The organism is Stenotrophomonas sp. STEN014 (assembly GCF_056760315.1).
Genome location: NZ_JBRREN010000002.1, coordinates 1 through 56265, shown reverse-complemented (window position 1 = coordinate 56265; position 56265 = coordinate 1). Strand labels below are relative to the sequence as shown.

General features: G+C 67.1%; 53 protein-coding genes, 1 other RNA gene and 2 riboswitches. Of the genes, 16 read left to right on the top strand and 38 right to left on the bottom strand.

Annotation, left to right across the window (positions count from 1 at the left end):
- Positions 1-87 precede the first annotated feature (87 nt).
- Entirely contained in the window at positions 88-2598 is a 2511-nt protein-coding gene (locus ACVOMC_RS02790; protein ID WP_481522757.1) for an alpha/beta hydrolase family protein, read from the bottom strand.
- Between the two features lie 115 nt (positions 2599-2713).
- Positions 2714-2808, top strand: a riboswitch (S-adenosyl-L-homocysteine riboswitch).
- A 32-nt stretch (positions 2809-2840) separates the two neighbouring features.
- Between ACVOMC_RS02790 and ahcY the strand changes: the two genes are divergently transcribed.
- The 3 genes from ahcY to ACVOMC_RS02775 all read left to right on the top strand — a co-directional run bounded on the left by ahcY (position 2841) and on the right by ACVOMC_RS02775 (position 5233).
- Positions 2841-4289 (top strand): adenosylhomocysteinase, encoded by a 1449-nt coding sequence (gene ahcY / locus ACVOMC_RS02785; RefSeq protein ID WP_481522756.1) that lies wholly within the window; start codon positions 2841-2843, stop codon positions 4287-4289.
- Positions 4290-4474: 185 nt separating this feature from the next.
- Complete coding sequence (locus tag ACVOMC_RS02780; RefSeq protein ID WP_481522755.1) at positions 4475-4834, top strand: hypothetical protein; 360 nt, start codon at positions 4475-4477, stop codon at positions 4832-4834.
- Between the two features lie 45 nt (positions 4835-4879).
- Positions 4880-5233 carry a TfoX/Sxy family protein gene (locus tag ACVOMC_RS02775; protein ID WP_481522754.1) on the top strand — a complete coding sequence of 118 codons (354 nt, stop codon included), beginning with the start codon at positions 4880-4882 and terminating at the stop codon, positions 5231-5233.
- 97 nt (positions 5234-5330) lie between these two features.
- On the opposite strand, the gene ACVOMC_RS02770 is transcribed toward ACVOMC_RS02775, so the two are convergent.
- Both ACVOMC_RS02770 and ACVOMC_RS02765 read right to left on the bottom strand, forming a co-directional pair.
- Positions 5331-5738, bottom strand: a complete 408-nt coding sequence (locus ACVOMC_RS02770) for a ribosomal maturation YjgA family protein (RefSeq protein ID WP_481522753.1) — start codon at positions 5736-5738, stop codon at positions 5331-5333.
- Positions 5735-6289: a DUF3228 family protein gene (locus ACVOMC_RS02765; protein ID WP_481522752.1), complete on the bottom strand. Its 555-nt coding sequence runs from the start codon at positions 6287-6289 to the stop codon at positions 5735-5737. The genes ACVOMC_RS02770 and ACVOMC_RS02765 overlap by 4 nt, the downstream gene beginning before the upstream one ends.
- Positions 6290-6565: 276 nt before the next feature.
- Between ACVOMC_RS02765 and ACVOMC_RS02760 the strand changes: the two genes are divergently transcribed.
- From ACVOMC_RS02760 to ACVOMC_RS02745, 4 genes are all read left to right on the top strand, one after another.
- A complete protein-coding gene (locus ACVOMC_RS02760; RefSeq protein WP_481522751.1) occupies positions 6566-6739 on the top strand; it encodes a hypothetical protein in 174 nt (57 codons plus the stop codon).
- A gap of 175 nt (positions 6740-6914) precedes the next feature.
- Positions 6915-7679 carry a COG4705 family protein gene (locus ACVOMC_RS02755; RefSeq protein WP_481522750.1) on the top strand — a complete coding sequence of 255 codons (765 nt, stop codon included), beginning with the start codon at positions 6915-6917 and terminating at the stop codon, positions 7677-7679.
- A 124-nt stretch (positions 7680-7803) separates the two neighbouring features.
- Complete coding sequence (gene metF, locus ACVOMC_RS02750; protein WP_481523055.1) at positions 7804-8655, top strand: methylenetetrahydrofolate reductase [NAD(P)H]; 852 nt, start codon at positions 7804-7806, stop codon at positions 8653-8655.
- A 64-nt stretch (positions 8656-8719) separates the two neighbouring features.
- Positions 8720-9331, top strand: coding sequence for a DUF4124 domain-containing protein (locus ACVOMC_RS02745; protein ID WP_481522749.1), 612 nt, complete (start codon positions 8720-8722; stop codon positions 9329-9331).
- On the opposite strand, the gene ACVOMC_RS02740 is transcribed toward ACVOMC_RS02745, so the two are convergent.
- From ACVOMC_RS02740 to ACVOMC_RS02730, 3 genes are all read right to left on the bottom strand, one after another.
- Complete coding sequence (locus ACVOMC_RS02740; protein WP_481522748.1) at positions 9321-10274, bottom strand: Nudix family hydrolase; 954 nt, start codon at positions 10272-10274, stop codon at positions 9321-9323. The two genes, ACVOMC_RS02745 and ACVOMC_RS02740, sit on opposite strands and share 11 nt — an antisense overlap.
- Positions 10275-10392: 118 nt before the next feature.
- On the bottom strand, positions 10393-13128 hold the full coding sequence (gene secA, locus ACVOMC_RS02735) for a preprotein translocase subunit SecA (protein WP_481522747.1): 2736 nt from the start codon (positions 13126-13128) through the stop codon (positions 10393-10395).
- Between the two features lie 155 nt (positions 13129-13283).
- Complete coding sequence (locus ACVOMC_RS02730) at positions 13284-14234, bottom strand: M23 family metallopeptidase (RefSeq protein WP_054657657.1); 951 nt, start codon at positions 14232-14234, stop codon at positions 13284-13286.
- 12 nt (positions 14235-14246) lie between these two features.
- Here ACVOMC_RS02730 and ACVOMC_RS02725 point away from each other — a divergent pair, with 12 nt between their 5' ends.
- Positions 14247-14681: a DciA family protein gene (locus ACVOMC_RS02725; protein ID WP_057506083.1), complete on the top strand. Its 435-nt coding sequence runs from the start codon at positions 14247-14249 to the stop codon at positions 14679-14681.
- 226 nt (positions 14682-14907) lie between these two features.
- Here the strand turns inward: ACVOMC_RS02725 and lpxC are convergent, their stop codons facing one another.
- From lpxC to ACVOMC_RS02650, 15 genes are all read right to left on the bottom strand, one after another.
- On the bottom strand, positions 14908-15819 hold the full coding sequence (gene lpxC / locus ACVOMC_RS02720) for a UDP-3-O-acyl-N-acetylglucosamine deacetylase (protein WP_054657659.1): 912 nt from the start codon (positions 15817-15819) through the stop codon (positions 14908-14910).
- Between the two features lie 278 nt (positions 15820-16097).
- On the bottom strand, positions 16098-17327 hold the full coding sequence (gene ftsZ / locus ACVOMC_RS02715; protein WP_054657673.1) for a cell division protein FtsZ: 1230 nt from the start codon (positions 17325-17327) through the stop codon (positions 16098-16100).
- A 207-nt stretch (positions 17328-17534) separates the two neighbouring features.
- Positions 17535-18770, bottom strand: a complete 1236-nt coding sequence (gene ftsA / locus ACVOMC_RS02710) for a cell division protein FtsA (RefSeq protein WP_054657661.1) — start codon at positions 18768-18770, stop codon at positions 17535-17537.
- Positions 18767-19495 (bottom strand): cell division protein FtsQ/DivIB, encoded by a 729-nt coding sequence (locus tag ACVOMC_RS02705; protein ID WP_481522746.1) that lies wholly within the window; start codon positions 19493-19495, stop codon positions 18767-18769. Before ACVOMC_RS02705 ends, ftsA begins: the two co-directional genes overlap by 4 nt.
- A 91-nt stretch (positions 19496-19586) precedes the next feature.
- Positions 19587-21023, bottom strand: coding sequence for a UDP-N-acetylmuramate--L-alanine ligase (murC, locus tag ACVOMC_RS02700; RefSeq protein WP_481522745.1), 1437 nt, complete (start codon positions 21021-21023; stop codon positions 19587-19589).
- A gap of 43 nt (positions 21024-21066) precedes the next feature.
- On the bottom strand, positions 21067-22164 hold the full coding sequence (gene murG, locus ACVOMC_RS02695) for an undecaprenyldiphospho-muramoylpentapeptide beta-N-acetylglucosaminyltransferase (protein WP_481522744.1): 1098 nt from the start codon (positions 22162-22164) through the stop codon (positions 21067-21069).
- Positions 22164-23471 carry a putative lipid II flippase FtsW gene (gene ftsW / locus ACVOMC_RS02690; RefSeq protein ID WP_054657669.1) on the bottom strand — a complete coding sequence of 436 codons (1308 nt, stop codon included), beginning with the start codon at positions 23469-23471 and terminating at the stop codon, positions 22164-22166. Before ftsW ends, murG begins: the two co-directional genes overlap by 1 nt.
- Complete coding sequence (gene mraY, locus ACVOMC_RS02685) at positions 23471-24556, bottom strand: phospho-N-acetylmuramoyl-pentapeptide-transferase (RefSeq protein ID WP_481522743.1); 1086 nt, start codon at positions 24554-24556, stop codon at positions 23471-23473. Before mraY ends, ftsW begins: the two co-directional genes overlap by 1 nt.
- Complete coding sequence (locus ACVOMC_RS02680) at positions 24546-25940, bottom strand: UDP-N-acetylmuramoyl-tripeptide--D-alanyl-D-alanine ligase (RefSeq protein WP_481522742.1); 1395 nt, start codon at positions 25938-25940, stop codon at positions 24546-24548. Before ACVOMC_RS02680 ends, mraY begins: the two co-directional genes overlap by 11 nt.
- On the bottom strand, positions 25937-27472 hold the full coding sequence (locus ACVOMC_RS02675) for a UDP-N-acetylmuramoyl-L-alanyl-D-glutamate--2,6-diaminopimelate ligase (protein ID WP_481522741.1): 1536 nt from the start codon (positions 27470-27472) through the stop codon (positions 25937-25939). The genes ACVOMC_RS02680 and ACVOMC_RS02675 overlap by 4 nt, the downstream gene beginning before the upstream one ends.
- Positions 27469-29331: a peptidoglycan D,D-transpeptidase FtsI family protein gene (locus tag ACVOMC_RS02670; protein ID WP_057506086.1), complete on the bottom strand. Its 1863-nt coding sequence runs from the start codon at positions 29329-29331 to the stop codon at positions 27469-27471. Before ACVOMC_RS02670 ends, ACVOMC_RS02675 begins: the two co-directional genes overlap by 4 nt.
- A complete protein-coding gene (gene ftsL, locus ACVOMC_RS02665; RefSeq protein WP_054658861.1) occupies positions 29328-29591 on the bottom strand; it encodes a cell division protein FtsL in 264 nt (87 codons plus the stop codon). Before ftsL ends, ACVOMC_RS02670 begins: the two co-directional genes overlap by 4 nt.
- Positions 29588-30556 (bottom strand): 16S rRNA (cytosine(1402)-N(4))-methyltransferase RsmH, encoded by a 969-nt coding sequence (gene rsmH / locus ACVOMC_RS02660; RefSeq protein WP_481523054.1) that lies wholly within the window; start codon positions 30554-30556, stop codon positions 29588-29590. The genes ftsL and rsmH overlap by 4 nt, the downstream gene beginning before the upstream one ends.
- 14 nt (positions 30557-30570) lie before the next feature.
- Positions 30571-31017 (bottom strand): division/cell wall cluster transcriptional repressor MraZ, encoded by a 447-nt coding sequence (gene mraZ, locus ACVOMC_RS02655; protein ID WP_054658865.1) that lies wholly within the window; start codon positions 31015-31017, stop codon positions 30571-30573.
- 209 nt (positions 31018-31226) lie between these two features.
- On the bottom strand, positions 31227-31424 hold the full coding sequence (locus ACVOMC_RS02650) for a hypothetical protein (protein ID WP_481523069.1): 198 nt from the start codon (positions 31422-31424) through the stop codon (positions 31227-31229).
- Between ACVOMC_RS02650 and ACVOMC_RS02645 the strand changes: the two genes are divergently transcribed.
- A complete protein-coding gene (locus tag ACVOMC_RS02645) occupies positions 31347-32117 on the top strand; it encodes an NRDE family protein (protein ID WP_481522740.1) in 771 nt (256 codons plus the stop codon). The two genes, ACVOMC_RS02650 and ACVOMC_RS02645, sit on opposite strands and share 78 nt — an antisense overlap.
- A gap of 198 nt (positions 32118-32315) precedes the next feature.
- On the opposite strand, the gene rnpB is transcribed toward ACVOMC_RS02645, so the two are convergent.
- The 3 genes from rnpB to rsmI form a co-directional block, all read right to left on the bottom strand.
- An RNA gene (gene rnpB / locus ACVOMC_RS02640) (RNase P RNA component class A) lies at positions 32316-32668 on the bottom strand.
- A 60-nt stretch (positions 32669-32728) separates the two neighbouring features.
- Positions 32729-33451: a hypothetical protein gene (locus ACVOMC_RS02635; RefSeq protein WP_481522739.1), complete on the bottom strand. Its 723-nt coding sequence runs from the start codon at positions 33449-33451 to the stop codon at positions 32729-32731.
- Positions 33444-34280, bottom strand: a complete 837-nt coding sequence (gene rsmI / locus ACVOMC_RS02630; protein ID WP_481522738.1) for a 16S rRNA (cytidine(1402)-2'-O)-methyltransferase — start codon at positions 34278-34280, stop codon at positions 33444-33446. The genes ACVOMC_RS02635 and rsmI overlap by 8 nt, the downstream gene beginning before the upstream one ends.
- Positions 34281-34362: 82 nt before the next feature.
- Here rsmI and ACVOMC_RS02625 point away from each other — a divergent pair, with 82 nt between their 5' ends.
- Genes ACVOMC_RS02625 through ACVOMC_RS02610 form a run of 4 tightly spaced genes read left to right on the top strand, consistent with a single transcriptional unit; the run spans position 34363 to position 38366 of the window.
- Complete coding sequence (locus ACVOMC_RS02625; protein WP_481522737.1) at positions 34363-36087, top strand: penicillin-binding protein activator; 1725 nt, start codon at positions 34363-34365, stop codon at positions 36085-36087.
- Positions 36077-36451, top strand: a complete 375-nt coding sequence (locus tag ACVOMC_RS02620) for a YraN family protein (protein ID WP_481522736.1) — start codon at positions 36077-36079, stop codon at positions 36449-36451. The genes ACVOMC_RS02625 and ACVOMC_RS02620 overlap by 11 nt, the downstream gene beginning before the upstream one ends.
- Positions 36451-36993 carry a metal-dependent hydrolase gene (locus tag ACVOMC_RS02615; RefSeq protein ID WP_481522735.1) on the top strand — a complete coding sequence of 181 codons (543 nt, stop codon included), beginning with the start codon at positions 36451-36453 and terminating at the stop codon, positions 36991-36993. Before ACVOMC_RS02620 ends, ACVOMC_RS02615 begins: the two co-directional genes overlap by 1 nt.
- Positions 36990-38366, top strand: a complete 1377-nt coding sequence (locus ACVOMC_RS02610) for an FAD-binding oxidoreductase (RefSeq protein WP_481522734.1) — start codon at positions 36990-36992, stop codon at positions 38364-38366. The genes ACVOMC_RS02615 and ACVOMC_RS02610 overlap by 4 nt, the downstream gene beginning before the upstream one ends.
- An 18-nt stretch (positions 38367-38384) precedes the next feature.
- Here the strand turns inward: ACVOMC_RS02610 and thiL are convergent, their stop codons facing one another.
- The 5 genes from thiL to ACVOMC_RS02585 form a co-directional block, all read right to left on the bottom strand.
- Complete coding sequence (gene thiL / locus ACVOMC_RS02605) at positions 38385-39359, bottom strand: thiamine-phosphate kinase (RefSeq protein WP_481522733.1); 975 nt, start codon at positions 39357-39359, stop codon at positions 38385-38387.
- A gap of 89 nt (positions 39360-39448) precedes the next feature.
- Positions 39449-39928, bottom strand: a complete 480-nt coding sequence (gene nusB, locus ACVOMC_RS02600; protein ID WP_054660513.1) for a transcription antitermination factor NusB — start codon at positions 39926-39928, stop codon at positions 39449-39451.
- A complete protein-coding gene (gene ribH, locus ACVOMC_RS02595; RefSeq protein WP_481522732.1) occupies positions 39925-40392 on the bottom strand; it encodes a 6,7-dimethyl-8-ribityllumazine synthase in 468 nt (155 codons plus the stop codon). The genes nusB and ribH overlap by 4 nt, the downstream gene beginning before the upstream one ends.
- 58 nt (positions 40393-40450) lie before the next feature.
- The gene (gene ribB / locus ACVOMC_RS02590; RefSeq protein WP_481522731.1) at positions 40451-41554 is read right to left on the bottom strand and encodes a 3,4-dihydroxy-2-butanone-4-phosphate synthase; all 1104 of its coding nucleotides are present in this window, start codon (positions 41552-41554) and stop codon (positions 40451-40453) included.
- Positions 41551-42153, bottom strand: coding sequence for a riboflavin synthase (locus ACVOMC_RS02585; RefSeq protein ID WP_481522730.1), 603 nt, complete (start codon positions 42151-42153; stop codon positions 41551-41553). Before ACVOMC_RS02585 ends, ribB begins: the two co-directional genes overlap by 4 nt.
- Positions 42154-42226: 73 nt before the next feature.
- Positions 42227-42389: riboswitch (FMN riboswitch) on the bottom strand.
- 158 nt (positions 42390-42547) lie between these two features.
- On the opposite strand from ACVOMC_RS02585, the gene ACVOMC_RS02580 reads away from it, so the two are divergent.
- Entirely contained in the window at positions 42548-43168 is a 621-nt protein-coding gene (locus tag ACVOMC_RS02580; RefSeq protein WP_481522729.1) for an outer membrane beta-barrel protein, read from the top strand.
- A gap of 81 nt (positions 43169-43249) precedes the next feature.
- Here ACVOMC_RS02580 and ribD read toward each other — a convergent pair whose 3' ends face one another.
- The 5 genes from ribD to ACVOMC_RS02555 all read right to left on the bottom strand — a co-directional run bounded on the left by ribD (position 43250) and on the right by ACVOMC_RS02555 (position 47559).
- Positions 43250-44338: a bifunctional diaminohydroxyphosphoribosylaminopyrimidine deaminase/5-amino-6-(5-phosphoribosylamino)uracil reductase RibD gene (gene ribD / locus ACVOMC_RS02575; RefSeq protein ID WP_481522728.1), complete on the bottom strand. Its 1089-nt coding sequence runs from the start codon at positions 44336-44338 to the stop codon at positions 43250-43252.
- Positions 44339-44434: 96 nt separating this feature from the next.
- Positions 44435-44902 carry a GNAT family N-acetyltransferase gene (locus ACVOMC_RS02570; protein WP_481522727.1) on the bottom strand — a complete coding sequence of 156 codons (468 nt, stop codon included), beginning with the start codon at positions 44900-44902 and terminating at the stop codon, positions 44435-44437.
- Between the two features lie 67 nt (positions 44903-44969).
- Entirely contained in the window at positions 44970-45503 is a 534-nt protein-coding gene (gene nrdR, locus ACVOMC_RS02565) for a transcriptional regulator NrdR (protein ID WP_054658776.1), read from the bottom strand.
- Positions 45504-45674: 171 nt separating this feature from the next.
- A complete protein-coding gene (gene glyA / locus ACVOMC_RS02560) occupies positions 45675-46928 on the bottom strand; it encodes a serine hydroxymethyltransferase (RefSeq protein WP_481522726.1) in 1254 nt (417 codons plus the stop codon).
- A 160-nt stretch (positions 46929-47088) separates the two neighbouring features.
- Entirely contained in the window at positions 47089-47559 is a 471-nt protein-coding gene (locus ACVOMC_RS02555; RefSeq protein WP_481522725.1) for an RcnB family protein, read from the bottom strand.
- 217 nt (positions 47560-47776) lie between these two features.
- Between ACVOMC_RS02555 and ettA the strand changes: the two genes are divergently transcribed.
- Both ettA and ACVOMC_RS02545 read left to right on the top strand, forming a co-directional pair.
- Positions 47777-49441: an energy-dependent translational throttle protein EttA gene (ettA, locus tag ACVOMC_RS02550; RefSeq protein ID WP_054658780.1), complete on the top strand. Its 1665-nt coding sequence runs from the start codon at positions 47777-47779 to the stop codon at positions 49439-49441.
- Positions 49442-49527: 86 nt separating this feature from the next.
- Entirely contained in the window at positions 49528-50844 is a 1317-nt protein-coding gene (locus tag ACVOMC_RS02545) for an NCS2 family permease (protein WP_481522724.1), read from the top strand.
- Between the two features lie 51 nt (positions 50845-50895).
- On the opposite strand, the gene pncB is transcribed toward ACVOMC_RS02545, so the two are convergent.
- Genes pncB through gspD form a run of 4 tightly spaced genes read right to left on the bottom strand, consistent with a single transcriptional unit; the run spans position 50896 to position 56016 of the window.
- Entirely contained in the window at positions 50896-52065 is a 1170-nt protein-coding gene (gene pncB / locus ACVOMC_RS02540) for a nicotinate phosphoribosyltransferase (protein ID WP_481522723.1), read from the bottom strand.
- A gap of 47 nt (positions 52066-52112) precedes the next feature.
- Complete coding sequence (locus tag ACVOMC_RS02535) at positions 52113-52946, bottom strand: glycosyltransferase family 2 protein (protein ID WP_057506096.1); 834 nt, start codon at positions 52944-52946, stop codon at positions 52113-52115.
- Entirely contained in the window at positions 52943-53806 is an 864-nt protein-coding gene (locus tag ACVOMC_RS02530) for a glycosyltransferase family 2 protein (RefSeq protein ID WP_481522722.1), read from the bottom strand. Before ACVOMC_RS02530 ends, ACVOMC_RS02535 begins: the two co-directional genes overlap by 4 nt.
- A 2-nt stretch (positions 53807-53808) precedes the next feature.
- A complete protein-coding gene (gene gspD, locus ACVOMC_RS02525; protein WP_481522721.1) occupies positions 53809-56016 on the bottom strand; it encodes a type II secretion system secretin GspD in 2208 nt (735 codons plus the stop codon).
- Positions 56017-56265: the final 249 nt, after the last annotated feature.

Genomic DNA, 56265 nt, shown 5'->3' with positions numbered 1-56265 from the left:
CATCTGCACCTTGTCCAGCCGCTGTCCCGGCAGACAGCACAACGGGGCGCAAGCGCCCCGTTGTGGACATCCCCTGTCGCTGGAACGTCAGCGTTTCTTGCCACCGGTACTGGCCGGCGCGGCCAGCCACTTGTCCAGCCACTCCTCGCTTTCCGCCAGCATGGTCATGATCGATTCGCGCGCGCGGTAGGCGTGCGATTCATTGGGCAGCATCACCAGCCGCGAGGTGCCCCCCAGCCCCTTCACCGCGGCGAACATGCGCTCGCTCTGCAGCGGGAAGGTGCCGGAGTTGTTGTCCTCGGCCCCATGGATGAACAGGATCGGGTCCTTGATCTGTTGCGCGTAGTTGAACGGCGACATCTTCAGGTACACCTCCTGCGCCTGCCAGTAGTTGCGCTCCTCGGCCTGGAAACCGAACGGGGTCAGCGTGCGGTTGTAGGCACCGGAACGGGCGATACCGGCCTTGAACAGGCGCGTATGCGCGAGCAGATTGGCGGTCATGAACGCGCCGTAGGAGTGCCCGCCGACGGCGATGCGTTCGCGGTCGGCGACACCGCGCTTGACCACCTCGTCCACCGCCGCCTGCGCGCTGGCCACCAGCTGCTCGATATAGGTGTCGTTGGGTTCTGCATCGCCCTCGCCGATGATCGGCATGGTCGGTGCGCTGAGCACCACGTAGCCCTTGGCCAGGAACGCCTGCGGCCCCCAGTAGCTGACCGCGTTGAAGCGGTGCGGCGAGCCGGTGACCTGGCTGGCGTCCTCGGCCGATTTGAACTCGGCCGGGTAGGCCCACATCAGCAGCGGCCGCGGGCCATCCTTCTTCGGGTCGTAGCCCGGCGGCAGCAGCAGGTCGCCGGTCAGTGCCACCCCGTCGTTGCGCTGGTAGCGGATCTGCTCCTTCTTCACCCCCCGCAGGGCCGGCAGCGGGTGCGCGAAGCGGGTCAGCTGCCGCGGCGTGGCATCGGCGTCCAGGCCACGGGCGAACAGGTTGGCCGGCACGTCGTTGGATTCGCGGTAGCTCAGCACACGCGGGCTTTCACCGTCGATCAGCGCCAGCGGCATCTCGTAGTACGGCGCCTGCGAGTGGAACAGACGCTCGGCCTTGCCGCTGTGCAGGTCCACCTTGTCCAGGAACGGGCGATCGCCCTCGGCAGAGGCGCCGGCACCGATGCGGTAGAAACTGTTGCCATCGGCGCTGAGCTGCAGCCGCGAGCGGCCGGCCGCATCGGCCTGCAGCACCGGATTGCCCGGATCGCCGTAACGGTCATCGTCCGAACGCGCCGACAACAGCACCGGGGCCTGTTCGGGATGGTCCGGGGCGATCTTCCACTGCTTGACCTGGCGGGTCTTCCACCACGATTCGTCCAGCAATGCCAGGTCGCCACGGCCCCAGGTGATACCGGCATAGCGCGAGCCCAGCTGCGCCAGCGTCACCGGCGGCTTATCGAACGGCGCGGCCTGCATCAGCACCGCATCGCGGATCGCCGTGTCACGCGACGGATCACCGCCGTCCTGCGCCTCGGCCCACACCAGCGTGGCCGCCGCATCGGCGCGCCAGCTGATCGAGCGCACGCCGGTGGGCACCGCGTCATTGCCGGTGGGCAGGCCATCGACCAGTGGCAGCCGCGCCACGGTATGCACCAGCTTGCCCTGCGCATCGAGCACTTCGATGTTGCGCGGGAACCGGCTCACCGGCACCGCGTAGGAGAACGGCCGCTGCACCCGCTGGCTGAGCAGGTAGTTGCCGTCCGGCGAGGCCGCCAGGCCCAGATAGATGCCCACCGCGCCGACCGGGGTGGCCTGGCCGTTGATCGCCACCCGCGTCGGCTGCGCCTGCAGGTAGTACTCGAACAGGCGCGCGTCGTCCTCGTTCTTGAGCAGGTCCTGGTAGGTGCGCACCGAGCGCACGCCCTGCCCGGCCTCGGTCTGCTGCACCGCCGGGCCGGTCGGAACGCCATCACTGGCCGGCGGCGCGCCGCGCCCGGCCGGACGCTGCATCACCAGCAGTTCCGTGCCGCCCGGCAACCACGCATAGCCGTTGCCGACGATGCTGTTCAGATCCTGCGCCACCCGGCGCGCGCTGGCCGTGCCGACATCCACCAGCCACAGCTCGTTGGCACCGCTGGCCGGATCGACCTGGTTGAACGCCAGGTACTTCTGGTCCGGCGACCACGCCAGCGAGGCCACCGACAGCGGCTGCGGCAGGCCACTGATCTGGCGCTCGGCGCCGTCCACGGTGGAGATCAGCCACAACTTGCTGCCGAACGAGAAGCGGCTGTCAGACACCGTCTTCGGGTTGATCCGCAGCCCGGCCAGCTTCAGCTCCGGGGCCGCCACCTGGGCGATGGACGGCAACGGCGGGGTCTGCAGCATCGCCGCCAGATCGCGCCTGGGCGACAGGCTCAGGGTCGGCGCACGCGGGGCATCCACCACCGCCTGCAAGGCGGCCGACGGGAGCCGGTAGCCCTCGCCCTGGGTGGCCTTCTGCGCCGGCGGAGGGGCCAACGCCATTACCGGCGGTACCGAGAGCAGCAGGCCGGCGCACAGCACCAGCACGGCCGAAGCGCGCTTGGCGCGGCGGGCGGGGGATTTGGTCATGACAATCCTTAACAACAGAGGCGATCAGACAACTTAACAATCTCTGTCGCCGTTCTCCCCTGCCTTTGGTTGGGCTGCCGGCGCGACGACCGCGCCGCGATATAATCGCCACCCCCGCTCCGAGGGGCGCTGCGACCGTACCGACCCCACCGGGGCTCGCGTCACGGCCAGGCTCGGGCGGCTTCCATGCAACAACGGCGCCCGGCGAACGCGAGCCTGCTCGCACCACACCGGAGCTCTACATGAACGCTGTTGCCAAGACCTTCTCACAGGAAGGCGATTACAAGATTGCCGATATCGCGCTGGCCGACTGGGGCCGCAAGGAGCTGGATATCGCCGAGCACGAGATGCCGGGCCTGATGTCCATCCGCCGCAAGCACGCCACCACCAAGCCGCTGGCCGGCGTGCGCGTGACCGGCTCGCTGCACATGACCATCCAGACCGCGGTGCTGATCGAGACCCTGAAGGATATCGGCGCCGACGTGCGCTGGGCCTCGTGCAACATCTTCTCCACCCAGGACCAGGCCGCCGCGGCGATTGCCGCCACCGGCACCCCGGTGTTCGCGTGGAAGGGCGAAACCTTGGAAGAGTACTGGGACTGCACCCTGGACGCGCTGACCTTCACCCTGGCCGACGGCACCCTGACCGGCCCGCAGCTGGTGGTGGACGACGGTGGCGACGTCACCCTGCTCATCCACAAGGGCTATGAGCTGGAACAGGGCGATGACAGCTGGGTCAACTCGGCCTCGGGCAGCCACGAGGAACAGGTGATCAAGAACCTGCTCAAGCGCGTGGCCGTCGAGCGCCCGGGCTACTGGACCCGCGTGGTCGCCGACTGGAAGGGCGTCTCCGAAGAGACCACCACCGGTGTGCACCGCCTGTACCAGCTGGCCGAACAGGGCAAGCTGCTGATCCCGGCGATCAACGTCAACGACTCGGTCACCAAGAGCAAGTTCGACAACCTGTACGGCTGCCGCGAGTCGCTGGCCGATGGCCTGAAGCGTGCGATGGACGTGATGCTGGCCGGCAAGGTGGCCGTGGTCTGCGGCTACGGCGATGTCGGCAAGGGCTCGGCCGCCTCGCTGCGCAACTACGGCGCGCGCGTCATCGTCACCGAGATCGATCCGATCTGCGCACTGCAGGCGGCGATGGAAGGCTACGAAGTCAACACGGTCGAATCCACTCTGGGCCGTGCCGACATCTACGTCACCACCACCGGCAACAAGGACATCATCACCGCCGCGCACATGCAGGCGATGAAGGACCAGGCCATCGTCTGCAACATCGGCCACTTCGACAACGAGATCCAGGTCGATGCGCTCAAGGCCCTGCCGGGTCTGGTACACACCAACATCAAGCCGCAGGTGGACAAGTACACCTTCGCCAATGGCAACAGCATCTTCCTGCTGGCCGAAGGCCGTCTGGTGAACCTGGGCTGCGCCACCGGCCACCCGAGCTTCGTGATGTCCAACAGCTTCGCCAACCAGACCCTGGCGCAGATCGACCTGTGGGCCAACAAGGACAGCTACCAGAACAAGGTCTACATCCTGCCCAAGCACCTGGATGAGGAAGTGGCGCGCCTGCACCTGGAAAAGATTGGCGTGAAGCTGACCACCCTGACCAGGGACCAGGCCGATTACCTCGGCGTGCCGGTCGAAGGCCCGTACAAGCCGGACCACTACCGCTACTGATCGGCCTGCCGGTCACTGCGTGAAACACGAAACGGGCGCCGTCAGGCGCCCGTTTTTTGTGTCTGTTTACCCGAACCGCGTCCCTGCCGGCGCCAGCTCAGGCACCCCCGCAACGGACCGGTCACCCGCCGGACGCCGTTTCGCTCTACGCCCGTGCGTTGCCCCAAGACGCCGGGTCACCCGGGATGGCGCAGAAGTTCGAGCCGCTCCGCATCAAACGAACCGCGCTGCGCACAGCAGCACCCGCCACTTCCCAACCCGCCACGGCGTGGGGATACTCGAAGCCAGACCGTTCCGTCACCGACTGGGGAGTTTTGATGGCAAGGCGTGCTCGATATCTGCTGGCGGCGACCTTGGTCGCTTTTTCATCCACGGCGTTCGCACAGAGTGACGCATACAAAGCCGGTTACAGCGTTGGCCGGCAACTGGGGCGTTTCATGGGTCTGGCTTTGCCCGGGGCGGCAGCCGCTGTCGGCGTCGTTGTCGCGCTGCTGGTCTTGCGCGCATGGCGCAAGCGCCGCACTGCCGATGACAGACGGGCCTGACATCCCCCCTGCCTGGATGGCGCATCCGCCACGGCAGCCACCGGCATGAGTACCGACCGCGACTTCATCGACTATGTCGCCGAGCAGATCGGCCTGGGCAGCCGCCTGAGCCACAGGAAGATGTTTGGCGAGTACGCGCTGTATGTCGATGGCAAGGTGGTGGCCTTCGCCTGCGACAACAGCCTGTTCGTCAAACCCTCCGCTGCCGCCACCGGACTGGCACCGTCGCTGCCGCAACGCCCGCCGTATCCCGGCGCCAAGGACTATCCGGTGGCCGATGAGCTGCTTGATGACAGCGAGGCGCTGCGCCGGCTGATCCTGCAGACCGCCGAGCTGATGCCGCTGCCGAAGCCCAGGAAGATCGCCGCCAGGCGCGCGCACCGATCCGCAAAGCCCTAGGCCACCCCGGCCAACGCACGGCCGGGGACGTAGCCGCCGCTATCGCCCTACGGGACGGCCGATGGCGGCGACCACCGGCCGTCACCTCGCCGCGCGGCTAGCGCTTCGACAACGCCAACACCCCGGCAACGGCCGCGCAGCCGATGGCGTAGCAGGCGATATCCGCCCACGAGAAGGTGTTGCCGATCAGCGTGTACATCACATCGCCGCGCACATAGCCCAGCCGTTCGGCCAGCGCGAAGTACTGGGCCACTTCCATCGCCCAGGCCAACCCGAACACGCCCAGCAGCAGCGCGTGGTCATCGAACCGCACCACGCTGCGGATCGCCGCGTACAACAGCACCACCACCAGCACATCACCCAGATAGGCGCGTATCCACGTCACCTGCGACAGTTGCGTGGCGATCACCACTTCCAGCAGGAACAGGGCGATGGCCAGCAGCATGTGCCGCGGGCTGAACGCGAACACGCCCCACCCGGCACGCGCCTTCAGATAAAGACTCATCGCCAGTTGGCGTTGCTGTCCCAGAACGCAACCGCGCGCGCATAGGCGGCACGGTCGATCGCCACGCCCGAGCCGCCCTCCTCCACGCCGAGTGCGTTGCGCATCATTGTGATCGGCGCCATCGGCACTTCCTCGGGCTCGGCGGTGTAGAGACAGCCGACCACGCCCCAGTCGGCCTCGATCGGCGCGCCTTCCCTGGCAAGCTGCTCGGCGCTGTACAGGATCACCACCAGGTACTCGGCCACCGGCGGCTCCACGCCCTCGAACCAGCGCACCAGCACCGGCAGCTCCTCGCGGGTGCGCGCCTCGTAGCCCGAGCGCAGCAGATGGCGGTTGTCATCGGTTATCGGCACGGTCAGGCAGCGGGTGGAGGTCCAGTTGCGGTGCACATGCAGCTTGCAGAACGGCGCGTAGCCGTCGAGCACCTTGTACGGCGCATGGGCGTTGAGGTGCTGCTCGAACTGCTCCGGCGTGCAGTCCTGGATGGTGTTGGCGCGCGGCGTGCGCGGGAACAGCCGGGTGCGGGCGAAGGGGGTGAGATAGATCGACATCAGACCGCTCTTAACAAAGTTGAGCGCGCATTCTCCGCTATCGGCACCACGCCGCGCCCGGCTCCACCGCAGAGTTGGGCCTCGGCGGCGTGGGTGGCGCTGGACGGGCGGCCACCGGCGACGCCGCGACGGGCACGGCGTTGGCCGGCATTCCCTGTCGGGGTGGGCAACAGCGACGGACATATCGCAGCGTTGCCCCACGATTGAATACATCTTCAGGACAATCGAGAAAAATCGGTCGAAGTCGAACATAAATCGCTAGTGCACGACCGAAAAATGGTCGAGCGCGAGCAAAAAATGGGCGGCGCCGACCGGAGATCGGTCGCTCACGACCAGAAATCGCTCGATGACGACCGGAAAATGGTCTGCACCGGCCAGAAACAGATCGTCGCAGGGCGACTTGGGGCATTGGCCAGCGCAGCACGCTCGCCATCGACCGGGAAACGCTGATCGGCGTTCGTACCCCGCGCCTGGCGATCAGCGGCAGCCGCTGCTCATCCACCGCCGCGCGCCCGATCACGGCCCCGCATCGGCCACCGACAATCTTCAGACCCGGACCGGCCCAGCATTCCCCTCGATTTCCACGTCAGGGCCACGCCCTGCCCGGTCCGACACGGAGAAGGCCATGGACCTGCGCGATGACACTCCCCGGGCACTGGCCAAGGTGCCGGCGCTTACCTTTGGCTTCTGGGTGATCAAGGTGCTGGCCACCACGCTGGGCGAAACCGGCGGCGATGCGGTATCGATGTCGCTGGGGCTGGGCTACGCGGTCGGCACGGCGATCTTCATGGTGATGTTCCTGCTGGCGGTCGCCGCGCAGATCCGCGCCAGCCGCTTCCGGCCGGCGCTGTACTGGCTGACCGTCATCGCCTCCACCACCGTGGGCACCACGCTGGCCGACTTCGCCGACCGCTCGCTGGGCATCGGCTATACCGGCGGCAGCACGCTGCTGCTGGGTTTGCTGCTGGCCACGCTGTTCACCTGGCACCGCACGCTGGGCTCGATCGATATCGGCACCGTGGCCAGTCCGCGCGCGGAGAGGTTCTATTGGCTGACCATCATGTGCTCGCAGACGCTGGGCACGGCGCTGGGCGACTGGACCGCCGACAGCGCCGGGCTGGGCTACCTCGGCGCGGCGGCGGTCTTCGGCGGGGCGCTGCTGCTGGTGGCCGCCGCCTGGCGCTGGAGTCCGATCTCACGCGCGACACTATTCTGGATCGCCTTCGTGCTGACCCGGCCGCTGGGCGCGGTGGTCGGCGACTTCCTGGACAAACCGCTGGATCACGGCGGACTGGCCGTGAGCCATTACGGCGCCAGCGCCGTGCTGCTGGTGGCCATCGGCGTATGCGTGGCGGTATTCCCACAGCGCGCGGCCGCGCGGCCGCACTGAACCCGGGGCGGCAGCGCGCGAGGGCGGGCTGTGGGTGGCCGGTCCGGCTCAAGGCCGGGCCACGGCATGGTCACAGGCGAAACTCTTGAACATCCATCTTGATGAAGAGATATAATGACCCGCAATCCAGCATGCCCGGCGCCCCATGACCGCGATCAGCTTCGAGTTCTATCCCCCCAAGACCGATGACCAGCGTGCCCAGCTGGACCGCACCGCGGCCAGGCTCAAGGCCTACGCGCCGGAGTACGTGTCATGCACCTTCGGCGCGGGCGGTTCGACCCTGAGCTACACCTCCGAGACGGTGCGCCATCTGAACCAGCACCATGGCCTGCAGGCCGCGCCGCACCTGTCGTGCGTCGGCGGCACCCGCGAGGAGATCCGCGAGCTGCTCAAGCTGTACCGGGCCATCGGGGTCAAGCGCATCGTCGCCCTGCGCGGCGATCTGCCCTCGGGCATGGGCTTTCCCGGCGATATGCGCTATGCCTCGGAGCTGATCGCCTTCATCCGCGCCGAACATGGCGACGCCTTCCGCATCGAGGTCGGCGCGTATCCGGAAACCCACCCGCAGGCGTCCTGCGCGCTGGCCGACCTGCGCCACTTCAAGACCAAGATCGATGCCGGCGCCGATGCGGCGATCACCCAGTACTTCTACAACGCCGACGCCTATTTCCACTTCGTCGAGGCGGTGCGCAAGCTGGGCGTGGAGGTGCCGATCATTCCCGGGATCATGCCGATCTCCAACTTCAGCCAGCTGCGGCGTTTTTCCGAGCAGTGCGGCGCGGAGATCCCGCGCTGGATCAGCAAGCGCATGCAGGCCTTTGGCGATGATGCCGAGTCGGTGCGCACGTTCGGCGCCGATGTGGTGGCCGCGCTGTGCGAGCGTCTGATCGCCGCCGGGGTGCCGTCGCTGCACTTCTACACACTCAACCTGGCCCGGCCGACGCAGGCGGTGCTCAGGCGCCTCGGACACGCCTGAACCGGGCGGAAGCACCTCACTTCCGTCACTTCCTGCCCGCTGATCCAGCCACTACCCTTGGGCGATGCGAATCGCCCTGCTGCTGTTGTTGTCCGCCATTGCCCTGGGGGCGTTCGATCTTCACGCGCAGCAGATCAACCGTTGCACCAATGCGCAGGGCCAGACGGTGTACGGCGACAAACCATGCGAGGCGATGGGCGCGCGCGCGCGGCTGCTGCCCGGCGGCCGGGCCACCGGTGGCAGCGGCCTGTACCACGACAGCTGCGCGCGCCGGCTCAGCGAGGTGGTCGCACAGATCCAGCGTGCGGTGGACGCCCGCGATGCCAACCGGCTGTCGGGCATCTATCTGTGGAACGGGCTTTCTTCGGCGGCGGCCACCCAGGTGATGGACCGCCTGGACGCCATCGTGCAGCGGCCCCTGGTAGATATCGCGCCGGTGTTCCCCCCCGAACCCGCGTACGAGCCGGCACCGCCGCAACCGTTCACCTATACCGATGGCAGCCCGGTGGATCCGCAACAGGCTCCTGTCCCTGAAGTGGGGGTCAGTCCCCCGCCCGCGCCGCCGCGTCGCCCGATCGGACTGCGGCTGGAGCAGACCCTGGCCAACAGCGCCACGCCTTCGCGCACCGTGTTCAACCTGCGCCGCCAGTACAACTGTTTCTGGATCACCCTGTAACCGGACGCGGCCACAGCCCGCGGATCGCAGCGATGCCCTGCGCGCCGGCGCGCCGGGCGCGACCGATATCCTCCGCGGTCAGCCCACCGATGGCGTAGATCGGCAGCGACACCTGCTCACGCAGGTATTCGAACTGCTCCCAGCCGATACCGGCCGCCTGTGGATGGCTGGCGGTGACCTGCACCGGACCGAGCACGGCAAAATCGCAGCCCAGCGCCTGGGCGGCGCGCAGCTGCGGCAGGTCGTGGCAGGAGGCACCGACCAGCAGATGCGGCGGCAGCGGACGGGTATCCAGCTGCAGCAACTGCTCGGCGCCCAGATGCACGCCGATCTCCAGCGCACGCGCCAGTTCGATATCGCGGTTGAGCAGGAAATCGGCATCACGGCCGAAACGTGCAACCGCCTGCCGGGCTAGCGCGGTGCGCTGCGCGCAGGCCGGGGTGCGCAGCTGCACGCGGCGGATGCCGCTGTCCAGTGCGTCTTCCAGCCCGCCGAGCCAGGCCTCGGCATCGTCCGCGGGCTCGGGCGTGACCAGATAGCAGTCGGGCTGGCGCAGCGCCGCCACCACCGGCAGATCGGCCGGCGGCATCGAATACCGGGAGAGTTTGTCCGGGGTCACCCAGGTGATGGCCTGGCCTTCGCGACCACGCGCCACACCTTTCCACTGCCGCACCCTGCGCACCTCCAGACGCAGGCGCTTGTCCGGATACAGCTGCGGCACGTCCATCACCCACTCGCCGATCTCGGCCTCGATGCCGAGCTCCTCGTGCAACTCGCGCGCCAGCGCCTGTTCGGAGGTCTCGCCGGGCTCGCGCTTGCCACCGGGGAACTCCCACAACCCGGCCATGTCACTGTCGCCGCTGCGGCGATTGAGCAGGATACGGCCGCGCGCGTCGGTGATGACGGCGGCCACGACGTGGATCGAGCGCAAGGGGGAAGTCATGGGCTGAGAATGCCGAAAACCCGCCCTTCGGCGCAACATTCCGGTGCCGGCGGCACCCGCGTGCCGGGGCGGAGACCGGGCCAGAAAAAAGCCCCGCACGGGGCGGGGCTTTGATCGATCAGCTCAGCTGGCCGTGGCAGTGTTTGAACTTCTTGCCGCTGCCGCACGGGCACGGATCATTGCGGCCAACCTTGGGCTCCTCGCGGGTGATCTGGGCCACGCCCTGCGGGCCGGCCTCCACCTGCGCGGCTTCCTCATCGGCGCTGTAGCCACCGCTGTCCTGGTGCTGGAACTGCGACATCTGCAGACGCGCTTCGGCCTGCTGGCGTTCCAGCGCCTCCATCGCGGCCACTTCCTCCTCGCTGCGCACGCGCACGCGCGAGAGCATGGTGATCACTTCGCGCTTGACGTCTTCGAGCATCTGCGAGAACAGCTCGAAGGCTTCCTTCTTGTACTCCTGCTTGGGCTGCTTCTGCGCGTAACCACGCAGGTAGATGCCCTGGCGCAGGTAATCCATACGTGCCAGATGCTCCTTCCAGCTCTGGTCGAGCACGGTCAGCATCACGTGCTTTTCCAGCGCGCGCATGGTTTCGCTGCCCACGGCCGCTTCCTTCTGCGCGAAGTGCTGGTCCATGAAGTCGATCACCTTCTGCGCGATCGCCTCGGCATCGAGTTCCTCGTGCGCCTTGACCAGGCCGACCACGTCCATCTGCACGCCCAGCTCCGATTCCATCGTCGCCTGCAGGCCAGCCAGATCCCACTGCTCGTCCACCGAGTTCGGCGGCACGAAGCGGGTCACCAGGTCATAGATCACATCGCCACGGATGCCGTCAATGTTGTCCTTGACCGACTCGGCGTCCAGCAGCTCGTCGCGCTGGGCGTAGATCACCTTGCGCTGGTCGTTGTTGACGTCGTCGAAGTCCAGCAGGTTCTTGCGGATGTCGAAGTTGTGCGCCTCGACCTTGCGCTGCGCCTTCTCGATCTGACGGCTGACCATGCGGTCTTCGATGACGTCGTCTTCCTTCATGCCCATCATGCGCATCGCCTTCTGCACCCAGTCCGAGGCGAAGATGCGCATCAGGTTGTCTTCCAGCGACAGGTAGAAGCGGGACGAACCCGGATCACCCTGACGGCCGGAACGGCCACGCAGCTGGTTGTCGATACGACGCGATTCGTGGCGTTCGGTGCCGACAATGTGCAGGCCGCCGGCCGCCTTGACCGCTTCGTGGCGCGCCTGCCAGGCGGCCTTGACGGCGGCCTTCTGCTCTTCGCTGATCTCGTCACCCAGCTCGTGCAGCTCGGTTTCCAGCGAGCCGCCGAGCACGATGTCGGTACCGCGACCGGCCATGTTGGTGGCGATGGTCACCGAGCCCGGACGGCCGGCGTTGGCGACGATGGTCGCTTCGCGGTCATGCTGCTTGGCATTGAGTACTTCGTGCTGCACACCGGCCTTGCGCAGGTGCTCGGACAGCATCTCCGAGGTTTCGATCGAGGTGGTACCCACCAGCACCGGCTGGCCGCGCTTGGCGCATTCCTCGATGTCGGCCAGCACCGCGTTGAACTTGCCGGTGCGGTTGAGGAACACCTGGTCGGGGTGGTCCTTGCGCACGGTCGGCTTGTTGGTCGGGATCACCACCACTTCCAGGCCGTAGATGCTCTGGAATTCGAAGGCTTCCGTATCGGCCGTACCGGTCATGCCGGACAGCTTCTTGTACATGCGGAACAGGTTCTGGAAGGTGATGCTGGCCAGCGTCTGGTTTTCCCGCTGGACCGGCACGCCTTCCTTCGCTTCCACCGCCTGGTGCAGGCCGTCGGACCAGCGGCGGCCGGCCAGGGTACGGCCGGTGAATTCGTCGACGATCACCACTTCGCCATCGCGCACGATGTAGTCCACATCGCGCTGGTAGATGGCGTGGGCGCGCAGCGCGGCGTTGAGGTGGTGGACGACGGTCAGGTTCTGCGCGGCATACAGGCCGCCTTCGTTGTCGGCACCGATGATGCCGGCTTCGCGCAGCAGTTCCTCGGCGTGCTCCATGCCCGCTTCGGACAGGTGCACCTGCTTGCCCTTCTCATCGACCCAGTAGTCGCCCTCGCCGTCTTCGGCTTCCTGCTTGATCAGGCACGGCACCACGCGGTTGACGCGGATGTACAGCTCCGGGGAATCGTCGGCCGGGCCGGAGATGATCAGCGGGGTACGCGCCTCGTCGATCAGGATCGAGTCGACCTCGTCGACGATGGCGTAGTGCAGGCCACGCTGGTAGCGATCCCCCCTGGTCAGCGCCATGTTGTCGCGCAGGTAATCGAAACCGAACTCGTTGTTGGTGCCGTAGGTGATGTCGGCGGCATAGGCCTCGCGCTTGTCGCTGTGCGGCATGCCCGGATAGACCACGCCCACGCTCAGGCCCAGCCAGTTGTACAGCTTGCCCATCTGCGCGGCGTCGCGGCGGGCCAGGTAGTCGTTCACCGTGACCACGTGGACGCCCTTGCCTTCCAGCGCGTTGAGGTAGACCGGCAGCGTAGCCACCAGGGTCTTGCCCTCACCGGTGCGCATTTCGGCGATCTTGCCCAGGTGCAGGACCATGCCGCCAATCAGCTGCACGTCGTAATGGCGCATGCCCAGCACGCGGGTGGAGGCTTCACGGCAGACCGCGAAGGCTTCCGGCAGCACCTTGTCCAGGGCTTCGCCGCCGGCGATGCGTTCACGGAATTCGGCCGTCTTGGCCTTCAGCGCGTCATCGGAGAGCTTCTGGATCTCCGGCTCCAAGGCATTGATCTTGGCGACGATACGGTTGAGCTGGCGAAGCTGGCGCTCGTTACGGCTGCCAAAAACGCGGGTAAGCAGGCTGTTGATCATTGAAGGAACCGGTTTGAATGAAATGCCGTACGACCGTACCGCCCCCTGGGACTGCCGGTCACAAACAGAACAGGGCGCAATGCGCCCTGTCGATGGCAACGCCTATTGTAGCTTGGGGCGGGGGCTTGGCGATTCAAGCGTCCGCCCCAAGCCGGTCAACCGCGGCTGCGACGCCCCACCGGGGTGTTGCCGCCTTCACCGAGAAACTTGCGCGGATTGACCGCATTACCGCGTTCCCACACCTCGAAATGCACGTGCGCACCGGTCGAACGGCCGCTGGAACCGGCCTTGGCCACTTCCTGCCCGGCGCGCACCAGATTGCCTTCGCGCACGGTCAGGCGCGAATTGTGCGCATAACGGGTCACATAGCCATTGCCGTGATCGACGTCGACCACGTTGCCGTAGCCGCCCTTCACGCCGGCGAAGCTGACCACACCATCGGCCACGGACATCACCGGATCACCGACACGGGCGTGGAAATCCATCCCCTTGTGCGTCGCCCGGCCGCGACCGAACGGATCGGCGCGGGTGCCGAAGTTGGAGGTGATGTAGGTGTTGCTGATCGGCATGCGCGAAGGCACGGCGTTCTGCTCCAACTGGTGGTCGAACAGCAGCGACTCCAGCACCGAGAGCTGCTTGCCTGAAGCAGCGAAGCGCTGCTCCAGCATCTGTAAGTCGGTGTTGACCGCACTGACCGGAATGTCCTGGGTCGGACCGGGCTCGCCGTCACCCATACCCGGGGTTTCATTGAAATCGAACTCGCCGTCTTCCAGCTTGCCCATCTGGGTCAGGCGTTCGCCCAGCGCATTGAGCCGCGTGGCCTGGGCCTGCAGTTCGCCCAGTCGCGCTGCCAGCGCGTTGACCTGGGTCTGGGCGTCGGCGCGGACCTTGGCCAGTTCCTGTTCCTGCCGATCCACCTTGGCTTGCAGGGCCGAATCGCCCACCATGCCGATGGCCAGGCTCAACGCCACGCCCATCAGGCAACCGATGCCAAGCACACTGCCCAGCAGGGCCTGCGGACGATCCTCGAAAAACATCTGAACGCGGGCAAACGGCGTCTTGGCCTTTTGTTCACGCGTTTTGATTACGATCTTTTTAAATGCCATTGAAAATTTCTTATGTCTGAGCCGAAATCCAGTGTTCGATCCCGCTCCGTGCCCAAACTGGCACTGGAGACGGTGATGGCGGACAAAGCAGGAAATCCGTTGCGCCGGGCTCTCTGGCTCGATGCGATGGACCGGCAATTGCGCCCCCATTTGCCGCCTGCGCTGGCAAACCGTTGCCGGCTGGCCAATGTGGACGGCGAACACCTCGTTTTTCTCGTCGATTCCCCGGTCTGGCATGCCAAGGTGCGGCTTGCCGAAGACCAGTTGCTCGACGCGGCCCGATCCATCGGGCTGAAGGCCACGCGGGTGACCGTCAAGACTGCAACCGCACCGCCGCACTCCCCAGTGCGTGAAAATCAGCGCAGTACCGCAGTTTCGGCAGCCACGCACAAAGGTCTGCGTGATGCCTTGGATGCCCTTCAGGATGTGAAATCCACCCGCTCCTGAGCGCAAACGGGGCGTCCCCACCCCAGCTGTCCTGAAGCGACCGGCGACGGTCACCACAGGAGGCCGGCAGGAATCCTAGCCGCGTACGAGGCCGCAGGAGTTAGCGTTTTGTTAATTTAAGGTTAAATTAAGTCTGGAGCCAACTGCGGATTCACATTTTCATGACGCAGCCGACAGTTGCCGGCGCAAGGCGCCAGCCCCTCTTACGGTCAAACTGCGGTTCCGCTCAGGCGTACGCCGGGGTTCCATAGACCACCGGATCGGTGGCTGCCGGGGAGTCATAGCTCGCCCATTCCCATGCGCTTTCATCGGCCAGCAGCGCACGCACCAGCTTGTTGTTGAGCGCGTGGCCGGATTTGTAGCCTTCATAGGCCGCCAGCACCTGGCCACCGGCTAGATACAAGTCACCGATCGCGTCGAGGATCTTGTGGCGCACGAATTCGTCGGTGTAACGCAGGCCGTCGTCATTGAGCACGCGGAACTCGTCCAGCACGATGGCGTTGTCCATCGAGCCGCCCAGGCCCAGATTGCGCTCGCGCATGTATTCCAGATCGCGCATGAAGCCGAACGTCCGCGCGCGCGCGATTTCCTTGATGTAGGCCGTGGTCGAAAAGTCGATCTCCACGCGCGACTGCTTGGCCGGGATCATCGGATGGTCGAACTGGATGGTGAAGCCCAACTTGTAGCCTTCATAGGGCTCGAAACGGGCGACCTTGTCGCCATCGCGTACTTCCACCGTCTTGAGGATGCGCAGGAAGCGCTTGGGCGCGTCCTGCTCCACTACGCCCGCGGACTGCAGCAGGAACACGAACGGGCCGGACGAACCATCCATGATCGGCAGCTCGGCCGAGGACAGCTCGACAATGCAGTTGTCCACCCCCAGCCCGGCCAGGGCCGACATCAGGTGTTCAACGGTCTGGATCTTGGCGCCTTCGCAGGTCAGTCCGGTACACAGGGTCACCTCGGTGACCAGATCCGCACGCGCCGGCACTTCCACCACCGGTTCCAGATCCACCCGCCGGAACACGATGCCATGGTTCACCGGCGCAGGGCGCAGGGTCATGTAGACCTTGTCACCGCTGTGCAGGCCGACACCGGTGGCGCGGATCGTGTTCTTGAGGGTGCGTTGCTGGATCATGGATGTGCGGTTCGAAGCTGCCGCGCAGACGCGGCTCTGAGCAAACAAGAATAACACGCGTTAACAGCCGACCCGGCCCACATCCAGGGCGGGGCTGTGCAACAGTCCGGTGCGGAAAATGCCGCCGGGCCGATCCTGGCCCGGCGACAAAGGACATGGCATTCCCCCTGGAGTGGACAGCTCCAGGGTCACTTGCTGGATCGATTACCGTCCGCCCGAAGCCCCCGCGACCGGTGCACCCGGAACGCGTTGGCACTGGCCTCCGGCAACGAGGCCGCTCAGTCCGCCTGACGGCGCAGGAACGCCGGGATGTCGAGGTAATCGCTGGGCAGTTCGGCGGCAACGGTGGACGAGGCCGTCGGCGCCGAAGCCCCCACGGTGTCCGAGCTCGGACGACGCAGGCCCATGCCCATGGTATTGCCCACGGCCTTGGCCACGGCGTCGGCCGGGCTTTCGTAGTCGTCGAACTCGGCCTGGCCGGTGGTGGCGTTGCGCACCAGCTTGATCGGACCCCGCTCGCCCGGACGCTGGGCGTTCTTGGACACGGCGCGGTTCAGACCGGTGGCGACCACGGTCACCTTGATCTCATCGCCCAGATCCGGATCGATCACGGTGCCGATGACCACGGTGGCGTCTTCCGAGGCGAAGGCGTGCACGGTGCGGCCGATCTCGTCGAACTCGCTCATGGTGATGTCGGTGCCGGCGCTGATGTTGACCAGCACGCCATTGGCGCCGGCCAGGTTCACATCGTCCAGCAGCGGATTCTGGATGGCGGCTTCGGCGGCAGCCTGGGCGCGGTCATCGCCGCGGGCGGTGCCGGTGCCCATCATTGCCAGACCCATTTCCGACATCACGGTCCGCACGTCGGCGAAGTCGACGTTGATCAGACCCGGACGCACGATCAGATCGGCGATGCCCTGCACCGCGCCCTGCAGCACGTCGTTGGCGGCGCGGAACGCCTGCACCATGGTGGCATTGCGGCCGAGCACGGTGATCAGCTTCTCGTTCGGGATGGTGATCAGCGAATCGACGTGCTGGCTCAGCTCCTCGATGCCCTTCAGCGCGACCTGCATGCGGCGGCGACCTTCGAACGGGAACGGTTTGGTGACCACGGCCACGGTCAGGATGCCCATTTCCTTGGCCAGCTGCGCCACCACCGGTGCCGCGCCGGTGCCGGTGCCACCGCCCATGCCGGCGGTGATGAACACCATGTCCGCGCCCTGCAGGGCATCCATGATGCGCTCGCGGTCTTCCAGTGCGGCCTGGCGGCCGACTTCCGGGTTGGCGCCTGCGCCCAGGCCCTTGGTCACGTTGGTCCCCAGCTGCAGCTGCAGCTTGGCACCGCAATTCTTGATGGCCTGCGAATCGGTGTTGGCGGTGATGAACTCCACGCCATCCACATTGGTGTTGACCATGTGCGCCACGGCGTTGCCGCCGCCGCCGCCCACGCCCACCACTTTGATCACCGCGTTGGGTGCCATCTTTTCAATCAGTTCGAAATGCGCCATGTCCATGTCCTCTCTATTGCCGTGATTGGTGTGGGCATTCGGGAGATCCGTTCTCCTTCCGTGCCCACCCGCACCGGCGAGTTTTAGTTGGTGTACCGATTCGGGATATCCCTCACCGGCGGTTGTTGCCTACTTCAATGACCGCGTTACTGCACTTCGTCTTGCCCTGCTGTTTGTCGCACTGCACTTGCTGTCCCGGTCCGGCGGTCAGAACTCCCCGCGGAACCAGGTTTTCAACTTCTTGAACAGACTGCCGGCGCGACCGGCCGGCAATGACGGCCGCCGCGGGTGTTCGATCTGGCTGCCCATCAGCAGCAGGCCCACGCCGGTGGCATGCACCGGGTTGCCGACCACTTCGCCCAGCCCGGTGACGTGCTGGGGAATACCCACGCGTACCGGCATCTGCAGCATTTCCTCGGCCAGCTCGACCACACCTTCCATCTTCGACGCGCCGCCGCTGAGCACCATGCCGGCGCGCACCATTTCCTCGAAACCGGAGCGGCGCAGTTCGGCCTGTACCATTTCGAAAATCTCCTCGTAGCGCCCCTGCACCGCTTGCGCCAGCGAATGGCGCGGCATGCGACGCGGCGGGCGATCGCCCACGCTGGGCACCTGGATGCTTTCTTCGGCCGTTGCCATCTGCGCCAGCGCGCAGGCGTAACGGACCTTGATCTGCTCGGCCTCCGGCGTCGGCGTGCGCAACATGTGCGCGATATCGTTGGTGACGTGATCACCGGCGATCGGCAACGAGGCGGTGTGGCAGATCGCCCCCTGCACAAACACCGCGATGTCGGTGGTCCCGGCGCCGATATCGACCATCACCACGCCCAGCTCGCGCTCGTCGGCGGTCAGCACCGCCACACTCGAGGCCAGCGAGGACAGCACCAGGTCGTCCACCTGCAGGCCGCAACGCTGCACGCACTTGCTGATGTTGGCGGCGGCCGACTGCGCGCACACCACCAGGTGGGCATGTACTTCCAGACGCACGCCGGTCATGCCGACCGGGTTGCGGATGCCTTCCTGGGAGTCATCCAGCACGTATTCGCGCGGGATCGCATGCAGGATTTTCTGGTCGGCCGGAATCGCCACGGCCTTGGCCGCTTCCAGTACCCGGTCCAGATCGCCCCAACTGACTTCGCCCTCGCGGATCGGGGTGATGCCCTGCGAGTTGCGACATTGCACATGGTTGCCGGAGATGGAGGCGTAGACCGAACGGATCTCGCAGCCGGCCATCAGTTCGGCTTCCTCGATCGCCCGCTGGATCGACTGCACGGTGGATTCGATATCCACCACCACGCCGCGCTTGAGCCCGCGCGATTCATGCGAGCCGATGCCGATCACCTCGATCGGGCTGCCTGGCGAATACTCGCCCACCAGCGCCACCACCTTGGAGGTGCCGATATCGAGACCGACGATCAGTGATTTGTCACCCTTGCGATTCATGTCCTGTCCTGCGTCTGCTTTGTTGCCGGCGGTGGGGTTCCCCAGCTCAGCGTGAAACCGTTGGTGTAGCGGAGATCGGCGCGCACGATCGGCACCTGGGTGCGGGTGAGCTGCGGCAGCACCCGCACGAAGCGGGCCAGGCGCGACCGCGCATCGGTGCGCCCGATGACCACTTCGGTGCCGTTGTCCAGCGCCAGCAACCAGCTGCCGCGCGCATCCAGCACCACTTTTTGCACGTCCACGCCGGCTGGCGCGAACAGGGCGCGTGACTCGTTGTAGAGCTCGACCACTTCGCCGGTCATCGCGTCCGGGCCCTCGAGCTCCGGAAGCGGCGCGTTTTCCAGCCCGTGGGGCACGGCGAACAGACGCCCCTGCTCGGACAGCAGCCGGTCTTTGCCCCAGCGCGCGAAGGGCTTGTGCTCGACGATGTGCACTTCCAGCACATCCGGCCACTGCTTGCGCACCTGGGCGCTCTCCACCCACGGCAGCGCTTCGATCGCGCGCTGCGCATCCTGCAGTTTCACCGCGAAGTAGCCAGAGCGCGCATACGGCAACAAGGCTTGTTGCAGATCCTCGGCCGGCACCCGCTTGAATTCGCCGTGTACGCGCAGCTTGGCCAGCGGCCAGCGCTCGGTTCCCACCCAGCCGTTGAGCACCGCCACTACCGGCAGCACCACCAGGGAGATGGCCAGCAGCCAGGCGAGCATCCGCAGCAGCGCGTTCATGGTGCCACCTTCACCGCAGCCCACGCACGCGCTGACGCCGCTGCCGAAAAGGCAACCGCGCGGGCATCAGCAGACGGGAGCACGATGAGGATCATTTGTCCGCCGTCTCCTTGAAGCCGTCGGTGATGATCTGCTGGGCGATATGGCCGATGTCACCGGCGCCCATCATCAACAGCAGGTCGCCGTCCTGCAGCACATCGGGCAGCACCGAAACCAGATCGGCCGCACTGCCGACCACCACCGGCTCGCTGCGACCGCGCGCGCGGATCGCGCGGGCCAGCGATCGGGAGTCGGCACCAGGAATCGGCGCCTCGCCGGCGGCATAGACCTCGCTGAGTACCAGCGCATCGACTTCGGACAGCACTGCCGCAAACGCGTCGAACTGGTCGCGGGTACGGCTGTAACGATGCGGCTGGAAGGCGACCACCAGACGCTGGGTCGGCCACCCCCCGCGCGCGGCGGCGAACACCGCTTCCAGCTCACGCGGATGGTGACCGTAGTCATCGATCACGCGGACCTTGGCGCCCTTGTGGGTGGTGACTTCGCCCAGATCGTTGAAACGGCGGCCCACACCTTCAAATTTCTCCAGTGCGATGGCAATCGTCTCCGGCGCGACCCCCAGCTGCCAGGCCACCGCCGCGGCGGCCAGCGCATTGAGCACGTTGTGCCTGCCGGGCAGCGCCAATGTCACCGGCACGCTGCTGCCTTCGGGCAGGCGCAGGGTGAAGCGCATGCGCGGGCCATCCTGCACCACGTCTTCGGCGCGCACATCGGCATTGCTGCTCAGGCCGTAGCTCATCACGTGACGCGGCGTCTTCGCCGCCAGCGCGGCGACTTCCGGATCATCGATGCACAACACCGCCAGGCCATAGAACGGCAGGCGCTGCAGGAACTCGGCAAAGGCGGCCTGCACGCGGGCGAAGTCGTTGCCGTAGTTTTCCAGATGGTCGGCGTCGATGTTGGTGATCACCGCCACCAGCGGATTCAGGCGCAGGAAGCTGCCATCGCTCTCATCGGCTTCGGCCACCAGCCATTGGCCACCACCGAGCCTTGCGTTGGCGCCGGCGGCCAGCAATTGACCGCCGATGACGAAGGTCGGATCCATTCCGCCTTCGCTCAGCACCGCGGCGGTCAGCGAGGTGGTGGTGGTCTTGCCATGGGTACCGGCCACGGCGATGCCACGACGGAAGCGCATCAGCTCGGCCAGCATCGCCGCACGCGGCATGATCGGAATGCGCTGGCTGCGCGCTTCCATCAGTTCCGGGTTGTCTTCACGGATGGCGCTGGACACGACAATGCAGTCGGTGCCGAGCACGTTGGCCGCCGAATGGCCCCGCATCACGCGCGCGCCCAGCCGGGCCAGACGGCGCGTGGCGGCATTGTCGGCATTGTCCGAACCGGAGACCTCGTAGCCCAGCGTCAGCATCACTTCGGCGATGCCGCTCATGCCGGTGCCGCCGATGCCGACAAAATGCACGCGCGGGAACGCGCGCACCAGATCGGTGGTGTCGTGAAGGCGGCGGATCATGCCCGGCCTCCGGTGTGGCGGGCGCGGGGGCGCGATGCCGTTTTCATACTGCTTCCTCAAGAATGATGTCTGCGATGCGTTCGGCCGCATCGACCTTGGCCAGCGCACGCGCGGCGTGCGCCATCTGCATGCGACCGGCGGGATTGTTGGCCAACGTGCGCAGCACGCCCTCCAGATTGATCGCCAGCGCGTCGTCCTGCCTGAGCAGCTCGGCGGCACCGCGTTCGACCAGGTATTCGGCATTGCGGGTCTGGTGGTCGTCCACCGCGGCGGCAAACGGCACCAGGACGCTGCCGATCCCCACCGCGCACAATTCGGCCAGGGTCGAGGCGCCGGCACGGCACACCACCAGATCGGCCCAGCCGTAGGCGGCCGCCATGTCCTTGATGAACATGTCGACGCGGCCTTCCACCCCCGCTGCGCGATAGGCATGCAGGGCTTCTTCGTGCAGCTTCTCACCGCACTGGTGCCAGACCTCGAGGGCGACGCTGTTGCCCAGCGCGGCCAGGGCCTTGGGCATGGCATTGTTCAGCGCGCGCGCCCCCTGGCTGCCGCCCAGTACCAGCACCCGCATCGGTCCGATACGACCGGTCAGACGCTGCTCCGGCGCCGGCAATGCGGCGATCTCGGCACGCACTGGATTGCCAACCACTTCTTCCCGCCCACCGGCGAAGCTGCCCGGGAAACCCGACAGCACACGGCGCGCAAAGCGCGACAGGATGCGGTTGGTCATACCCGGTGCGCGATTCTGTTCGTGCACCAGCAGCGGCAGGCCATGCAGGCGCGCGGCCATGCCGCCAGGGCCGGAGGCGAAACCGCCAAAAGCCACCACCGCGCGTGGATTGCGGTCACGCAGCACATAGCCGGCACTGCGGATCGCACGCATCACCCGCAGCGGCGCGCCCAGCAAGGCCAGCTTGCCCTTGCCGCGCAGGCCACTGATGGCCAGCGTATCGATAGGGATATCGTGCTGCGGCACCAGCCGGGTTTCCATCGCGCCCTCGGCGCCCAGCCAGGTCACCGGAATCCCGCGCTCGCGCAGCACTTTGGCCACCGCAAGACCCGGGAAAATATGACCACCGGTGCCGCCGGCCATGATCATCACCGGGCGTGCGTCCTGCGAGGCGTTCGGCGCGACCATCAGGCGATCCTCCCGAAGGTCGGTTCGACCCGCTGCGGCATGCGGCTGGTACCGCGCGAGGCACCGGTCTGCATGGCCGCGGCAATGGCCGTTGCCGTGGCCGGTTCGCCGGCCGGTGGCGCTTCAGTCATGACGGCATCGGCCAGATCGATGTCCTCGCGCACTTCCTGGCGACGCACCGCGCGGTTGTATTCATAGGACACGCGCAGCAACAGGCCCATCGCCACGCAGGTCATCATCACGCTGGAACCACCGGAAGAGATCAGCGGCAGCGTCAGTCCCTTGGTCGGCAGCATGCCCAGGTTCACGCCGATCGAGACGAACGTCTGCAGGCCGATCCACAGCGCGATGCCGAAGGCGATATAGCCGGCGAAATGACGGCGCATCTCGATGCAGCGCATGCCCAGCCAGAACGCACGCCCCACCAGCAGCGCATACAGCACGATGATCGTGCACACGCCCAGGAAGCCCAGTTCTTCGGCGATCACCGAGAAGATGAAGTCGGTGTGTGATTCGGGCAGATAGTTCAGCTTCTGGATCGAGGCGCCCAGACCGACGCCGGTCCATTCGCCGCGGCCGATCGCCATCAACGCGTTGGACAGCTGGTAGCCCGAGCCGAGCTGGTCCACCCATGGATCCATGAACGAGGTGACGCGGCGCATGCGATACGGCTCGAAGATCACCAGCAGCACCAGCGCCGGCAGCATCAGCAGCACCGGCAGAATGATGCGCTTGATCTGTGCGCCACCGAGCAACAGCATGCAGGTGGTGATGCCCAGCAGCAGCATCGAGGAACCGAAGTCCGGCTGCAGCAGCAGCAGCACCACCAGCACGCCGACCACGCCCACCGGCTTGAGCATCGCCAGCCAGGTGGCGTTGACCTCGTCGCGGAAGCGCACCAGATAACTGGACAGCCAAACGATGTAGAGCACCTTCACCGCCTCCACCGTCTGGAACTTGGACACGCCCAGGTTGATCCACCGCTGCGCGCCGTTGACACTGCTGCCCAGGCCGGGAATGAACACCACAATCAGCAGGGCGAAACAGCCCAGCAGCAGCAGCTGGTTGTACTTCTCGATTTCCTTCAACTCCACCCGCAGCACCACCGCCGCCAGCACCACACCGATGCCGATGAACAGCAGGTGGCGGGTCAGGTAGTAGAACGGACTCTGCGTCAGCGCGATGGAGCTGGACGCCACCATCACGATCCCGATCGATGCCAGCGCCACGGCCGCGCCCAGCAGCCACTTGTCGTAGCTGCCGCCGATGGCTTCGAGCCGGGTTGCCTGACGCGAGTGGTCATCCATCAGCGCACCTTCAAGGTTGCCAGGCCGATCAGCACCAGCACCACCGAGATGATCCAGAAGCGCACGATCACGCGCGGCTCCGGCCAGCCCTTCAGCTCGAAGTGGTGATGGATCGGCGCCATGCGGAACACGCGCTTGCCGGTGAGCTTGAACGAGGCCACCTGGATCATCACCGACAGCGTCTCGATCACGAACACGCCGCCCATGATCACCAGCACCAGTTCCTGGCGCACGATCACCGCGATGGTGCCCAGCACCGCGCCCAGCGCCAAGGCGCCGACATCGCCCATGAACACCATCGCCGGATATGTGTTGAACCACAGAAAACCCAGACCGGCCCCGGCGATCGCCGCGCAGATGATGACCAGCTCACCGGCGCCGGGGATCTGCGGAATCTGCAGGTAGCTGGAGAACACCGCGTTGCCCGAGGCGTAGGCGAACACGCCCAGTGCACAGGCCACCAGTACCGTCGGCATGATCGCCAGGCCATCCAGGCCATCGGTCAGATTGACCGCATTGGAGAAGCCGACAATCCAGAAGTAGGCGATGGTCACGAAGCTGATGCCTGCCAGCGGCAGCGCGATCGACTTGAACATCGGGATATAGAACGTCAGCGCGGCTGGCACGTCGGCGGTGTAGAACAGGAACAGGCCCGCGGCCAGACCGAAAATGGATTGCAGCAGGTACTTCCAGCGCGACTTCAGGCCATTGGGATCGCGCCTGGCGATCTTGATCCAGTCGTCGTACCAGCCGATCGCGCCGAAGCACAGCATCACCGCCAGCACCAGCCACACGTAACGGTTGCGCAGATCGCCCCACAGCAATACCGAGATCAGCACCGTGGTCAGGATCAGGCCGCCGCCCATGGTCGGCGTGCCGGCCTTGGAAAAATGCGACTGCGGGCCATCCTTGCGGATCGGCTGCCCCCCCTTGAGCTGTGCCAGGCGGCGGATGGCCGCCGGTCCCAGCCACAGCGACAGCGACAGCGCGGTCAGCGCCGCCAGGATGCCGCGGAAAGTGATGTAGTTGAACAGCCGGAACAGATCGTCCAGCTGCTGCAACCAACGGGCCAGTTCAAGCAACATGCGGTGTGTCCTCGCCACGCTGCAGCAGCGTGGTCACAATCTTGTCCATGGCGCTGCCGCGCGAGCCTTTGACCAGGCAACGCACGCCAGCATGAAGTTCGGTTTGCAGCGCGGCAGCCAGCGCGGCATGGCTGTCAAAATGACGCCCGCCCTCGCCGAACGCCTTCGAGGCCGCCTCGCTCAGCGGTCCCAGCGTGTACAGCCGCTTGATGCCGGCCTCGCGGGCGCGCTGCCCGGCCTGCGCGTGCAGCGCCTGCGCGCCCTCGCCCAGTTCACGCATGTCGCCCAGCACCAGCCAGCCCTCGTCCTTGCCGGCGGCCAGCGCGGTGATCGCCGCAGCCAGCGAGCCGGGATTGGCGTTGTAGCTGTCATCGATCAGCACCGCACCCGTGGCCAGCGTGTGGGCGATCTGTCGGCCGGCCACTGGACGCGCCTGCGCCAGGCCTTCGACCACCTGGGGCAAGGCGATGCCGGCGGCCAGCGCCAGCGAAGCGGCGGCCAGCGCGTTGAGCACGTTGTGGCGACCGGGCAACTGCAGTGCCACCGCGGCCTGGCCCTGCGGTGTTACCAGGGTGAAGCGCGAACCCTCGGCGGCCAGCACGATCTCCGTGGCACGCACTTCGGCACTGTGTTCCAGGCCGAAGCGCAGCACCTGGCAGCGCGCCGGGGTACCGAGGAAATGCTGCTCGAAGAACGGGGCGAACGCATCGTCGGCATTGATCACCGCCACGCCCGCTTCCGGCAGCGCCGCGTAGATGGCGCCCTTGGTGGTAGCCACGCCGAGCAGGCTGCCCATGCGTTCCAGGTGGGCGGCCGCCACGTTGTTGACCAGCGCGTAGCGCGGACGGGCGATGTCGGTGAGATAGGCGATATCACCCGGCTTGCCGGCACCCATCTCGTAGACGGCGTAGTCGGCATCTTCCGGCGCATCGATCACCGCCAGCGGCAGACCGATCTCGTTGTTGCGGTTGCCGGGAGTGGCGTAGACCTGACGTTGTTCCACGGCCTGGACATGCTGCAGGATCGCCAGCAGCAGCGCCTTGACGCTGGTCTTGCCGTTGCTGCCGGTGATGGCGAACACGCCGGTGTCGCGCCCCTGCTGCATGGCCGCGGCGATTTTCGCCAGCGCCAGCTCGGTGTTGGCAACCACGACCTGCGGCACGTCCAGCGGCTGCAGGGTGTCGACCAGCAGCGCGCCGGCCCCGGCGGCCAGCGCATCGGCCGCAAACGCGTGGCCGTCGAAACGCTCGCCGCGCAGCGCCACATACAGGCTGCCCGGCGCCAGCGTACGGGTATCGTTGCCGACAGCGTCGATGCTCACGTCATCGCCGTGGATTTCGCCGCCGGCCCAATGGGCGATCAGCGACAGCGGGGTGCGCTTCATGCGTTCACCTCCCCGTTCGCCGAACGCGCCTGCAGCGCGCGCGAAGCCACTTCGGTGTCATCGAAAGGATATTTGATACCCGCTATCTCCTGATACGGCTCATGGCCCTTGCCGGCGACCAGCACGATGTCGCCGGGGCCGGCCTGCGCGACCGCGGCGCCGATGGCGCGGGCGCGATCGCGCACCACGCTGATCTCGGCAAGGCGTGGTGCTCCTTCGCATCCTGCGACCGCACCACTTGTGCCTCCGTGCACGGCGAACCCGGCCATGATGTCGGCGACGATCACGTCGCCATCTTCGCCGCGTGGATTGTCGTCGGTGACGAACACCACGTCGGCCAGTTCCTCGGCAATGGCCGCCATCTGCGGCCGCTTGCCGGTATCACGCTCGCCACCGCAACCGAACACGCACAGCAGGCGGCCGTCGAGATGGCCGTGCAGGCTGCGCAGCGCCTGTTCCAGCGCGTCGGGAGTGTGGGCGTAATCGATGACCACGGTCGGCTCGCCCTGGCCGCCGAGGCGGTTCATGCGGCCACGGATCGGCTGCAGCTGGCCCAGCACCCGGGCGATGGTCGCCGCCGACTGGCCCAGACCATGCAGCGCGCCGGCCACCGCCAGCAGGTTGTCGACGTTGAAGCGGCCCAGCAGCGGCGAGCGCAGCGCATGGCGTTCATCGCCGATGAGCAGATCGAAGCCCAGCCCCTGCCCGTCCAGCACAAGGTTTTCGGCACGGACCGTGGCGCCGGCCTGGCCGGTCGAGCTCAGCCCAATGGCATGCACGCCGGTCGCCAGGGTGCTGATCAGTTCGCGGCCGAACGCGTCGTCCAGATTGATCACAGCCGCCTTCAGGCCCGGACGATGGAACAGCCTGGCCTTGGCCGCGCCATAGGCCTCCATGCTGCCGTGGTAATCCAGATGGTCGCGGGTGAGATTGGTGAACACCGCCACATCGAAATGCACGGCATCCACACGGCCCTGGTCCAGCGCATGCGAGCTGACTTCCATCGCCACCGCCCGGGCACCGCCATCGCGCAGCTGGGCCAGCACTTCATGCATCTGCAACACCAGTGGCGTGGTGAAGCCGGTCGGCACCACGTCACCGTACAGGCCCACGCCCAGCGTGCCGATCGAACCGCTGACAATGCCCAGCAGCTGCCAGGCCTGGCCCAGCAGCTGCACGGTCGAGGTTTTGCCATTGGTGCCGGTGACACCCACCATCGTCATCGCCCGCGACGGCTGGCCGTGGAACTGGTCGGCCATCGCGCCCATGCGCTGACGCAGGTCGGGCACGGCGATGGCATCGGCCGGGGCCGGCAGTTCGGCCGGCGCCGGTGGATCGAACAGGATCGCGGCCGCACCGGCGGCCCGGGCCTGCTCGACAAAACCCAGCCCATGCGCGCCAAAGCCGGCGATTGCGACGAACGCATCACCGGCGCGCACATGCCGTGAATCCAGCACCAGACCGCTGATCTGCGGGTCCTGTGCCAGGGGCAGATCGGGCAACAACTGCGACAGCTTCATGGTGCGGCTCACTGGCGTACCTCCGTGGTGGCAGGTACCTGGGCACTGGCGCTTGGCAGTGCGGCGTCGAATTCGGCGGTGGCGTTGGGAGTATCGGCGGCATCCTGCGGGATGGGCAGGGGCACGGCGCTGCTGCCCGGCTTGCCGCCGACCTTGCCGGCGGCCTGCGCGGCCAGCCACGACTGGATGTCGTCCGGCGGCACGTCCATCAGCCGCAGGGTGCCCTCCATCACATGGTGGAATACCGGGGCGGACACCAGTCCACCATATTGCAGCGCGCCGCGTGGGTCGTTGACCACGATCACCGCGGCAAAGCGCGGTGCGGTGGCCGGCACCACGCCGGCGAACAGAAGGTTGTAGTGCCCGCGCTCGTAGCCGCGTGGACCGTTCTTGCGCGCGGTACCGGTCTTGCCGGCGACGTGGTAGCCCAGGATCGCCGCCTGCTTGGCGCCGCCGTTGGTGACCACAGTTTCCATCATCCGCACCACTTCCTGCGCCACGTTCGCATCCAGCACCTGCCGTGCCTCGTTGCGCTGACCTTTGACGAAGGTCGGTGTGATGACCTGGCCGCCGTTGGCCAGCGCCGAATAGGCCTGCGCGATCTGCAGCGGCGTCACACTCAGGCCGTAGCCGTAGGACATCGTGGTCTTGGTAGTGCCATACCAGCCGGGGCTGCCCGGCACCGGCACCAGCCCGGAGGATTCGCCGGGGAAACCACTGCCCGGTGCCGCGCCGTAGCCAAAGGCACGGACCGAGTTGTAGAACACCTGGTCCGGAATCTGCGCGGCGATCTTGGCCGCGCCGATGTTGGAGCTGCGGGTGATCACGCCGGTGACGTTGAGCACGCCGTTGTTCCGCGGTACGTCCCGGATGGTGTAGCGGCCCAGCGACATGTAGCCTGGATTGGTGTCGATGACCGTATCGGGTGTCACCACCTGGTTCTGCAAGGCGGTGGCGATGGTCAACGGCTTCATCGTCGAGCCCGGTTCGACCAGATCCGTCACCGCCCGGTTGCGCCGGGTGTCCGGGGTCGCGCCGCCGACCGAGTTCGGGTTGTAGGTGGGCAGGTTGGCCATGGCCAGCACTTCGCCGGTGGCCACATCCATGACCACGATCGAGCCGCCGGCCGCCTTGTTCTGGGTGACGGCATTGCGCAGCTCGCGCATGGCCAAAAACTGGATGCGGCGGTCGATGCTCAGGGTCAGGTCCTTGCCCGGCTCGGCGGCGCGCACCAGATCGATGCTCTCCACGATCGCGCCCTTGCGGTCGCGGATCACCTTCTTGGCGCCGGGCTTGCCACGCAGCCATTCGTCGAAGGCCAGCTCCAGACCTTCCTGGCCGTGGTCGTCGATATTGGTGAACCCCAGCACATGCGCCATCGCCTCACCCTGCGGGTAATAGCGACGGAACTCGCGCTGCGAGAACACGCCGGGAATCTTCCGCGCGACCACCTGCTCGGCCACGTCCGGATTCATGCGCCGGCGCAGGTACATGAATTCCTTGTCGGCCTTCTGCGTCAGTTTGGAGGTCAGCTCGTCGGCCGACAGCGACAACGCCTGCGCCAGCTCGGGGATGCGTTCGGGCGCGCGCAGCAGCTCCTGCGGATTGACCCAGATCGAGGCTACCGGCGTGGACACCGCCACCGGCTCGCCATTGCGGTCGGTGATCATGCCGCGCGAGGTGGCGATCGGCACTTCGCGCAGGAACCGCGCCTCGCCCTCGCGCTGGTAGAACTCGCTGTTGACCAGCTGCACATAGGCCGCACGGCCCACCAGCGCCACCGCGCAAAGACCCAGGCCAGCGCCCACCATCAACATGCGGGTACGCAGGTTGAACTGGCTGCGATTGCGGTTGCGCACGGGCGGGTTCATGGGCGGATCACCACGATGTCGGTGGCTTCCGGAAATTTCATGCCGAGACGGCCACGCGCCTCCTGGTCCACCCGCGTGGCCTGGGCCAGCGTGGCCTGCTCCAGCTGCAGACGGCCGAACTCGATGTTGAGCTCGTCGCGGGCGTGTTCCAGCCGCGACAGTTCCACAAACAGCTGCCGATGGCGGTGGCGCATGAACACCACCCCGATCGCCGAAGCGATGGTGCAGGCCAGCAGCACGATCAGCAGCAGGCGGCTCATGCGGCCACCTCACGTTTTTCGGCCACGCGCAGCACCGCGCTGCGCGCGCGCGGATTGACTGCCAGCTCGTCGTCCTCGGCCTTGATCGCACCACCGATCAGATCCAGCGTCGGCACGAACACACTGGCTTCGGGCAGACGGCGATTGGCCGGCGGCGCCTTGGCGTGGCGGTTCATGAACTGCTTGACGATACGGTCTTCCAGCGAATGGAAGCTGATCACCGCCAGCCGGCCACCCGGCTTGAGCCGCGCCATCGCCGCCTCCAGCCCGGCCTCGAGGTCGGCCAATTCGCGGTTGATGTGGATGCGGATGGCCTGGAAGCTGCGCGTGGCCGGGTGGATCTTGTCCTTGCCGCGTGGCATCACCGAGGCGATCAGCTCGGCCAGCTCGGCGGTGCGGCTGAACGGCTGGGTGGCGCGGCGGGCCACGATCGCACGGGCGATGCGGCGGCTCTGCCGCTCATCGCCATAGTTGAACAGCACATCGGCGATTTCGCGCTCTTCGGCGCGGTTGAGCCACTGCGCCGCGCTCTCGCCCGAATCGGGGTCCATGCGCATGTCCAGCGGACCGTCCTTGCCGAAGCTGAAACCGCGTTCGGCCACGTCCAGCTGCGGCGAGGACACGCCCAGATCGAACAGCACACCGTCCAGACCGGCGGCAGTTTTCTCCCAGTTCAACAGATCGGCGAAGCTGCCACGGTAGATCGCCACGCGGCCATCGGGCAGGAAATCACGCTCGGCCACGGCAATGGCCTCGGGATCCTTGTCCATCACCAGCAGGCGTCCATTCGGACCGAGCAGGCGCAGCACGCCGCCGGCGTGACCGCCGCGACCGAACGTGCCATCCAGATACGTACCATCTTCGATCACCCTCAGGCCCTGCAGGACCTGGGTGTACAGCACCGGCAGATGAGCCGCCGGCGGCTGCGACACCGGAGGGTGACCGGCTTGCGCTTGACCGCGCACCCGGGCACCCCGGCTCACAACTTCAGGTCGAGCAGCCCATCGCCCAGATCCTCGTCAGACAACGTCTGCTGGATCAGTGCGCGATGCGCTTGCTCGCTCCACAATTCGAACTTGTCACCCATTCCCATCAATACCGCCTTCTTTTCAATGCCCACCGCGCTGCGATGGCTCGACGGAAGGCTGATGCGGCCGTTGCCATCCAGTTCCAGATGGGCAGCGGAACCGACAAGTTTCTGTTGCAGGGTGCGCACCACGCGCTGGGTATTGGGTTTGGCCATCACATCGTCCCGCACCCGCTCCCACTCCTGCTCTGCGTACAACCACAGGCAACCGGCCTCGAACGGGTTGTAGGTCAGCACAAGACGGTTGCCGCTGGCACGCGCGACCAGGTCGCGGTAGGCGGTGGGCACCGCCATGCGTCCCTTGTCGTCAACCGTGATGGCCGTCTCACCCTGAAACACCCGAATGCACCCGTTCGTCTGCTTGCGTATGGGGAAATCATTGAACCACGAAAAACCACAAAAAACCCGGTTTTCCCTCTGATGCCCACCTTAGCAGTGGCCATACGGTTGTCAACAACTTTCCACACACAAAATCGTCAGCCGCATCAATGGTTTGCGGCGATGTTTAGAGACTTGTTCAAGGTTTATCCACAAGTGGCTGTTTCATTTCAAATTTTAAGATTTTCATAAAATTCAGCACTGTAGAGATCGCGTGAAAAGCGACCGCCAACTACATCACCATTCAGCCTGGGATAGCTGGAAACTGCGCGACGCGGCACACTGGCGCCATGTGCCTTGTCGCCCTTGCCTGGAAATGCCATCCCCGCTGGCGCCTGCTGATGGCCGGCAACCGCGATGAATTCCATGCACGCCCGGCCGCCCCTCTGCAGCACTGGCCGGAACCACAGGCCGACGTGATCGCCGGACGCGACCTGCGCTCGGGTGGCAGCTGGATGGGGGTCAACCTGCGCGGCCATGCCGCCGTGGTCACCAATGTGCGTACCCCCAGCGCCCAGGCCGGTGGACCTTCGCGCGGCGAGTTGATTGCCGGTTATCTGGCCGATCCCCGAAACGCCAGCCATTACGCGAACGCGCTTGCCGCCCGCGCCCCGGCCTTCGCACCGTTCAACCTGCTGGTGGCAGATGCCGACACCTGCTGCTATCTGGGCAACCATCCGCCGGCGGCACGGATATTGACGCCCGGCATCCACAGCATGTCCAACGGCGCCCCGGACACCCCATGGCCGAAGACCCGGCGCCTGGCCAATGCCGTTGAAGGATGGGTGGCCAGCAGCGGCACCACGCTGGACCCGATCTGGAGCGCACTGGCCGACGAGCATCAGCCCGCCGATGCCGAGCTGCCGGCAACCGGGATGTCACTGGAGCTGGAGCGGCGCCTGGCGCCCGCCTTCATCCGTGGCCAGGACTACGGCACCCGCGCCAGCACCGTGATTGCCATCGACTATGACGGCCGCGGCTTCATCCACGAGCGCCGCTTCGGCCCGCACGGCCGGTTCACCGGGGAAACGCGACTGGAGATTCCGCTCGCCGGGGAATGACAAGACCGGCACGGGGAGGGCCGCATCTGCCGGCATTCCCTATATATGGAATGCCGAAAGACGACCAGGAACTGTGTCGACGGGCAAGCCTCACCGGCAGAACCACAGCGGCATCCGGGGGCCGGTGCCATGCGCAGCCCGCCAACACGGACGCCGCGGATCGGGCAGAGCCGAGCTTGCGCAGGCACGAGAGGAAAGTGGCGGAGCCGGCCGATAAGCCGGGTTCTGTCGTGGACAGTCATTCCTCTAGGCGCACCGTCACCGATACGCTCAAGCAACCTACCCGGACCCGACGCGGGCCACGCCATTAGGTCCCTATTTGGTCTTGCTCCAGGTGGGGTTTGCCGTGCCGGTCTGTTGCCAGACTCGCGGTGCGCTCTTACCGCACCATTTCACCCTTACCACGCATCCCGAAGGACCGTTCGGCGGTATCTTTCTGTTGCACTTTCCGTCGGCTTGCGCCGCCCAGGCGTTACCTGGCACCTTGCCCTGTGGAGCCCGGACTTTCCTCGGCATCCCCGAAAGGATGACGCGACTGTCTGGCCGACTCCGCCGCGCGCATTGTCGCACGGCGCGCCCGCATTTGACCCACCATCGGCGCAACGGCCCGATCAGGCACGTTCCAGCGCCGCGACCCCGTCAGCCTGCAACTGCCACACCACCGGCGCCTGCACGATCGCCACCTGCTGCCAGTCCGAAAACGCCGACTCCGCCTGCAGGGCCTGCTGCAAAAGCTCCATCAAGTGCTGCCAGCGGGTTGCCGCCGCTCCTTCATACAGGCGCACGCAGGGCATGGCTGGCAACGGCCAGTTGTCATGCAGCAACAGCACGTTGCGCGACTGCCGCGCAAAGCCATGGCGGGCGATGACCTCGCGCTTCTTGGCCACCGCCCAACGCATCACCGCCAACCACAGGCCCTGCGGATCCTCGTCATCGAAGCCGGGGCGGCCGCCCCTGGGCGCAAGCAGTCGCTGCAGCAGCGGGTTGGACCAGTCCCAGTCATGCTGGCCCGGCGCCAGCACCGGCTGCACCCAGCCGGAGTTGATCTCACGCAGCTGCGGCTGCAGCCGCTTCAGCTCCTCTGGCACCACCTCCATGCACTCCACACCGATGGCCATCCCGGGGGCGGAGAGCAGGAAGTCCGGACGCTCACTGCCGTGCACCCGCAGCGGATAGGCCAGCGTGCCGGCATTGACCGCAAGCCACGCCGCCATCAGCCAGCGCTCACGAGGCTTCTTCTCCAGCAGTGCAGCCTGCTCGGCCGGCAGTCCTTCCAGTCCCAGCTGCGCCTGCAACGCGGCCGGAGAATCGGCCCGCCAGCTCAGCTCACTCATTTCCCGCCTGGCCATACAGCGCCTTGCGCGGCGCACCGCTCAGTTCGGCGGCCAGCTTGGCGGCGGTGGACGGCGGCAGGTGCTCGTTGAGCTTGGCGTACAGGCGACGGCCTTCGGCGATCTTGCCCGCCTCATCGTCACCGACGCCCTGCACCATCACCACGAACTCGCCCTTGCGCTGGTTGGGATCGGCCTGGACCTGCGCCAGCAGACCAGCCAGAGCGCCATCAAGCACGGTCTCGAACAGCTTGGTCAGCTCGCGGGCGATCACCGCCGGACGCTCGGCACCAAAGACGGCAACCATGTCGGCCAGCGACTCTTCGATACGGTGCGAAGACTCGTAGAACACCAGCGTGGCGGTTTCACCGGCCAGCCGCTGCAGACGATCGCGCCGCGCCGCCCCCTTGGCCGGCAGGAAGCCCTCGAACAGGAAGCGGTCGCTGGGCAAGCCGGCCACGCTCAGCGCGGCGATCGCCGCGCAGGCACCCGGCACCGGGCTGACCTTGATTCCCGCCGCGCGCGCGGCGCGCACCAGCCGGAAACCCGGATCGCTGACCAGCGGCGTGCCGGCATCGCTGACCACCGCCAGCGATTCGCCGCCCTGCAGACGCGCCACCACACGCTGCGCCATCGCCTCTTCGTTGTGGTCGTGCAGCGCCACCAGCGGCTTGCTGATCCCGAAGTGCGACAGCAGCTGGCCGGTATGGCGCGTGTCCTCGGCGCAGATCGCGGCCACCGTGCGCAACACCTCCTGCGCGCGCGGGCTCAGATCGGCCAGATTGCCGATCGGCGTGGCAACGACATACAAGGTGGCAGCAGCGGTACTCATCATCGGTATTTCCATGGGCCAAGGTTAGAATCGTACCGTTTCCCCAGCCCGGCACTGCCGCGCCCTGTCGAACGGACCCCAAATGAACAAGCCAGTCGCACGGATTTCCGCCCTGTCATTGTCGATGCTGCTGTTCGTGGGCTGCGCCACCACCAGCGTGGCTCCCACCAGCTCACCGGCCCAGCAGGCGGCCATCGCCCTGCTGGAACAGGGCAAGCCGCGCGAGGCGGCGCAACAGCTGGAAGCCCAGGCCGGCGCAGCCCGCGGTGCGGCCAAATCACAACTGCTGGCCGACGCCGCCTTCGCCTGGCACGAAGCCGGTGACAGTGCCCGCGCACGCATGCTGATGGCGCAGGTGCAGATGCGCCAGCTCGGCGGTGCCAGCCGCCAGCGCTTCAGCCTGCTCTGTGCCGAACTGGCATTGCAGGACAAACAGCCGGCCGCCGCGCTGCAGGCGCTGGGCGAACGCCCGGAACAGCTGCCGGTCGCGCTGCAGGCGCGCTGGCACCTGGCCCGCGCCCAGGCCTTTGAAGCCTCCGGTGACGCCTTCAATGCCGCGGCCGATCGCGCCCGCGCGGCAGTGGCGCTCAGCGGCAGCGCACGCGCCGACAACCAGCGCGCCATCACCCGCCTGCTGGCCGGCCTGGACGATGCCACCCTGGGCAGCCGCACCGCCGCACTGCCGGCCGGCGATCCGCTCTACAACTTCGCCGGCCGCGCCCTGATCGCCCGCGGCCTGCCGCTGCCGCGCCCGTTCGACCGCGATGCCGCCTGGCAGCTGGATACCGGCAAGCGACCGCCGGCCGAGGCCGATGGCTACCGGCCGCCGCTCAAGCTGGCGGTGCTGCTGCCGCTCAGCGGCAACATGGCCACCGCCGCCGCACCGGTGCGCGACGGCCTGCTGGCCGGCTACTACGGTGAAACCCGGCGCCGTCCGCAGATCGATTTCCTAGACACCAAGGGCACGGCCGCGGGCGCCAGCGCCGCCTATGACAAGGCGGCAGCAGACGGGGCCGATTTCATCGTCGGCCCGCTGGGGCGCGAGGAAGTCGATGCACTGTTCCAACGTGACCAGCTGCCGGTGCCGATGCTGGCCCTGAACCGCGGCAAGGACACCCCGCCGCCGGGCAACGCCGCCTTCTCGCTGGCCCCGGAGGACGACGGCATCATCGCCGCCGAATACCTGCTCGGCCGCGAGCGCGGCAACGTGCTGATCATCGCCAGCAATGACGATGCCGGGCGTCGCGCCAGCGCCGCCTTCAAGGAGCGCTTCAACGAGCGCGGCGGCAAGGTCACCGCCAGCATCAGCGTGGGCGATGCCCCCGGCGATATCGGCGGCCAGCTGCGCCAGGCCAACGGCGTGGACGCGGTGTTCCTGGCGGTCAAGGGCAACCAGGCGCGCGCACTGGCGCCGCAGCTGGCGCTGGCCGGCCTGTCGGCGGTGAGCCGCATCGGCACCTCGCAGCTGCTCAGCAATACCGGCAAGGCCGAGGAAGACAGCGCGCTGGATGGCATCGTGTTCCCGGGCGAAGCTTGGACCGCACGCGGCGTGGCCGGCCTGCCGGCCGCCAGCAGCCTGGCGGCCACGCTGCCCACCGCCCGCGGCGGCGCCGCGCGCCTGTTCGCCTTCGGCCATGACGCCTGGAAGATCAGCGCCTATCTGGAGAAGCTGGCCAACGCTACCCAGGGCGGACTGCAGGGCGCCACCGGCAGCCTGCTGCTGGACGGCTTCGGCAATGTGATCCGCACCCCGGCCTGGTCGACCTTCAGCGGCGGACGGCCGGTCGCAATCGGTGATGGCCGCTGAGCCGTCGCAACGCGGCGCGGCGGTCGAAGCCGCCGCCCGGACGCTGCTGGAGAGCGCCGGCCTGCGCTGGCGGGCCAGCAATGTCCGCTTCCGCGGCGGCGAACTGGACCTGGTGATGCACGACCCGGTCGGCGACAGCGTGGTGTTCGTGGAAGTGCGCTATCGGCGCTCGGCCGCCTTCGGTGGCGGCGCGGCCTCGGTCGACACCGGCAAACGCCGCAAGCTGCTGCATGCCGCACAGCTGTATCTGGCCAGCCAGCCGGCCTTGGCCCAGGCAGCCTGCCGCTTCGACGTGGTTGATGCCAGCGGCGAGCCACCCCAGCTGCACTGGATCCGCGACGCTTTCCGCGCCGACGACTGCTGATGCCCAGCGTTTTCACCCATGCCGCAGTTCCGTTGGCGCTGTGGTGCGCCAGTGACCGCGGCCGCCTCCCGCCACGGCTGCTCGCGGCCGGCCTCGTCGCGGCGATGCTGCCCGATGCGGACGTGCTCGCCTTCGCGCTGCAGATCCCCTACGCCGATGCGCTCGGCCATCGCGGCGCCAGCCATTCGATGCTGTTCGCAGCCCTGCTGGGTTTCCTGGCTCTGTTGGGCGCACGCGCAGTGAATGCCGGGCGGTTGCAGGCCGCTGCCTTTGTCCTCATCTGTGCACTGTCGCATCCACTGCTTGACGCGCTGACCTCCGGCGGCCTGGGCGTCGCCCTGTGGTGGCCGTGGAACGACGCGCGCCTGTTCGCGCCGTGGCGACCTATCCGGGTCTCACCCTTCGCCAACCAGTTCTTCAGCGCCCGGGGTCTGCAGACCGTACTCTCGGAGCTGCGCTGGGTGTGGCTGCCGCTGTTTCTCTGCGTGTGCGGCTGGCGCCTGGTCCAGCAGCGCGCCCCTGATTTGAGCCAACGCCCATGAACTCGCTGCCTGCCGCCTTCCACCAGATCCTGACCCAGCTGCTCGGCGAGGCCTGGCGCACCGATGCCGCCGCACTGGAAGCCCATGCCCGGGACAACTCCTGGCGCCACGCGCTGCCACTGGGCGTCGCCCTGCCGAGCACGCGCGAACAGGTACAGGCCATCGTCCGCGCCTGCCGCGAGCACGGTGTGCCGCTGGTCGGGCGCGGTGCCGGCACCGGCACCACCGGCGCGGCGGTGCCCACCGCCGGCGGCATCGTGCTGTCGTTCGCACGCATGAACCGCATTCTCGAGATCCGCCCCGGCGACCGCTGCGCGGTGGTCGAGCCGGGCGTGCTCAACGGCGACCTGCAGCAGGCGCTGGTGCCGCACGGCCTGTTCTGGCCGCCGGACCCGTCCAGCGCCGAGATCTGCAGCATCGGCGGCAACCTGGCCTGCAATGCCGGCGGTCCGCGCGCGGTCAAATACGGCACCAGCCGCGACAACGTGCTCGGGCTGGTGGCCATAACCGGCAGCGGGGAGTTGATCCAGTGCGGTGGCGCCTATACCAAGGACGCCACCGGTTACGACCTGACCCATCTGATCGTCGGCAGCGAAGGCACGCTGGCGCTGATCGTCGAAGCCACGCTCAAACTGGCCCCGCGCCCGCGCGCGCAGGCCGGGCTGCGGGTGCTCTATCGCGATGCCAGTGCGGCCGCGGCCGCGGTGTCGCGAGTGATGGCGCAGCCGGTCACCCCGACCATGCTCGAATTCATGGATGCGCGAAGCCTGGAGCTGCTGCGCCGCAATGGCGCGCAGGTACCCGAGGCCGGCGCGATGCTGCTTATCGACGCCGATGGTGATGATGACACCCTGCCCTACCTGCTCAATGCCTTGGCGCAAGCCGCCGAAGGCGATGGCCTGCTGGCACTGGATGTCGCCACCGACGGCAGCGCGCGCGACAAACTGTGGGCCGCGCGACGGGCATTGTCACCGGCGCTGAAAAGCATCGCCCCGGGCAAGATCAACGAGGACGTGGTGGTGCCGGTCTCGCGCATCCCCGACCTGGTGGAGGGTGTGCAACGGCTTTCGCTCGAGGCCAAGCTGCCGATCGTCACCTTCGGCCATGCCGGCAACGGCAACCTGCACGTCAACATCCTCTACCACCCGGACGATGCCGGCGAGAACGCGCGCGCCCATACCGCCCTGCCCAAGGTCTTCGCACTGGCACTGGAACTGGGCGGAACGCTGTCCGGCGAGCACGGCATCGGCGTGGCCAAGCGCGACTTCATGGCCCAGGCGTTTTCACCGGCCACGCTGGCGACAATGCGCGCGATCAAGCAGGCCCTGGACCCGGACGGCATCCTCAATCCGGGCAAGGTGCTGCCGCTGTAGGCGCAGAGCAGGAGCAGGCTACCCGGTGAAATGCCGGTAGCCACCGGCGCGCGCGCCGTTGGCATCACCTTCGCAGCGGACACCCTGGCCTGCGACGATCACACCGATACGCGTCAGCGGCAGCGCAAGCCGCGATGCCACCGCTTCCAAAGCCAGGCGCTGTTCCGGCGCGGCGGTGAAGCACAGCTCGTAGTCGTCGCCACCACGCAACGCGCAGTCCAAGGCGGCAGCGGCGCCAAACGCGCGGCGCAGGGCGGACGACAACGGCACCGCCTCGCCCTTCACTACAGCCGCCACGCCGCTGCGTGAGGCGATATGGCCGAGGTCGGCCAGCAGGCCATCGGACACATCGGCCGCCGCATGGGCCAGCCCGCGCAGCGCCAGCCCCAACTGCAGCCGTGGTGCCGGCCGCTGCAGGCGCTGGCGCAGCCGTTCGAGATCGCCGTCGACCGCGGCGGCGCGCACGTCCAGACCGCCCTGCTGCCAGAGCTGCAGCGCACCGGCGGCCTCACCGGGATGGCCACTGACCCAGACATCGTCGCCCACCCGGGCAGCATCGCGCCGCAGCGCCTGGCCTGCCGGCACCCAGCCCATCGCGGTGATCGAGATCGACAGCGGACCGCGCGTGGTATCGCCGCCGATCAGGGCGATGCCATGGGCATCGGCCAGAGCGAAGAAGCCATCGGCAAACGCCTCGATCCAGTCCGGATCGGCCTCTGGCAGCGACAGGGCCAGCGTGCACCAGGCCGGCTGCGCGCCCATCGCGGCCAGATCGGACAGGTTCACCGCCAGCGCCTTCCAGCCGATATCGGCCGGCAGCGTCTCGGGCGGGAAATGCACGCCGGCGTTGAGCGTATCGGCGGTGACCACCAGCTGCTGCCCGGGCGGCAGCTGCAGCAGCGCCGCGTCATCGCCGATGCCCAGCGCGATGTCCGCGCGCGCACGGGTACGCGCGGCGATCCGCTCGATCAGGCCAAACTCGTCAAGGCTCACTTCATCAACTCCCGCAAACGACAACGCCGGTGCCGATGATGCCGGCCCCGGCGCGTTCAGGGTGAACCGGCGGCACCGCCGCCGTCGGCTTACTGGCCCGATTCGGTCTTGCGCCATTCCAGCGCGGCACGGTCGAGCACGCCGTTGACGTAGGTGTGGCCGTGTTCGGAACCGAAACGCTTGGCGGTTTCGATCGCCTCGTTGATCACCACCCGGTACGGCACGTCCAGGCGGTAGCGCAGCTCGTAGGCCGCCACGCGCAGCACCGCACGTTCGATCGCATCGACTTCTTCCACCCCACGGTCGACAAACGGCGCCAGCGCCTCATCGATGTCGCGGCGGTTGTCCAGCACGCCACGCAGCAGGTTCTCGAAGTACGCCAGATCGGCGATTTCATGGGCCTGCTCGTGCGCGAACTGCGCCAGCAGCGAGTCGGCGTTGCCACCGGAAATCTGCCAGGCGTAGATCGCCTGCAGGGCGCGGCGGCGTGCGCGCGAACGCAGCACCGGATCGATACCGTCGCGACGGACCGGCTTTCCGGCGGGCCTGCCGTTGTTCTTGTTGTTCATGGCAGCTGTTCCAGAAGATTGACCATTTCCAATGCCGCCAAAGCGACTTCCTCCCCCTTGTTGCCGTGGCTGCCGCCGGCGCGCGCCTCGGCATCCTCCACCCGCTCCACCGCCAGCACGCCATTGAGCACCGGTACGCCAAAGTCCAGCTGCGTGCGCATCAGGCCCTCGGCACAACGGTCGGCCACGTGTTCGTAATGGCGGGTATCGCCGCGGATCACACAGCCCAGGGTGATGATCGCCGCATGCTGGCCGGCGGCGGCCAGCCGCGCGGCCACCAGCGGGATTTCCCACGCACCCGGCACCCGCACCACATCGATGGCGTCCTCGCCGATACCGTTGCCGGCCAGGCTCTGCCGCGCACCGGCCACCATCGCATCGGTGATGCGGGCGTTCCAGCGGCTGGCGATGATGGCAAAACGGGCCGATCCGGCCGGGCGGAGGTCGCCTTCGTAGTGGCTCATGGGGTGCGGGGGTCCAAAAGGTGGGTAAGTTTAACGCGTCAGTACCGCTTGCCGGCCGTTACGGGACCGGCACCTGCACGGTTTCGACGATTTCCAGGCCATATCCGGCCAGTCCGATCTGCCGGCGCGGGGTGCCCAGCACCCGCAGCTTGCCCAGACCGAGGTCGGCCAGGATCTGCGCGCCGGCGCCATTGCGCCGCCACTGGCCGACATCCTTGCTCTTGCCTGCGGTTTCACCCTGGGCGCGGATCCGGGCCAGCAGCGCATCGGTATCGCGCGGTGCCGAGAGCACCACCATCACCCCGCTGCCGGCCGCATCGATCGCGCGCAGCGCATCGGTATTGGCCACGCCGAAGTCCTCCCGCCGCCAGTGCAGCAGATCGGCCAGCGGGTTTTCCACCTGCACCCGCACCAGGGTCGGGGTGGCCTTGTCCGGGGTGCCGCGGACCAGCGCGAAATGCAGGTCGTGGGCGATCCGGTCACGGTAGGTGATCAGCTGGAACGGGCCGAACTCGGTGCTGATGCCGCGCTCGTCCACGCGCTCGACGGTGTGCTCGGTGGCCAGCCGGTAGGCGATCAGGTCGGCGATCGAGCCGATCTTCAAGCCATGCTCGCGGGCGAACACCTCCAGCTCCGGGCGGCGCGCCATGGTGCCGTCGGCATTGAGGATTTCCACCAGCACGCCGGCCGCTTCGAGCCCGGCCATGCGCGGCAGGTCACTGGCCGCCTCGGTGTGGCCGGCGCGGGTCAGCACGCCACCGGGCTGGGCGGTCAGCGGGAAGATATGGCCCGGCTGGGTCAGGTCCGACGGCCTGGCGTTGGGCTGGATCGCGGTGCGGATGGTGTGGGCGCGGTCATGGGCGGAGATACCCGTGGTCACGCCTTCGGCCGCCTCGATGCTGACGGTGAAATTGGTGTGGAACTGGGCGGTGTTCTTCTGCACCATCGGCGTCAGACCCAGCTGCGCGGTGCGCTCGCGGGTGACCGACAGGCACACCAGGCCCCGGGCGTGGGTGACCATGAAGTTGATATCCGACGGCCGGACCAGCTCGGCGGCCATGATCAGGTCGCCCTCGTTCTCACGGTCCTCGTCATCGACGATCACGACCATGCGGCCGGCGCGGATTTCTTCCAGCAGTTCGGGGATGGGGGCGAAACTCATGACGTGGCTCCTTGGCCCAGCAGGCGCTCGACATAGCGGGCGACCAGATCGATTTCCAGATTGACCGCACTGCCCACGGTGGTGGCGGAAAAAGCGGTATTGGCGACGGTGTGCGGAATCAGCGCGACTTCGAAGCCTTCGTCATCGGCCTCGTTCACCGTGAGGCTGACGCCATCGACACAGATCGAGCCCTTTTTGACGATGTACTTGAGCAGCGCCTTGGGCGCGGCAAAACGCCAGCGCAGCGCGCGCGCGTCCTCGTGGATGGACAGCACCTGGCCCAGACCATCGACATGGCCGCTGACCAGATGCCCGCCGAGGCGGTCGGTCGGGCGCATGGCGCGTTCCAGATTGATCACGGCCCCCTCGGTCAGCACACCAAGCGTCGTCAGCGCCAGGGTTTCAGTTGAGGCATCGGCCTTGAAACTGCTGCCGTCAAAGTCGATCACAGTCAGACACACGCCATTGACGGCAATGCTCTCGCCCAGCTGCACGTGATCGAACGGCAGAGTGCCCACGCTGAAGGTGAAGCGGACATCGCCGCCGAGGGGTTCGCGTGCGGCCAGCCGGCCGACGCCTTCGATGATTCCAGTAAACACTAACGTTCTCCGCGAAAAGTGAGCGAAAAACGCCGCAAGGCATGCAGGCGCACGGACCCGTCAGGGCCCGCAACACCGTCTTCTTTCATCCGGACTATGACCGTCGGCTCCGGCATCTGACCGGATCTGCTGACCTTCAACGCATCTATCTGGAGGACAGATGGACAAAGCGCTCGCGGGCTCGGGCTTGCACCCCTACCGCCGGTGGGGAATTGCACCCCGCCCTGAAGACGTTTGTGAGTGCCGGAAAATCCGGCGTGCGCATTGTACCAGCCCGGCCTGAAGCTCGACCTTTGTAATATGAATGTTAAAATCTGCGTGCACGACACGAAGTCGCGCGATCGGCCCGCAACCGGCCGACTGAAACGGACATCACTTCTTAGAGAGGAATTCCATGCGTAAGACCCTGATTCTGGCTGCCCTGCTGGCGGCCACCCCGTTCGTCGCTTCCGCTGACGAGATGAGCTACACCTATGTGGAAGGTGGCTGGACCCAGGTCCAGATCAACGACGATCTACTGGACGACCCCAAAGGCGACGGCGGCTACATCCGCGGCTCGTTCGCGATCGCTCCGCAGGTCCATGTGTTCGGCGGCTATTCGACGGTTTCCAAAAGCTATTCCGCTGCCGGCGCGCGCCTGAAAGTCGATCTGGCCCAGCCGGAACTCGGTATCGGCTACCACATGAACATGAGCGAGCGTGTGGACTTCACCGCCGACATCGCCGCAGTACGGATTAACGCCAAGGTGAAGATCTCCGGCATGCCGGGCTTCAACGGTACCGGCAAGGATCACTCCACCGCCGGACGCGCCACCGTCGGCGTCCGCGGCAAGCCCTCGGCCCGCACCGAAGCGTGGCTGAAGGCCGGCGTCATGGATGGCAGCGACATGGACAGCACCTTCGTCGGCAACCTCGGCGGCCAGATCAGCTTCAACAAGACCTGGGGTGTGGTGGGCGAAATCCAGTTCATCGAAGACACCACCCAGTACCTGGCCGGCGTCCGCGCCAGCTTCTGATCCGCGTTACAGCGCCTCAGATCCAGCGGGAGCCCTCGGGCTCCCGTTTTCATTCGCAACGGCCGCGCTGGTTACGCCTGCTCAGACCGGACGCAGCAACAGCCGCAGGTCCTTGCCCAGCATGCGCACATCGGCCAGCTCCAGCGGCACGGTCTGGGCCATCGTCGCGATCCCCAGCCCGGCCAGCAACGGGCGCGCGGCATCGCCCATCAGCAATGGCGCGATGTAGAGCAGCAGTTCGTCGACCAGTCCGGCCTGCAGCAGGGCACCACACAGGGTCGGCCCGGCTTCGACATGCACCTCGTTGGTACCCCGGGCGGCCAGCAGCGCCATCACCGCCGCCAGATCGAAGCGGCCATCGGCCTGCAGCGGCGAGGGCACGAACTCGACCCCGGCCAGCACCGGTGCGGCCAGTGCCGGGTCATGCAGGTACAACGTCGGCGCCCCGCCCTCACGCACCCGCACGCAACCCAGGGTGCGCAGCCGTGCGTCCAGCACCACCCGCAGCGGCGGCAGGAATTCGCCGTGATCGGGCCGTGCGGTCAATACCGGATCATCGGCCAGCACGGTCGCTGCACCGGTCAGGATGGCCCCGGCCCGCGCCCGCCAGTGCTGCACGTCGGCCCGCGCCGCCTCGCCGGTGATCCATTTGGATTGGCCATCGGCCATGGCGGTGCGCCCGTCCAGACTGCCGGCCAGTTTGACCCGCACCAGCGGCCGGCCACGTTCGATCCGCGACAGGAAGCCGGCATTGAGCACGCGCGCCTGAGCAGCCATCAAACCCACCTCGACCGTGATGCCGGCCTGCCGCAGCAGGGCGAAGCCGCCGCCATCCACATCGGGAAACGGATCGGCCATCGCCGCCACCACCCGCGACACGCCCGCCTGGATCAGCGCCAGCGCGCACGGCGGCGTGCGCCCGTAATGCGCACAGGGCTCCAAGGTCACGTAGGCGGTGGCACCGCGTGCGCGCTCGCCGGCCTGGCGCAAGGCGAACACTTCCGCATGCGGCCCGCCGGCACGCTGGTGCCAGCCCTCGCCCACGACGTCCTCACCCTGCGCGATCACACAGCCGACCATCGGATTGGGCCGCGTCGTCCACGCAGCGCGTTCGGCCAGACGCAGCGCGCGGGCCATCAGCAGGTGATCGGTGGCGGTGAAGTGGCTCATCGGGGACCTCATTACGTCAGCGGCCCATTGCCAGATGCGACAACGGACGAGGGGGCAGTGTATGCGCCGGCAGACCGTACTTGCAGTGCGGCACGTCTAGCGGCGACCGGTCTCCACCGCCATCACCGTGACCGCGAGCGGGCCCAGCGGCAGGCGGGCATGCACCTGCCAGCCCAGCGAGCGGTACCACGCCACCATCGGTGCTTCGCAGTACAGGTACAGCTCCGCAACGTCGAAAGCGGCGGCCTGGACGATGGCATGTTCCACCAGCGCCGCACCTACACCCCTGCCACGCGCCTCGGGTTTCACATACAGCGAGGCCAACCACGGCGACCAGCCGCGGATCTGCTCGTGATCGTCGTGCAGCAGGCTCACCGAACCGAGCCAGTTTCCGGCGTCCATCGCCAACCAGGTGCAGGGAATGGCGTCGCGTTGCTGCGCCCGCAACTCGGCTTCGGCCTGGGCCACGCTCCAGTCCGGCAACAGATTGCCAAAGGCCTGGACGTGCGCGGCGGCCAGCGCCGGCACCAGAGCGGGGTGATCACGCAGGTTGACGGTCAGCATCCGGATTCACGACCCGCCGTGACGCGCGGCCACGGCCACACCCGCGCTACGCCGCCTGGCGCCAGATTCAACGTTTGGCGGGCTTGGCTGGGCGTCCATCCGCCGATGCGCCGTCTTCCAGCAGCGGGAGCTGGCCGTCAGCGGCCGGCATATCGCGTTCGAGCTTCTCGATCTCGTCGCGGAAATCGGCCACATCCTCGAAGCTGCGGTAGACCGAGGCGAAGCGCACATAGCCGACATGGTCGAGCTTGCGCAGCTCATCCATGACGAAACCACCGACCTTGATCGACGGCACTTCGCGCTCGCCACACATGCGCAGCTGATGCACCACGGCACGGACCGCCGCTTCGATCCGCTCTTCCGAGACCGGCCGCTTCTGCAGCGCGCGGTCGAACCCCACCCGCAACTTGCGTGCATCAAACGCCTCGCGCCCGCCATCGCTCTTGATGATGACCGGCAGTTTCAGCTCGATGGTCTCGATCGTGCTGAAACGTTCACCGCACGCCTCGCAACCGCGGCGACGGCGGATGGTCGCGCCGTCTTCGGAAACGCGTGAATCGATCACGCGGGTATCGTTGTGCTGGCAGAACGGGCAATGCATCTCTCTGGCCTTCAACATCGGGCGCCGGCAACGCGGCGCGGGAACCACTACAACGCAGATACAGCAAACCCCGGGAGGGAGCAAGGCTGCCCGGCCCGGGGTTTGGCCACCATCACAGTGGCGATCCCTGCAACGACACAGCGCCGGCAAACCGCCGGCACTGGCGGCGCATCAACCGTAGACCGGATACTTCTTGCACTGCGCGCTGACCGCATCGCGCACGCGGGCGATCACCGTCTCATCGGCCGGCGCATCGAGCACGTCGGCAATCCAGTTGGCCAGATCCACGCAGTCCTGCTCGAGGTAACCGCGGGTGGTCACTGCCGGCGTGCCCAGGCGCAGACCCGAGGTCACGAACGGCGAACGCGGGTCGTTGGGCACCGAGTTCTTGTTGACGGTGATGTGGGCCTTGCCCAATGCGGCTTCCGCGTCCTTGCCGGACACGTCCTTGCCGATCATGTCCACCAGCATCAGGTGGTTCTGGGTGCCACCGGAGACGATCTTGTAGCCGCGGACGATCAGGGTGTTGGCCATCGCCTGGGCGTTCTTCACCACCTGCTGCTGGTAGGCCTTGAATTCCGGCTCCAGCGCTTCCTTGAAGGCCACCGCCTTGGCCGCGATGACGTGCATCAGCGGACCGCCCTGGATGCCCGGGAACACGATCGACTGCAGTTTCTTCTCGATCTCCTCGCCGGCGCCCTTGGCGATGATGATGCCGCCGCGCGGGCCGCGCAGGGTCTTGTGGGTGGTGGAAGTCACCACGTGGGCGTGTTCGATCGGGTTCGGGTAGACCCCGGCAGCGACCAGACCGGCGACGTGCGCCATGTCCACGAACAGGTAGGCACCGACCTTGTCGGCGATGGCGCGGAAGCGCGCCCAGTCGACGATCTGCGAATAGGCGGAGAAACCGGCCACCACCATTTTCGGCTTGTGCTCCAGCGCCAGGCGCTCGACTTCGTCGTAATCGATCAGGCCCTGCTCGTTCACACCGTACTGGAAGGCATTGAAGATCTTGCCCGAGGCATTGACCTTGGCCCCGTGGGTCAGGTGGCCACCGTGGGCCAGGCTCATGCCCAGGATGGTGTCACCCGGCTGCAGCAGCGCGAAGTACACGGCCTGGTTAGCCTGCGAGCCGCTGTGCGGCTGCACATTGGCGTAATCGGCGCCAAACAGCTGCTTGAGGCGGTCGATCGCCAGCTTCTCGGCGATATCCACGTACTCGCAGCCACCGTAGTAGCGCTTGCCCGGGTAGCCCTCGGCGTATTTGTTGGTCAGCTGGCTGCCCTGCGCTTCCATCACCAGCGGGCTGGCGTAGTTCTCGCTGGCAATCAGCTCGACATGGTCTTCCTGACGCTGGCACTCATCGGCGATGGCCTTGGCCAACTCGGGATCATAGGACTCGATACGGGCATCACGCGGGAACATCACAGCTCCTGGTACGGGGCGAGGGAGCTGCCGATTGTAGCGCTTCCGTCACCACCACCGCCCGCCACCGGCGGTCCCGCCTGCAACCATTTCCCTTTCCCGCCCTACATGAAGAAGGCGCCCCTGCGGGCGCCTTCCTCTAACCAGACCGGGACAAGGCTCAATGGTTGAGCACGATGTCGGCGATGATGCCGGTGGCCATGGCCACCATCAGCATGTTGCCGCGGTCGTCGCGGATCCAGTGGTGGCCATGTCGCGGGCGGTGCAGGTGGTAGCGGTTGTAGTCATTGACCACATAGACCGGGCCGCCGTAGTAGTTGCTGTAGCGGTGCCCGCGCTCAAAGCCGTACGGGCGGTACACCACGCGCGGCGGGGCGTGATAGCGGCGGTCATTGCGCCGGGCGTCGCGGTAACCCTCGCGATAGCCGGAGCTGTAGTGGCGGCGGTCATCGCGCCATTCGCGACGGTCATGGCCGTGCCCACGGCCGCGGTCATGCCCGCGGCCACGATCATCCCAGCCATGGCGGCCACGGTCGTGGTTATCGCGATCACCGGCAGCAAAGGCCGGAGCGGTGGCGCCGAACGCCAGCAGGGCGGTCATCGCGGCGACAACAAGGCGGTTCATCTTCATAGCTAGCCCTCGCTGGGTTGGTTGACGCTTCCCATAATGCTCACGTCGTCTGAACGAACTCCGGCTGGAAGCGGCTCCCGGCTTTCGTATTCATAAACCAGCAAGGGATTCCGGCACCGTCGGCCCCATCTGGCTTACGGCTATAATCGCTTATTCCCTTTTGCCTTGGGCCCAGTCCGTCATCGGACCGGGCACGGGCGTGCGCTACGGAGACTTCATGTCCTCGCAATACATCTACACCATGAACAAGGTGTCCAAAGTGGTCCCGCCGAAGCGGCAGATCATCAAGGACATCTCGCTGTCGTTCTTCCCGGGCGCCAAGATCGGCCTGCTGGGCCTGAACGGCGCCGGCAAGTCCACCGTGCTGAAGATCATGGCCGGCGTGGACACCGATTTCGAGGGCGAGGCCCGCCCGCAGCCCGGCATCAAGGTCGGCTACCTGGAGCAGGAACCGCGCCTGGACCCGGCCCAGACCGTGCGTGAAGCGGTCGAGGAAGGCGTCGGTGAGGTGCTGCAGGCCCAGGCCGCGCTGGAAGCCGTGTACGCCGCCTATGCCGAGGAAGGCGCCGACTTCGACGCCCTGGCCAAGGAACAGGAGCGTCTGGAGGCGATCCTGGCCGCTGGCGATGCCCACACCCTGGAAAACCAGCTGGACGTGGCCGCCGACGCGCTGCGCCTGCCGCCGTGGGACGCGGTGATCGGCAACCTGTCCGGTGGCGAGAAGCGCCGCGTCGCGCTGTGCCGCCTGCTGCTGCAGAAGCCGGACATGCTGCTGCTCGACGAACCGACCAACCACCTGGACGCCGAGTCGGTGGAATGGCTGGAGCAGTTCCTGGCGCGCTACACCGGCACCGTGGTGGCCGTCACCCATGACCGCTACTTCCTGGACAACGCCGCCGAGTGGATCCTGGAACTGGACCGCGGCCGCGGCATTCCGTGGAAGGGCAACTACACCGAATGGCTGATGCAGAAGGACGAGCGCCTGAAGCAGGAAGACAACCAGGAAAAGGCCCGCCAGAAGGCGATCCAGAAGGAACTGGAGTGGTCGCGGCAGAACGCCAAGGGCGGCCGTACCAAGGGCAAGGCCCGTCTGGCCCGCCTGGAAGAGCTGCAGAGCGTTGACTACCAGAAGCGCAACGAGACCAATGAAATCTTCATCCCGCCGGGCGAGCGCCTGGGCAACTCGGTGATGGAGTTCAAGAACGTCTCCAAGAAGTTCGGTGACCGCCTGCTGATCGACAACCTGTCGATGATCATCCCGCCGGGTGCCATCGTCGGCATCATCGGTCCGAACGGCGCCGGCAAGTCGACCCTGTTCAAGATGATCACCGGCCAGGAAAAGCCGGATTCCGGCGAGATCGTGGTCGGCCCGACCGTCAAGCTGTCCTACGTGGACCAGAGCCGCGATGCACTGACCGGCAACCACAACGTGTTCCAGGAAATCGCTGGCGGCCTGGATATCCTCAACATCAACGGCATCGAGATCCAGTCGCGCGCCTACATCGGCCGCTTCAACTTCAAGGGCCAGGACCAGCAGAAGATGGTGGGCTCGCTGTCCGGTGGTGAGCGTGGCCGCCTGCACATGGCCAAAACCCTGCTGCAGGGCGGCAACGTGCTGCTGCTCGACGAACCGTCCAACGACCTGGACATCGAAACCCTGCGTGCACTGGAAGATGCGCTGCTGGAGTTCCCGGGCAACACGTTCGTGATCTCCCACGATCGCTGGTTCCTGGACCGTATCGCCACGCACATCATCGCCTTCGAAGGCGACTCGCATGTGGAGTTCTTCCAGGGCAACTACCGCGAGTACGAAGAGGACAAGAAGCGTCGCCTCGGTGACGATGCCGGTCCCAAGCGTCTGCGCTTCAAGGCGCTCAAGTAACACCCGCCGGACGGCCGCCCAGTGCGGGCGTCGGCTTTTGTACGGGCCACAAACCTCCTGCCTCCCCCCTGTGCCGGAAAGCCGCCATGTCCCTGTTCGACCGCCTGTTCAAGCTCCACCAGCACGGCACCAGCGTGCGCACCGAAGTGCTGGCCGGGCTGACCACCTTCCTGACGATGTCCTACATCGTCTTCGTCAACCCCGAGATCCTCGGCACCACCGGCATGGACCCGGGCGCGGTGTTCGTCGCCACCTGCCTGGCGGCGGCCATCGGCTCGACAGTGATGGCACTGGCGGCCAATTTCCCGGTCGGCATGGCCCCGGGCATGGGCCTGAACGCCTTCTTCGCCTTCACTGTAGTCGGCGCGGCTGGGCTGCCGTGGCAGCAGGCGCTGGCCGCGGTGTTCATCTCCGGCGTGGTGTTTTGGGTGCTGTCGCTGACCGGCATCCGCGCCTGGCTGGTGGCCGGTATTCCCGCCTCGCTGCGTTCGGCGATCGTGGCCGGCATCGGCCTGTTCCTGGCGATCATCGCGCTGCAGAAATCGCAGGTGATCATCGCCAATGAAGACACCATGCTCACCCTGGGCAAGCTCGACAGCGCGCCGCCGCTGCTGGCCCTCGGGGGCTTTTTGCTGATCGCGATCCTGGAAGCGCGCAAGGTGCGAGGCGCGATCCTGATAGGCATCCTCGCCGTGACCGGCATCGCCTGGGCGATCGGCCATGTGCAGTACGGCGGGCTGGTGTCGCTGCCGCCGAGCCTGGCGCAGACCTTCCTGCAGCTGGATATCCCCGGCCTGCTGCACCACGACGGCGGCGCGCCGCTGGCGGTGCTGATGCAGGTGGTGCTGGTGTTCGTGCTGGTGGAGGTGTTCGACGCTACCGGCACCCTGTATGGCGTGGCCGGACGGGCCGGGCTGCTGAAACTGGCCGATGGCAACAAGCGCTTCGGCCGCGCCCTGCTGGCCGACAGCAGCGCGATCGTCGCCGGCTCGCTGCTGGGCACCAGTTCGACCACCGCCTTTGCCGAGAGCGCCTCGGGCGTCCAGGTCGGTGGCCGCACCGGACTGACCGCGCTGGTGGTGGCCGCACTGTTCCTGGGCGCGCTGCTGTTCTCGCCGCTGGCGGCGATGGTGCCGCCCTACGCCACCGCGCCGGCGCTGCTGTTCGTGGCCGGGCTGATGCTGCGCGAGCTGGTCGAGGTGAAGTGGGACGACCTGACCGAATCGGTGCCGGCGGCGCTGTGTGCGCTGGCGATGCCGTTCACCTACTCCATCGCCAACGGCCTGGCGTTCGGCTTCATCGCCTACGCCGCGCTCAAGGCCGGCACCGGCCGCTGGCGTGAAGTGCGCCCGGCGGTGTGGCTGGTGGCCGGGCTGTTCGTGCTGCGCTTCGCGCTGGAGTGAGCCGGCACGCAAGCGCAGTGAAACAAACCCGCCGGAGGGCGGGTTTGTCATTTATTGGACCGCGAACACCTGGCGCAGGTAGGTCAGGTAGTTGGGGTCATCGCACATGCTCTTGCCCGGCGAATCGCTGAGCTTGGCCACCGGCTGGCCGTTGCAGCGGACCATCTTTATGACGATGTTCAGCGGGGTCGGCCCCAGATCGTTGGTCAGATTTGTGCCCACGCCGAAGGCGACCTGACAGCGCCCGCGGAAATATTCGAACAACTGCATCACCTTCTGGATATCCAGGCCGTCGCTGAACACCAGCACCTTGCTGGCCGGGTCAACGCGGTTGGCCTTGAAGTGCGCCAGCATGCGGTCGCCCCACACAAACGGGTCGCCGGAGTCATGGCGCACACCGTCGAACAGTTTGCAGAAATACATGTCGAAATCGCGCAGGAACGCATCCAGCCCCACCACATCCGACAAGGCGATACCCAGATCACCGCGATACTCGCGCGCCCAGGACTCCAGCGCCGCCACCTGCGAGTCGCGCAGCCGCGGTCCCAGCGCCTGGAAGGCCTGCAGGTATTCATGCGCCATCGTGCCGTGCGGGGTCATGCCGTAGATGCGGGCGAAATGCACGTTGCTGGTGCCGACGAACTGGCTGCCCAGCGCCTCGCGCAACATCGGCAGCATGTGCCCGTGCCACTGCCGCGAATAGCGCCGGCGCGAACCGTAGTCGGCGATGCGGCACAGCTCGAAGCCGGGCGTGTCCCGCAACAACGCGGTCTTGGCCTGCAGGCGGCGCTCGCCCTCGGCGAAATCCGGCAGGCCGGCATTGCGGAACCAGACTTCATTGATGATCGCCAGCAACGGCACTTCGAACAGGATCGTGTGCAGCCAGGGCCCGGTGATGTCCAGCTCGATCTCGCCGGGCACCGTCGGCGAGGCGCGCAGCGCGATGTACTTGCGATCCAGATGGAACAGCCCGAGGAAGTCGACGAAGTCCGGCTTCACGAAGCGCAGCGTGCGCATGTAATCCAGCTCGTCGGTGCTGAAATGCAGGCTGCACAGGTGGTCGATCTCGGTGTTGATCTGGTCCAGGTACTGCGCCAGATCGATGCCCGGAGTCCGGCACTTGAAGCGGTACTGCACCAGCGCGCCCGGGTACTGGTGCAGCACGGCCTGCATCATGGTGAATTTGTAGAGGTCGGTGTCGAGCAGGGACTGGATGATCATGCCGGCATTATGCGCCGGGCCTGCGTGAGCCCGCCTGAAAGCCGGGTTCAGCGAAGCAGCAGACGCGGCAGCTGCAACGCGGCGTGTGCCCAGATCGCGCACCAGACCCCGGCCCGTACCGGCAGCGGGCGCTGCGCGGCCTCGAACTTGCGGAAATAGCGCCACAGCCCGCGGTGCTTGTGCCACTCCACGAAGTACGGCCGCGCGCGGCTGGAGACACCGCGCACATGCAGCACCTTCAGCTCGTTGGCGATGGCCACCGTGGCGCCGGCTTCGCGCGCACGCCGGCACAGGTCCAGATCCTCGGCATGCAGGCGATAGCCGGCATCCCAGCCGCCCAGCCGCACGAACAGGTCGCGCGGCATCAGCAGCAGCGCACCGGACAGCGCCTGCACCACCTGCAACGGCTGCGCGGGATCGGCCGGCACCGCAAGCCGCGAGCCCCGCCCCGGATGGCGCAGCATTGCGGCGAAATCCGGATCGCGGCGGCGCACCGCGGCATCGGCCTGGCCGGCCTCATCGACCTGCTCCACGCCCAGCAGACAATCGCCCAGCTGCGCGCCCAGCGCACGCAGCTGCGCAAGCGTGGACGGCTCGACCATCAGGTCCGGGTTGATGAAGGCCAGCCACGGCGCCTGGCAGTCCTGCGCGCCCTGGTTGCAGGCGGTGGCGAAGCCGGGATTGTCCGGATTGGCGATGAAGCGCACGCGCGGATCGGCCAGGGCATGGCGCTGGGCGATGGCCAGCGAACCGTCATCGGAATCGTTGTCGACCACGCGGATCTCGGCCACCTCCCGCGCCGCGCGCAGCCGCTGCAGGCATTCGTCCAGCGTGCTCGCACTCTGGTAGCTGACAACAACAACGGCAATCGAATCGCTCACACCGGCTCCGCGCCTGGAAGGGAAGCACAGGCCTCGAACAGGTCGCGCTGGGCGTCGGGCATTATCGCCTGCGCGCACCGCTGCTGCAGCTGGCCGCGATGGGCGTACAGCGGGTCGTCCATCAGGAACGAGGCCAGGCGCGCGGTCCAGACCGGCCAGCGCGTGGCCAGCACCTCCATGTCACCCGCGGCCGGCCGGCCCTCCTGCAGGCGGCCGACAAAGGCGGTGTCACAGAGCACGTTGCGCCAGCCCAGGCCACTCATGCGCAGGCTCAGATCCACCAGCGCCGCATACCAGGAACCATAGCTGTGGGTATCCAGCCCGCCGGCGCGGCGGCGCGCACTGCCACGGATCAGCACCGCATGGGTCACCGCCGAAGGCAGCTCCGGGTGCAGCAGCGGCATCGCCGCACAGGCCAGGGCCAGACGCGCCGGCTCGGCCGGCAGCGGATTGACCTCACCCACGCGCGGCCAGGCGGTGGTTTCGCCGGCATTGCTCCACGGTGTGGCCGTGGCAATGGCGGCATCGCGCGCCAGACAATCGCTCAATTGCGCCAACCAGCCCGGGTGCGGAATCGCGTCCGGCGCCAGCACCACCACGTCGGCATCGCTGCAGGCGCTGAGCATCTGGTCCAGGTGCGCGACCTCGCCGATCGCACGCGGACGCCGCGTGTACTCGGCCTGCAGCTGCGTGCCTGCCAGCCAGTGCTCGATCACCGCCTGCGCGCGTGGTCCGGCCTGGCCGTCATCGGCCAGCCATACGGAAGTCCCGGCGGGCGTGGCCGCTTCCAGCGCGCCCAGACAGGCATCGAGCGCGGCCTCGTCCACGCCCACCGGCAACAGGATGACCGGCAGCGCCATGCTCAGCGGCGCGCCTTCGGGCCCAGCGGGTCCAGCGCGCGGAACTTGCTGCCGTATTCGTCGGTGAGGTTCCGCGCTTCCTGCGGATTGCGCACGATGCTCGGCGTCAGCAGCACGATGACTTCACTGCGCCGGCTGTTCTGGGTCTTGCGGCCGAACAGGCCACCGATCACCGGCAGCCGGCTCAGCCCGGGAAAGCCCGAGGAACCCTGGGTGGAACTGTCTTCGATCAACCCGGCCAGCATCACCGTGTCCCCGGCATTGACCGCGGCCTCGGTCTTCATGCGGCGGGTGTTGATGCGCACGTTGCCGTTGGCGTCGGGCTCGCCTTCCGGGGAGCTGACCTCCTGCACGATGTCCAGAAACACCATGCCGTCGCGGGTGACACGCGGGCGCACTTTCAAAATGGTGCCGGTTTCCAGGTACTGCACCTGCGCGTACTGGTTGTCGCTGATGCCCGAGACCGAGACCGAATAGACCGGTATCTTGCTGCCGACATTCAAGGTGGCGATGGCGTTGTTGCGCACGAACAGCGAGGGCGTCTGCAGCAGGCGCACATCGGTGACCTGGTCCAGTGCGCTGATCACCGCCGCGGCGTTCTTGCCCAGGAAGGTCCAGCTCAGCCCACCGCCGCCCTGGCCATCACCGGGCACCAGCGCGCCGGCGATGTCGCCCCAGATGCCGCGTCCCAGCGCCGAGGGCAGACCGGCGCCGCCGTTGGCCGGGGTGGCATTGACCGCCTGTTCGAAATACCAGTTCACGCCGTAACTGAGTTCACCGGTCAGCGCGACCTCGGCCACCTGGGCCTCGATATGCACCTGCAGCGGCATCACGTCGAGCTTCTCGACCACCTCGCGGATCGAACGCCAAGCCTGCGGGGTGGAACGCACCAGCAGGGTGTTGGTTTCCTCCACCGCCGAGACACCAACGCGGTCGCCCTCCACTTCCAGGGTCACCGCACCATTGCCCGGCGCCTGCGGTGACAGCGCCAGCGGCTGTCCACCATCGCCGCCCATCCCACCGGTATCGCCCTGGCCCAGCATGTCAGCGGGATCGGCCGAGGGATCGGTGGTGCCGCGTCCCTCCAGAGTCATCGGCGTGGCGCCAGGCGCCAGCGACACACCGCGCTGCCCGGCAGAACCACCGGCACCGGCGCCGAACACTTCGGCCAGACGCTCGGCCAGATCCCGGGCCTTGATGTACTTCAGCTCGTAGGAGAACAGGCGGGCGCTACCGCCGGCACTGTCGATGCGGTCCAGCCACTGCTGGATCTGGTCCAGGTAGCGCGCCTGCGGGGTGATCACCAGCACCGCATTGGCGTTGTCCAGCGGCATGAAGCGGAACATGCCGGCACTGGGCGTCTTGCTGTCCTGCCCGAACACCTTTTCCAGATCACCGGCCACCTGCGAGGCGCGCCCGGACTGGATCGGGAACACGCCCACCGACATGCCCGAGAGCCAGTCCACATCGAAGATCTCGACCGTGCGCAGGTAGTTCTCAAGCTCGGTGCGGGTGCCGCCCAGGGTGATCACGTTGCGTGAGCCGTCGATGCCGACGATCGCGTTCGGGCGCGCGTACGGCTCCAGCACCTTTTTCATTTCGCTGGCCGAGATGTAGTGCAACGGCACCACCCGCACTTCGTAGCCACGCGCGGCCGAGGCCGGCGCGGTACTGGGCGCCACGGTCCCGGCCAGCGACTGTTCGGCCGGCACGATGTTGTAGCGGCCGCCGCTGTAGATCAGCCGCGCGTTGTTCCAGCCCAGCACCATCTCCAGCAGGTTCAGCGCCTGCGCCGGCGAGACCGGTTTGGGCGTGGCCAGCGTGACCGTGCCCTGCACGCCGGGCGCGATGACGTAGTTCTGGCCGAGCATGTCGCCGAGGATCGCCTTGGTGACGGCCTGCACCGATTCCCCTTCGAAATTGAACACCGCCGTACCGTTGCCGGCCGCGGCCAGCGACGGAGCCGGGGCCGACGCCGCCGCCCGGTTGATCACGGTGCCGTTGCCGCGGCGGATCACCGCGCGGCTGCCGGTGTCGTCGGCCTGTGGCACCTCGGCCGCTTCCAGCGCCGAGGTCCGCGCGGGCTTGCCAGGCGCGGCGGTGGCAACGGGAGCCTGGGCGTTGCGGCGGATGTCCGGTACCGGCGGGGTGCTGGCGCAGGCACTGAGCGCGCCGATCAACAGGGAAAGGGAAACAATGCGTGACGTCATGCCTGCACTCTACGGGTTCTGGCTGCCGGAGCTGCCGTTTGATTGCTGCTGCGCCTGCTTGCGCCGGGCCTGGATGCGTTCGCGGATCGACCTGATCTCGGCCGCGCCGGGCATCGGCACCGCCGCATCGGAATCGGCCGCTGCCGGCGGGATGGCCTCCACCGGCGGGGGGGGCGGGGGGGGGGGGGGGGGGGGGGGGGGGGGGGGGGGGGGGGGGGGGGGGGGGGGGGGGGGGGGGGGGGGGGGGGG

Coding starts and splice junctions, on each gene's coding strand:
- ACVOMC_RS02615 (WP_481522735.1), top strand. CDS start 36,451: ATGCCCAGCGTTTTCACCCATGCCGCAGTTCCGTTGGCGCTGTGGTGC.
- ACVOMC_RS02545 (WP_481522724.1), top strand. CDS start 49,528: ATGTCCCTGTTCGACCGCCTGTTCAAGCTCCACCAGCACGGCACCAGC.
- ribB (WP_481522731.1), bottom strand. CDS start 41,554: ATGAGTTTCGCCCCCATCCCCGAACTGCTGGAAGAAATCCGCGCCGGC.
- ACVOMC_RS02645 (WP_481522740.1), top strand. CDS start 31,347: ATGTGCCTTGTCGCCCTTGCCTGGAAATGCCATCCCCGCTGGCGCCTG.
- ACVOMC_RS02745 (WP_481522749.1), top strand. CDS start 8,720: ATGCGAATCGCCCTGCTGCTGTTGTTGTCCGCCATTGCCCTGGGGGCG.
- ACVOMC_RS02570 (WP_481522727.1), bottom strand. CDS start 44,902: ATGCTGACCGTCAACCTGCGTGATCACCCCGCTCTGGTGCCGGCGCTG.
- gspD (WP_481522721.1), bottom strand. CDS start 56,016: ATGACGTCACGCATTGTTTCCCTTTCCCTGTTGATCGGCGCGCTCAGT.
- murC (WP_481522745.1), bottom strand. CDS start 21,023: ATGATCCGCCGCCTTCACGACACCACCGATCTGGTGCGCGCGTTCCCG.
- ribH (WP_481522732.1), bottom strand. CDS start 40,392: ATGAGCCACTACGAAGGCGACCTCCGCCCGGCCGGATCGGCCCGTTTT.
- ettA (WP_054658780.1), top strand. CDS start 47,777: ATGTCCTCGCAATACATCTACACCATGAACAAGGTGTCCAAAGTGGTC.
- ACVOMC_RS02650 (WP_481523069.1), bottom strand. CDS start 31,424: ATGGAATTCATCGCGGTTGCCGGCCATCAGCAGGCGCCAGCGGGGATG.
- rsmI (WP_481522738.1), bottom strand. CDS start 34,280: ATGAGTACCGCTGCTGCCACCTTGTATGTCGTTGCCACGCCGATCGGC.
- murG (WP_481522744.1), bottom strand. CDS start 22,164: ATGGTCGCGCCGAACGCCTCGCAGGACGCACGCCCGGTGATGATCATG.
- ribD (WP_481522728.1), bottom strand. CDS start 44,338: ATGAGCCACTTCACCGCCACCGATCACCTGCTGATGGCCCGCGCGCTG.
- pncB (WP_481522723.1), bottom strand. CDS start 52,065: ATGATCATCCAGTCCCTGCTCGACACCGACCTCTACAAATTCACCATG.
- ACVOMC_RS02740 (WP_481522748.1), bottom strand. CDS start 10,274: ATGACTTCCCCCTTGCGCTCGATCCACGTCGTGGCCGCCGTCATCACC.
- glyA (WP_481522726.1), bottom strand. CDS start 46,928: ATGTTCCCGCGTGATGCCCGTATCGAGTCCTATGATCCCGAGTTGGCC.
- ACVOMC_RS02555 (WP_481522725.1), bottom strand. CDS start 47,559: ATGAAGATGAACCGCCTTGTTGTCGCCGCGATGACCGCCCTGCTGGCG.
- ACVOMC_RS02610 (WP_481522734.1), top strand. CDS start 36,990: ATGAACTCGCTGCCTGCCGCCTTCCACCAGATCCTGACCCAGCTGCTC.
- nrdR (WP_054658776.1), bottom strand. CDS start 45,503: ATGCATTGCCCGTTCTGCCAGCACAACGATACCCGCGTGATCGATTCA.
- lpxC (WP_054657659.1), bottom strand. CDS start 15,819: ATGATCCAGCAACGCACCCTCAAGAACACGATCCGCGCCACCGGTGTC.
- ACVOMC_RS02725 (WP_057506083.1), top strand. CDS start 14,247: ATGTCTGAGCCGAAATCCAGTGTTCGATCCCGCTCCGTGCCCAAACTG.
- ACVOMC_RS02620 (WP_481522736.1), top strand. CDS start 36,077: ATGGCCGCTGAGCCGTCGCAACGCGGCGCGGCGGTCGAAGCCGCCGCC.
- mraY (WP_481522743.1), bottom strand. CDS start 24,556: ATGTTGCTTGAACTGGCCCGTTGGTTGCAGCAGCTGGACGATCTGTTC.
- ACVOMC_RS02780 (WP_481522755.1), top strand. CDS start 4,475: ATGGCGCAGAAGTTCGAGCCGCTCCGCATCAAACGAACCGCGCTGCGC.
- ACVOMC_RS02775 (WP_481522754.1), top strand. CDS start 4,880: ATGAGTACCGACCGCGACTTCATCGACTATGTCGCCGAGCAGATCGGC.
- ACVOMC_RS02705 (WP_481522746.1), bottom strand. CDS start 19,495: ATGAACGCGCTGCTGCGGATGCTCGCCTGGCTGCTGGCCATCTCCCTG.
- ftsL (WP_054658861.1), bottom strand. CDS start 29,591: ATGAGCCGCCTGCTGCTGATCGTGCTGCTGGCCTGCACCATCGCTTCG.
- ACVOMC_RS02670 (WP_057506086.1), bottom strand. CDS start 29,331: ATGAACCCGCCCGTGCGCAACCGCAATCGCAGCCAGTTCAACCTGCGT.
- ACVOMC_RS02635 (WP_481522739.1), bottom strand. CDS start 33,451: ATGAGTGAGCTGAGCTGGCGGGCCGATTCTCCGGCCGCGTTGCAGGCG.
- ACVOMC_RS02765 (WP_481522752.1), bottom strand. CDS start 6,289: ATGTCGATCTATCTCACCCCCTTCGCCCGCACCCGGCTGTTCCCGCGC.
- secA (WP_481522747.1), bottom strand. CDS start 13,128: ATGATCAACAGCCTGCTTACCCGCGTTTTTGGCAGCCGTAACGAGCGC.
- ftsZ (WP_054657673.1), bottom strand. CDS start 17,327: ATGGCGCATTTCGAACTGATTGAAAAGATGGCACCCAACGCGGTGATC.
- ftsW (WP_054657669.1), bottom strand. CDS start 23,471: ATGGATGACCACTCGCGTCAGGCAACCCGGCTCGAAGCCATCGGCGGC.
- ftsA (WP_054657661.1), bottom strand. CDS start 18,770: ATGAATCGCAAGGGTGACAAATCACTGATCGTCGGTCTCGATATCGGC.
- ACVOMC_RS02580 (WP_481522729.1), top strand. CDS start 42,548: ATGCGTAAGACCCTGATTCTGGCTGCCCTGCTGGCGGCCACCCCGTTC.
- ACVOMC_RS02680 (WP_481522742.1), bottom strand. CDS start 25,940: ATGAAGCGCACCCCGCTGTCGCTGATCGCCCATTGGGCCGGCGGCGAA.
- ACVOMC_RS02755 (WP_481522750.1), top strand. CDS start 6,915: ATGGACCTGCGCGATGACACTCCCCGGGCACTGGCCAAGGTGCCGGCG.
- ACVOMC_RS02730 (WP_054657657.1), bottom strand. CDS start 14,234: ATGGCATTTAAAAAGATCGTAATCAAAACGCGTGAACAAAAGGCCAAG.
- ACVOMC_RS02625 (WP_481522737.1), top strand. CDS start 34,363: ATGAACAAGCCAGTCGCACGGATTTCCGCCCTGTCATTGTCGATGCTG.
- ACVOMC_RS02770 (WP_481522753.1), bottom strand. CDS start 5,738: ATGAGTCTTTATCTGAAGGCGCGTGCCGGGTGGGGCGTGTTCGCGTTC.
- ahcY (WP_481522756.1), top strand. CDS start 2,841: ATGAACGCTGTTGCCAAGACCTTCTCACAGGAAGGCGATTACAAGATT.
- ACVOMC_RS02790 (WP_481522757.1), bottom strand. CDS start 2,598: ATGACCAAATCCCCCGCCCGCCGCGCCAAGCGCGCTTCGGCCGTGCTG.
- ACVOMC_RS02530 (WP_481522722.1), bottom strand. CDS start 53,806: ATGGCGCTGCCGGTCATCCTGTTGCCGGTGGGCGTGGACGAGGCCGCG.
- ACVOMC_RS02760 (WP_481522751.1), top strand. CDS start 6,566: ATGGTCGAGCGCGAGCAAAAAATGGGCGGCGCCGACCGGAGATCGGTC.
- nusB (WP_054660513.1), bottom strand. CDS start 39,928: ATGAACAACAAGAACAACGGCAGGCCCGCCGGAAAGCCGGTCCGTCGC.